Raw genomic sequence first — 57,671 nt, 5'->3', positions numbered from 1 at the left:
CACGACATCATGGGCGGCCGTTTCAAGAAAAAGAACATTCACTAACGCTAGAGCGCGTCTTCAAACCGCTGTATCGAACGGAGCGGCTATCCGCTCAGGCTGCAATGGCCTGGTTCGGAGCCTGCTGCCCTGTATAAGGCGAGCACAGAGAATCTCCGTCCGCGCCCCGGCTTGAAAACACGCTTTAGAGAATCCATCTAAGTTGAAAAAGACATCCATAACCCGGTGCAGCTCCAGTGAGGAGCAGCGTCGGGTTATTTTTCAGGTTGTCGATAACCCGCATTGTTTGTTGGCAATTGCTGTGATAGGATGGGGACGAACAACCTGTGGAAGGGAAGTAGGTACAGTGGACAAGAAACCTTATCATGTCGTCATTGTCGGCTACGGAGGCATGGGTAGCTATCATCCGCAGCTCATCGCTCCGGTCGAATCGCTTCGTGTAACCGGTGTTTTCGATGTTATTCCTTATCGGATGGAGCTGGCAGAGTCGGCCGGCCTCAAGCCCTATGAAAGCCTCGATGCCGTTCTGACGGATTCGGAAGTGGACGTGGTGCTGATTGCGACCCCGAACGATGTACACAAGGACATTGCCATTCAAGCGTTGAAAGCGGGCAAGCATGTCATTTGCGAAAAGCCCGTTACGATAACCAGTGCAGACCTGCTCGATATCGTTGAGGTTGCCAAAGCCGAAGACCGCATCTTCACCGTGCATCAGAACCGCCGTTGGGATGAAGACTTCCGCATCGTGAAGCATCTGATCGAGACCAAGCAAGCGGGCGAGGTCTTCCATGTCGAGTCCCGCGTCCAAGGCGCAAACGGCATTCCCGGCGACTGGCGCCAGCTTAAGGCTTACGGCGGCGGAATGCTGCTGGATTGGGGCGTGCACCTGCTCGACCAATTGCTTCTGCTGACGGACAGCAAGATCGACAGCGTCACGGCGGAGCTCAGCACCATCCTCGGCACGGAGGTGGATGACGGCTTTACTACGCATATCCGCTTCTATGACGAGCTGACGGCCGTTGTCGAGGTGGGGACAACCAACTATGTGACCCTTCCTCGCTGGTATGTAAAAGGAAACGAGGGAACCGCCGTCATCCGCGACTGGGACCTGAATGGAGAACTGGTACGCAGCAACCCGGACGTCGCTCGTGTGGAACCGAAGCCGATTCAGGCCGGCCAAGGGCTGACGAAGACGATGGCACCTCCTTCGGAGGAATCGACGCTGCGCCTGCCGATTGAGAAGGCTCCGGCTGCCGCCCAAACGTTCTATGAGAACTTTGCGGCAGCGCTTGAAGGGAAGTCGACACTGATCGTCAAGAACGAAGAGGTGTATCGCGTGCTCCGGCTGATCGAGACCATCTTCGAGGCAGCCGAAAAGCGTGAGGTTCTGAAGGACCTCAATCTGTAAGGCAACGAGACTAGATCGCTGCATAACAAATCGATATCTGCCCTCACAGCCCTTCTCCTCGTGGAACGGGCTGTGTTTTTGATTGTCTTCGTCTGTACATGCACAACCAAACGCTGTGACCTCCTAAAACCTTCCTATCCTCGATCTCGTCTACTTGTCAACGAGGATATCGGGGGCTGAGGAGATGGATAAACAGAGTTCGATCAAACGAGCTGCAAGAGGGGGCTTGATGCTGCTTCTCATTGCCGCTTTGGGACTTCTGGATGGCTTTGCTTCCGAGGTTTCCCTGACTTCGGGGGGTCCCCAGAGTGAGGCCCACGTTCTTCTTATGCCAAGAGGAGGGGACTGGACACCTGTTCAAGGAGATGCGCAAGAGGAGCTGCTCCATCTGATCGAAGACAGCACTCAGCAGGATTTTAACGACGCCTTGGAATGCAATCCAAACTATACCCGTATGGACGGGTATGATTATCTCCTGCGGTTGCCCGGTCGTTCACGTGATATCCTCTACACGATGAAATGCGGGATTTACCATGAAGAAGGGGATAATCGGCTATTTCTCTCGAACAATTCCGGACATGCGGAAGCTGTCTTTTCCCAATTGAAAACGGTTACTCATTTTTCCGAGAGCTTCTATCTTCTGGAGGAGACTCTTCTAGTATCTCGTGAACAGGACTTGAATGGAGACGGACGATTGGAAACCATCCGGCTTATAGACAACGGAAATTTGGTTCTTGAAGCGAACGGACTACGAGTAGTCATACAGCGGAACGACACGAGCGCTCCCGTCAGCTTATCGGGAGGGGATAAGAGGATCCTTCCCGATATCAAGATCATGAAGGATGCCGCGGATCCCGTTGACCCGATTCTCGTTATCTCTCCCCATGTGGGAGCGAGAGGGATCTTCTATCATCTTTTTCTCTACCGGCTGGGGGATAGCGGCTGGAAGCTTCTCTGGAATGATAAGGAAGAGGTCGAAGGAAGCCTGCTCTGGCAAAATGGGACGCTTCAGGGAACGCTGTCCTTTCCCACCTTGAGCCTTGAGCAATCGATGACGCTTGACAAAAGGATGGTGGAGGAAGCGCCATTTATGCGGGAAGCCGATGAAAGGGCGGTCCTTATTCCTGCATCCGCCCGTGAACTGGCTGAGGATCCGGGCTTTGTGGCCCAGGATGGCTCGTCCTATTTTGGAATCGAGCGGATCGTTCGTTTGGGAGGGACCATGTGGAGCTTGGACCGATTGGTTACGGACTATGAAATCAAGAATGGACAGGTGATCCCTGTTCACACTTCATGGAATCCACACGAGGAGTTTGAATGAATGTAGGATTGATGGAGTCGGACGATGAAGAGAGAGGCTGTCCCATGATGACCGAACAACTTGACTCGATTTTGAATCATGCCAAACAGGCATTTCAGATGACGCTGACGAATCCGGTTTCGGTACCGGGAGGCTGGCTCAATCAGAAGTGGCGGGTAGATGCAGTACATGGACCTGTTCTGATCAAGCAATTCAGCCAGAAACGGTACTCCGCAAGCAAGCTGGTTGCGCTGGAGCACGCCATGAGACGCAGCGCTGATCTGTCGAGCTGTGGAATCAAAGCGCCCCGTTATCATTCGGCGTCCGGCGATTACCTGCAACGGACCGCGGACGGCAATGTGTATATGGTGATGGATTTCGTTCCCGGGTATTCGGAGCTTCCAGAGACCGTTACAGAGATCCAACTGGAAAGCTTGGGCGAGCAGCTCGGGCTGCTTCATACTCATTGGCGGCAGGAACACCTGCTTCTTCACCTTCCTTTTGAAGTGGAGGGAGGAAGGGAAGAACTAGATCAGAGCTATCCAAATCGGCTCCGGGAAGCCGAGGCCAGTGGAAATGAACGGCTGCTGCATGCTTTGTTGAAGCAGCGGTGTATCCTTGACTCCATGGAAGCCGATCTCTTCCGGTCTGTTCCAACGGGAATTACTCATTGCGACTTCTCTGCCGACAATTTGCTGTTCGATGAAGGGGGACTAACGGCCATCCTGGATTTCGACCGCAACCGCCATACCTGGCAGTGGCAGGATATCGGCAGGGCGATGCTGTCCTTCGCTTACCAGGCCGGGGAGCTGAAGCTGGAGAGGGTCGATGCGTTTCTCGCCGGGTACCGCCGTCATTTGCGGATGACACGCGCCGATATCCGAACTGCGCTTCGGCTTTCGTGGTGCATCGAAGTGAATTGGTGGTTGACGCCCAGGATATTTAGTGAGGAGTCGGATCCAAAGGTAAAGCGCTTCGCAGAAGAACTGCTGTGGGTGACCAATCATTGGGACGAGCTGGACGATCTTATCGGCTAGACATAAAAAAATGACCGACCTTCTTCGTAAGAAGAAGAATCGGCCTTTTTGGGATGGATCAGCGAACACGGGACTTGGACTTGGAGGACACGATGGATTTCACGGCCCCGACGAGGCGGTCCCGGGCTTGTTTGTTGTTCATCAAGTAGGTTACGCCCATTCCGATGGCGGTCATGAGCAGGCTTTTCTTGCGGCTTCGCATGGCGTCTGCCTCCTTCAGCAGGGGAATGTACTCCCTATTACCCTGCCCGAAGGAGCGGGAAACAAGACGCGAGCGGGCAACTGCTTCGCTCAACGGCCTCGCTTGCGGTAATCGGAAGGAGACATGCCGGTCTCCTGGCGGAACACCTTGCTGAAATAACTGATGTTGTCAAAGCCCGTGTCGAGGGCAATGTCGGACAGCTTCCGGTCGCTTTGGCGGATCAGATCGGTCGCTTGGCGAATGCGGTAGGAGTTGATGTATTCGATCGGGGTTCGACCGGTCATCCCCTTGAAGAACCGGCAAAACTGGCCTTCGCTCATCGGCAGCAGGTCGGCGAGCTCCTTGATTCGCAAGGAGCGTTGAAAGTGCTCCTGAATGTACCCGATGACCGTCTTCAGCCGTTCAACCTTCACCTGGTCGAGGCTGGAACTGCTGCCGCTCCGGTCCACCTGAAGATTGGCGGCGGTGAGCTCTGCCAGGGCAAGATAGAGGTAGCCCTTCGCCAGCGCTTCGAAGCCGGAGCGCTCCTCCTGCTGAGCAAGGGCGATGCGGTGGATGCAGTCGAGGATGCGCCGCTCTCCATCGGAATCGGGCCGGATGTGGCGGGGAAAGGTTTTCTTCTTTTCCATGAGGGGAAGGACGAACTGCTCTTGCACGTCATCGAATCCGCCGCTGGCGAGAAAGGCGAGGTCGATCACGAGGGCTTCGAAACGGCAGCCGCGATCCCCGCGAGCGTAGCCGGTATGGATATCTCCGCCGTCCAGATACACCGCTTCCCCGGCTCGAACGGGAAACGTCTCGGTATCCAGCTGGAAGAGCACCTCCCCGTCTACCACGTAGAAGAATTCCGCTTCCGGGTGCCAATGGGTGTCCAGAACGTGACTGCCGGCTGGATAATAAAAGTGATAAACCGCGAGCGGAAAACGATCGTTGCCGTGCGCACGGGTTTCCTTAAGCAGGTGGCGGGCTGTTCCGTCCATACGCGGGTCAGCTCCTCATACAAAATGGTTTGGGTTACATCAAAATCGTGATATAAAATCGCATTAATCTGTTAGTTTAGCGTTTGTTTTATCAGTATAATGCAAGTATACACGTTTGAAAATGCTTACACCACAATTCCTTCAAACGAAAGGCGGTTCGTCATGAAATTCAACAACGGCTATTGGATGCTTCGGGACGGCGTTGATCTGCAAGGCGCAGTTCATGCAGTGGACTTCACCGAACAAAACGGAGTTTTGACGGCTTACGTCGCTCCGAAGGCGGTAGCTCATCGCGGAGATACCCTCAACTCGCTTTTGCTTACCGTGGAATTCCGTTCTCCGGCTCCCGGCGTGATCGGGGTCAAGATTATTCATAACCTGGGCGTGCGTGAACGCGGACCGGTCTTCCAACTGACCGAGCAAGGCAAGAGCCATGCGGTCATTACGGAAACCGAGACCGAAAAGATCTTCACCACCGGCTCCCTCAGCGCTCATATTGCGAAAGGCGTTCCGTGGTCGCTTTCCTTCTACCGCGACGGCGAGCGCATTACCGGCAGCACGACCAAGTCGATGGGCTACCTCACCGAAGGCGACAAAACTTATGTCCGCGAAGAGCTGGATCTGGGCGTAGGCGAGTATGTATACGGCCTTGGCGAGCGCTTCACCGCATTCGTGAAGAACGGCCAAACCGTCGACATCTGGAACGAAGACGGCGGCACGAGCTCGGAGCAAGCATATAAGAACATCCCGTTCTACGTGACCAACAAGGGCTACGGCGTGTTCATCAACCAACCGGAGAAGGTTTCCTTGGAGATCGCCTCTGAGAAGGTGAAGAAGGTTCAATTCAGCGTGGAAGGCGAATCGCTGGAATACTTCCTCATCGACGGCCCGCAAGTAAAGGATGTTCTCGTCAAGTACACCGACCTGACCGGCAAGCCGGCGCTTCCGCCCGCTTGGACCTTCGGGCTTTGGCTCACCACCTCCTTTACGACTAACTATGATGAAGCAACGGTTATGTCCTTTATTGATGGAATGGCAGAGCGCGATCTTCCGCTGCATGTCTTCCACTTCGACTGCTTCTGGATGAAGGGCTACCATTGGACCGACTTCGAATGGGACAAGGACGTATTCCCGGACCCGGTAGGCATGCTTGCCCGCATCCATGAGAAGGGCCTTAAGGTCTGCGTCTGGATCAACCCTTACATCGCCCAACGTTCCCGCCTCTTCAAGGAAGGCATGGACCTGGGTTACCTGGTGAAAAAGGCAAACGGCGACGTTTGGCAGTGGGATATGTGGCAATCGGGCATGGCGCTCGTGGACTTCACGAACCCGGATGCCTGCGAATGGTATGCTTCTTACCTGCGCGGCCTGGTCGACATGGGCGTCGACTCCTTCAAGACGGACTTCGGCGAGCGGATCCCGACGGATGTGGTCTACTTCGACGGCTCCGATCCCAACAAGATGCACAACTACTACACCCAACTGTACAACAAGGTGGTCTTCGAGGTTCTGGAGGAAAAGCTCGGCAAGAACGAAGCCGCTCTGTTCGCCCGTTCCGCAACGGCCGGCGGCCAGCAATTCCCGATCCACTGGGGCGGCGACTGCTACGCCAACTATGAATCGATGGCCGAAAGCCTTCGCGGCGGTCTCTCGCTCGGCCTGTCCGGCTTCGGCTTCTGGAGCCATGACATCGGCGGCTTCGAGAACAAGGCACCGGCTCACGTCTTCAAGCGGTGGCTCGCCTTCGGTCTCCTGTCCAGCCACAGCCGTCTGCACGGCAGCGAATCGTACCGGGTACCGTGGACGTACGATCAGGAAGCGGTCGATGTCACGCGCTTCTTCACCAAGCTGAAATGCAGCCTCATGCCGTACCTGTTTGATACGGCAGCGGTCGCTCACGAGCAAGGCTTGCCTTCCATGCGCGCCATGCTGCTCGAATTCCCGGAAGACCCGACGACCGATCAACTCGACCGTCAATACATGCTCGGCTCGAATGTTCTCGTTGCTCCGATCTTTGACGAGAATGGTCGCGTAACCTATTACCTGCCGGAAGGCACCTGGACGCATCTCCTGACAGGAGAGACCGTTCAAGGCGGCAAATGGTTCAAGGAGCAGTACGACTTCTTCAGCCTTCCGCTCTTCGTTCGCTCGAACTCGATTCTGGCGACGGGCGCAACGGATAGCCGTCCGGACTATGACTTTGCGGACGGCGTGAACCTTGGCATCTATGCCCTGGAAGACGGCCGCACAGCGGAAGCTTCGGTTCGCGATCTGTCCGGCCGGGTCGAGCTTACGGCTCGCGCAGAGCGCAGCGGCAAGACGATCACCCTGTCCGTCAGCGGCAAAGGCAAAGCCTTCACCGTCTCCGTCAAGGGAACCGGCGCGATTGCCTCCGTCAAGGGCGGCGAGCTGGCAGGCGACGCCATCCGCGTAGCCGCAGGCGCCGAACAAACGACGCTCGTCATCGAGCTGGCGTAAGCAGCTATTTCTTCACATGCATAGGACCCCTGCCGGTTCACCTTACGGTGATTTGGCAGGGGTTTTCTTTTGAAGGAGATCGGCTATTGGAATGGATAGCGGCTCCGAAGGCGGACGGGGCAGTTCCTCAAGCAAATGGCGGATTTTTCTCACAATTCTTCAATTCCAGATACCCCCATAATCTTGAGAAATCTGTAAACATTGCGGTCCTATTCACAATATGTTTTTATTTTAGACAAATAATTGTTCTAATTTGCACAACTGGCCTTCAGGCGTATGTGATATAAATCATATATATGACTTTTCCCATGGGATACAGTAAGCCTGCATGGGGATAACTCTAGGAAAGAAGGGGCAAAGGATGGACGTTGTTTTCCTGTCGCGGTTACAATTTGCGACAACTACGATTTTCCACTTTCTGTTCGTACCGCTCTCCATCAGCATGGCGCTATTCGTCGCCATCTTGGAAACGATGTATGTTCGGACAGGAAAGGAAGAGTACAAAAGCCTCGCCAAATTTTGGGGCAAGCTGTTCCTCATCAACTTTGCCGTCGGCATCGTAACCGGGATTCTTCAAGAATTCCAATTCGGGATGAACTGGTCAGCCTATTCCCGATTCGTCGGAGACGTCTTTGGAGCTCCGCTGGCCATTGAAGCGCTGCTCGCGTTTTTCCTTGAATCGACGTTCCTCGGGATCTGGATTTTCGGTTGGGATCGCTTGAGCAAGAAGGTCCATCTGCTGTGCATTTGGCTCGTTTTCATCGGGACGGCTATCTCCGCCTTCTGGATTCTGATCGCGAACTCCTTCATGCAGCACCCGGTCGGCTTTGAAGTCAACAACGGGCGCGCGGAGATGAACGATTTTCTCGCCCTCATTACGAACGGGCAGTTGTGGGTGGAATTCCCCCATACGATCTTCGGGGCTCTGATGACCGGTGCGGCATTTGTCTTCGGCGTCAGCGCTTGGAAAATATTCCGCAAGCAAAATGCGGATCTGTTCAAATCGACTTTTCTTATCGCAACCATCATCGGGTTAATCGGGTTCTTCGGCGTGGCGCTATCGGGTCACTCCCAAGCTCAATATCTGGTGAAGACGCAGCCTATGAAGATGGCTGCTTCCGAAGCGCTCTGGGGGAAGAGCGGCGATCCTGCGGGCTGGAACCTCATTGCGTTCATTGACCCGGATAAGCAGGAAAACAGCTTTGAACTCAACATACCTGGACTGCTCAGCTTCCTCTCCTACAGCAAGTTTTCGGGGGAAATTAAGGGCATTCAGGAATTGCAAGCCGAATATACGCAAACCTATGGAGAAGGCAATTACATTCCCCCGGTTCGCACGACCTTCTGGAGCTTCCGGATCATGATCGCAGCGGGAATGCTGAGCTTCCTTCTCTTCGCTTACGGGCTCTACCTGCACCGCAAGAAGAAGCTCGACAAGCTGGGCAAGTTCTTTACGAGATCCGCGCTCTTCGGAATTTCGCTTCCGTTTATCGCAAACACATCCGGCTGGATTATGACGGAGATCGGGCGTCAGCCATGGACCGTCTTCGGCCTGATGCGGACGGAGGACAGCGTTTCGCCTAGCGTCAGCGCGGGTCAGGTTCTGTTCTCAGTTATCACGTTTACCGGCATCTATGCCATTCTTGGCTGCGTTATGGCTTATCTGTTCGTGAAGGTCATCAAGAAAGGACCTTACGGTGAAAAGCCGGAGGCTGCAATCGCCAAGGATCCGTTCAGCGATTCCTTTAAGAAAGGGGGCAAGCGCCGTGACTCTTAATGAGCTCTGGTTCATCCTTGTCGCCGTGCTGTTCGCCGGCTTCTTCTTCCTGGAGGGCTTTGATTTTGGCGTTGGGATGTCGACGCAGTTCATCGCGAAGAACGACAAAGAGCGCCGTGTCCTGATCAACTCGATCGGGCCGTTCTGGGATGCCAATGAAGTATGGCTGATCACCGCCGGCGGTGCCATGTTCGCGGCTTTCCCGCACTGGTATGCCACGATGTTCAGCGGCTTCTATACCGCGCTGGTGTTTGTCCTGCTTGCCCTCATTGTCCGCGCTGTGGGCTTTGAATTCCGCGGGAAGCTGGACAGTAACAAGTGGCGCAAAGCTTGGGACGTCTGCATCTTCCTCGGCAGCCTGCTGCCGCCGCTCCTTCTCGGTGTTGCCTTTTCCGGGATCATGAAGGGACTTCCCATCGGGCAGGACATGGAGATGCGCGCCAGCCTGTTCGGAGATATCGTCAACGGCTATACGCTTCTCGGAGGCGTAACGCTGACGGTGCTGTGCCTTGTGCATGGCCTGCTGTTCACTACGCTTCGCACGCTGGGGCCGCTGCAAGAGCGTGCTCGCAACCTCGCCAAGAAGCTGTACGTTCCCCTCGCGGTGCTGTTGGTGGCGTTCGGGGCTTGGACGTACTTTGAGACCGGTCTGTTTGAAGCACGTCCCTGGGCTGTCGGGGCTGTGGCCGTCATCGCGGCCGCCGCATATCTGCTTGCCGGCCACTTCCTCTGGAGGAAGCGGGACGGCTGGGCCTTCGGCATGACCGGCACGGTCATCCTGCTGTCGGTCGGGGCGATGTTCCTCGGGCTGTTCCCGAGCGTCATGGTCAGCTCGATCGACACCGCCTTCAACCTGACGATTCACAATGCCGCTTCGAACCCGTATTCGCTCAAGGTCATGAGCATCGTCGCCCTTACGCTGCTGCCGTTCGTATTGGGCTACCAAATCTGGAGCTACTTTGTTTTTCATAAGCGGGTTCATGAAAAACATCAACTGGAGTACTAAGCCTCCATGGGCAAAGACTTAATGAAATTCAAAGGCATTCGACCGGTCATGGCTTTGCTCGCCCTGCTCACGCTGGGGCAGGCGATCGCCATCATCCTCCAGGCCAAGTGGCTGGCGGAGGGGATCTCCGGGTTGTTTGCCGGCGAATCGGTGCAGGAACAGTATGGCGTGAGCCTGCTGTTCCTGCTCGCGTTCGGGGGACGGCATGTCCTCGGCGTCCTTCAACAAAAGGTCGCTTATCGCTATGCGGAGACCACGGCAGCGGGACTTCGCCGAGAGCTGATGGACAAGCTGTTTCGCCTAGGCCCTCGCTTTACGTCCAAGCGGGGAAGCGGCGGACTTGTGACGCTGGTGCTGGAAGGTATCACCCAGTTCCGGACCTACCTGGAGCTGTTCCTGCCGCGGATGCTGCAGATGGGGATTACCCCTTGGCTCATCCTTGCCTACGTGTACTATCGGGATGCCCGCTCCGGTGTCATTCTGACGCTGACGATGCCGATTCTGATTATTTTCTTGATCTTGGTCGGGCTCGCTGCGAAGAAGCAGACGGAGGGACAGATCGCTTCCTATCGCCTGCTCTCCAATCACTTCGTGGATTCCCTTCGCGGATTGGAGACGCTCAAGGTGCTTGGAAGAAGTAAGGGGCATGCGGATAGCATTGAGCGCGTCAGCGACGAATATCGCAAAGCGACGATGAAGACGCTGCGCGTGGCTTTCCTGTCGTCGTTCTCCCTCGATTTCTTCACGATGCTGTCCGTCGCCATCGTGGCGGTGAATCTCGGCTTGCGGCTGATCAACGTCGAGATGACGCTGGTGACCGCTCTGACGGTTCTCATCCTGGCGCCGGAGTATTTCCTGCCGGTGCGGATGGTCGGTGCGGATTTCCACGCTACCCAGAACGGGAAGCAGGCGGCTGAAACCATTCAAGGGATTCTGGCAGAGCCGCTGCCGGAAGAGGAGATGAACACCCCTGGCGAGTTGGAGCGAGCTGTGGTGTTGAACGTCTCTGATACCTTGACGGCTGAGGATTTGTCCGTGAAGCATGAAACAGAGGGAGACGCCTCTCTCCACGAGGTGAGCTTCTCTGTGAAAGGAACGCTCAAGGTGGGGATCGTCGGCGAGAGCGGGGCGGGCAAGACGACGCTGATCGACGCGCTCGGCGGCTTCCTGCCGGTGTCGGCGGGTCGCTTCCTGTTGAACGAGGAGCCGATCCGGCTCTCGTCACCCGGCTGGAAGTCCGCGACGACGTACCTTCCGCAACAGCCGTACTTGTTCCAGGGAAGCCTGGCGGACAACATCCGCTTCTACGTGCCGGAGGCGAGCGACGAGGAAGTTGCGGCTGCCGTATCGGCTGCCGGGCTTGACGAGCTTGTCGCCGATCTGCCGAACGGGCTGGCGGAGCTCGTCGGCAGCGGCGGGCGCGCGCTCAGCGGAGGTCAGGAGCAGCGGGTCGCACTCGCTCGAGCCTTCCTGAGCAAGCGGCCGGTTCTGCTGCTCGACGAGCCTACGGCGCACCTCGACATCGAGACCGAGCACGAGATCAAACAGACGATGCTGGAGCTCTTTGAAGGCAAGCGTGTCTTCCTCGCGACCCATCGCCTGCACTGGATGGCGGACATGGACCTCATCCTTGTGGTGGATCAAGGGCGTGTTGTGGAAGTAGGAACACACGAAGAGTTGCTCTCGGCTAAGGGCTGCTATTCCCGACTCATTCAGGCACAGGAGGTGAGCATTCCATGAATCGCAACGTTGCCGAACAACCGGTCTCCGTCCCGCAACGGACGGGCTGGATTCGCCTCTACCTGAAGCGGAATGCGGGCAGCTTTTCGCTCGTGATTCTGCTCGCTCTGCTCACCGTGCTGTCCGCCTCGATGCTCATGTTCACCTCCGGCTTTCTGATCTCGAAGTCGTCGATTCCCCCGGAAAACATTTTGCTTGTGTATGTGCCGATCGTCGGGGTTCGCGCCTTCAGCATTGCCCGGGCCGTCCTTCATTACGTGGAGCGGCTGGTCGGGCACAACGCGGTGTTGAAGGTGCTGGCTCGCATGCGGGTACGCCTGTACCGTGTGTTGGAGCCGCAGGCCTTGTTCATCCGCTCCCGGTTTGGAACCGGTGATCTGCTTGGTGTGTTGGCCGACGACATCGAGCAACTGCAAAACGTCTACCTTCGCACCATATTCCCCGGCGTCGTAGCGCTCGTCATGTACGCGCTGGCCATCGTGGCGCTCGGGCTGTTCGATATCAAGTTCGCGCTCTTGATGGCGCTGTACCTGCTCGTGCTCGTCGTGCTGCTTCCGTTGGTTTCCCTGCGCACGACGAAGACCGCCCAGCTGAAGCTGAGAATGGCGCGCGGCGGCTTGTACCGCAAGCTCACCGATGCCGTGCTCGGGATCGGCGATTATGTCATCAGCGGTCGGGCTTCCGGCTTCGTCGACGCTTATGAAGGAGACGAGGAGGTCGCTGCTTCCATCGATCGGTCGTTGCGAGGCTTCGTCCGCCTGCGAACGCTCCTGGCCAACGCCGTTGTCGGTTTGAGCGCGGTCGTCATGATGCTGTGGGCGGGCGGACAAGCGGGGGACGGGTTCATGCCCGCCACCCTGATCGCCGCCTTCACCCTGATCGTCTTCCCACTCATGGATGCTTTCCTTCCGGTATCGGAAGCGATCGAGAAGCTCCCGCAATACCAGCAGTCGGAAGAGCGGATCATGGCCATTGAAGGGCCGCATAATGGGGAAGGCGACAATCGTTCCACATCCCTGGCTGAACCCGATCCTGCCTCGATGGCCTCTGCGCCGATAAGTGAGGACGGGCAAGCCATCCCCGAACCGTCGCCTATAGATGCAGAAGATCGCAAGCGGATCAGGAAGGTTTATGGACTCGGGCCAGCGATTCACCTCGATCAAGTCTCCTTCCACTATGGTCAGGATGGGGGCTCCGCCTCTGACACCAGCCTGCTGCCGAACTCGGAAGCTGCTTTAACCGATGTCAGCCTGACGCTTCCGCCCGGTAAGCGAATCGCCCTCATCGGCCGCAGCGGTGCCGGCAAATCGACGCTGCTTAAGCTGATGCAGGGGGCGCTCGTGCCCACGCTCGGCGCGGTTACTGTCGGCAATCGGGATGCGGCTTCGTACGGCGACGAGATCTCGACGATGATCTCGGTGCTGAACCAAAGCCCGCATCTGTTCGATACGACGGTGCGGAACAACCTTCGCCTCGGAAAGGAAGATGCCTCCGAGGAGGAGATCTGGAACGCGGTGAGCCAGGCGCGGCTGGAGCCGCTTATCGCTTCCTTGCCGCAAGGGCTCGACACCCCGATGCGCGAAGCGGGGCAGCGCTTCTCCGGCGGCGAGCGCCAGCGGGTCGCCCTCGCCCGGGTGCTCCTGCAGGATAACCCGGTGGTGATCCTGGACGAGCCGACCGTCGGCCTCGATCCTCGCACGGAGCGTGAGCTGCTCGCGACGATCTTCACGGAGTTGAAGGGCAAGTCGATTATCTGGGTCACGCACCACCTGGTAGGCGTGGAAGGAATGGACGAGATCGTCTTCATGGAACGAGGCCGCGTCGTGATGCGCGGAACGCATAAGGAGCTGCTCTCCCAATCCGAGCGCTACCGCAGCCTGTATCGGCTGGATCGCCCTGTTTCACTCGGGGCGAAGTAGATGTTGGATCACCGCTTGAGCGAGAAGCTCAGGCGGTTTTTTTCTGTTGGAGGGGGAAGGATGCAGGGGCACTTTCGTACCGATAGTTGCCTTCTTTACCGGATTCATTAAAGATTGGTATAATGCGATTAGTAGCTAGATGAGCGCAAATTTAACCCTCAAACTAGAGGGATACTGCTGAAATATATCGAAGTTGGATTTTCGGAGCAGGAGGACCGTACTGGTTAACTGGTGCGAATGCCAAGCTCCCATGAAAACCCCGGCTCCTTCGCACCTCAAACTTTGTCGAAAGCGGAAGAAAAAGCTTTGTTTTCTTATTTGTCAAGTTTATATGTAGTTTGAATTTAGATGGGTTTTACAGAAAAGGACAAGTATCCATGCTTGTGTGGGATGGGTACCCTGTTTTTTCGCAGTCGCACCCCGTATGGGTGCGTGGATTGAAATTATGTCGGCCCGGGACTTACGGAGATATGCGGCGTCGCACCCCGTATGGGTGCGTGGATTGAAATTGTAAAAGAATTTTATGGAAAAAATAATGCTGAAGTCGCACCCCGTATGGGTGCGTGGATTGAAATGTCGGCGATTGCGATGTTACAAATAAGCGAGTCGTCGCACCCCGTATGGGTGCGTGGATTGAAATACGATCTGCAGGACTCTCTTTTGCCAGTAGTTGCGTCGCACCCCGTATGGGTGCGTGGATTGAAATTACAAGAACAAGCGGTGGTTGCGAAAGAGAAAAACCGTCGCACCCCGTATGGGTGCGTGGATTGAAATAAAACTGATTACTCGGGTGAATTTGGTACCCGTAGTCGCACCCCGTATGGGTGCGTGGATTGAAATGGAGCTTACCTCCGCCGTTTTGAAACCCTGTAACGTCGCACCCCGTATGGGTGCGTGGATTGAAATTGTCGCGACGGCTGACGCAGAGAAGGTTGTCGGCGTCGCACCCCGTATGGGTGCGTGGATTGAAATGTCGGCCCGATGCCCACGCGTGACCACACGCCCGGTCGCACCCCGTATGGGTGCGTGGATTGAAATGGACGTACAAGACACGTGAACGAGCGGAAAAAGAGTCGCACCCCGTATGGGTGCGTGGATTGAAATTCCGCCATCTCGTCGCGAAACGGCGGCATCCATGGTCGCACCCCGTATGGGTGCGTGGATTGAAATTTCGACGCTAATGTCGAGTAACCGCTCCCGACATGTCGCACCCCGTATGGGTGCGTGGATTGAAATGAACGCGTCGTCAAGTATGCATTGGCGCAGGACGGTCGCACCCCGTATGGGTGCGTGGATTGAAATGCCACAAATTCGATGGGGCGGAAGATGTCGCCGTGTCGCACCCCGTATGGGGTGCGTGGATTGAAATGAAGGGGCTACCCTTGTTTGTGAGAACTTATAATTCGCACCCTGTATGGGGTGCGTGGATTGAAATTCAGCGTAGAAGGTGGACGACTGCCCTTGTGCCGGTCGCACCCCGAATGGGGTGCGTGGTTTGAAATTTTGGAGCCATGTATGGAGGATACCGACGCGGCGAGTCGTACCCCGTATTTTTCTGCGCTCAAATAAAAAAGTGGCAGCTATGGACAAGAAATCAACGTCCAAGGCTGCCATTTTTCTTACCCTGCACCACTGCATTATCCACGGGAAACCCCTTGATTGGTCAAACGGATCACGCTAAGCACGTCCACACGATGGTTTGTTTGCTCATGGATCAACCATTTTTCTCGCACATGATCGACAAAGAGCACTCCATCCAAATGATCTATTTCATGCTGAATGCAGCGTGCTACATACCCTTCTGCTTGAAGAATAATGGACTCTCCCTGTCGATTCAGAGTGCGAACCGTAACCTGTTGCGCTCGTTTCACGATGCCGTAATGACCTGGATAAGATAAACAAGCTTCCGTTCCGGTTTGTTCCCCTGCCGATTCCAGCAGCTCCGGGTTAATCAACTCGATAAGTCCATCCCCGCAATCCATGACGATCAATCTTCTCAGGTAACCGACTTGAGGAGCGGCCAGGCCTGCACGTCCTTCTTGGGCATACAACGTTTCCGCCATATCATCAAGGATTTTTTGCGTCTTTGCATGGAGATCGGTTACCGGCTTTGCCTTTTTTCGCAAAAGGGGATCTCCAAAAGGCAGAATTTCTTTTACGGTCATGGTTAGGCCCCTTTCTCTTTCTGCGGAGGGGTATAGACCCACAAGTCACTCGGCGTGCACTCCAAAGCGGTACATAACGCATCTAGTGTTTCTGCTTTCACTTGCCGCGGCTGCTGATTCAGAAGAGCGCTAATGGAAGGCGCGGATAGTGGATAATCCGATTTCTCTTGTAAAATCCGTGCTAGTTCGGCCCCGCTCCAGATCCCGCGAGCAGCCATGACTTTCCTTAACATCCATTCCAGCATGTTCTCATCTCTTAGGCACTGACTAATAATATTTGGTGTTACCTAATATTGTATCGGTAATGAACGCGCTTTGCTACCATCTTCGCCGAGGTGGAGCGTCTTGAGAATAGAGTTTATGTTCGGCAATCTGTGCCTTTTCCGTTCTGGCCCAGCCGTTGGGTGCATGGTGTACTTCCCTTGACTTCGTTCCATCGTCGTAATACAATACGTTTACGTAAAAAAGTTATTTTATGAAATTGACGCCCGATCTACATATCCGAAAAGAAGGTGGTCCTTCTGCAATCCCATTCCCCAATTCCCGAACAGCTCGTCGTGGATTTGCCGGAGCAAGCTCTTGCGCTTCTAAACCCGTTTCGGGCCGATCTGCTGGCTCGCCTGGAGAAGCCTTCTTCGGCAACGGAGATCGCGAGAAGCCTCGGGGAATCCCCACAGCGAATCAACTATCACATCAAAGCTTTGGAAAAGGTGGGGCTCGTCCATCGAGCAGGTAGCCGTCAAGTGAAGAATCTGGTGGAGGGCTTATACCAAGCGGCTGCCCGCACGTTCATCATTGCAGATCGGTTAGCCCCCGTCGTCGGTACTCGCCGAAGCTTGCCCGAACAAGGCGCTTTGGCTGCACTCGTGAGAACGGCTGATCGGATTCGCAGCGACGCGCTTGCGCTTCTCGAACAATCGGATGAGGGGACAGAGATCCCGAGTGCAACTCTTACGTCCATGCTGTATCTCCCCGATGAAGCTAAAAGACAGGCGTTCCTCCGCGATTATCAGGAAGCCCTTGAGAAGCTTGCCCGCAAATACGGAGCCCCGGCGGGAAAGAACGGTGGAGAAGTTGATGGACGATATACCTTGTCTGTTGCCGTCTATCCGGAGCGTTTAACGAAGACCACTCAAGAAGGAGAGGGATGATGAGCATGCGTGAACTTTTATTGGAAGAGGGAGCATCGCCTTCCACGGCAGGTGGTTCGGAACCTTCATCCTCCAAGCAAAAAGAGGCTCAAAACGGCGGTCGTCTGGAGGAACGAACATTGGTTCAACTGGAGGACGGGACACCTCTGATCCGGGAAACGACTTTCTTTTCCGAAGAAGGAGAGCCTTTCCTGCGTACGCAGACGATCTCCACCGGCTTCGAGCTCAGGGCCATCCGCACGGTGAACCACAAGAGGGGTCATCAGACGAACCTTTGCCAGGCTGCATAGTCAATCGCTTGATTGGAATCAGACCATTGTCTTCCTATGAAAAGGGGGTAGAACCGCATGACCAGCATCCCGTATGTAATCGAGCAGTCAGGCCGAGGAGAGCGCTCCTACGACATTTACTCGCGACTGCTGAAGGACCGGATCGTTTTTGCGACGGGGGAAGTGACGGATGTGATGGCCGATGCCATCGTGGCGCAGCTGCTTTTTCTGGCGGCGGATGATCCCGAGAAGGACATTCATCTGTATGTCAACTCGCCGGGAGGATCAACAACGGCGGGGCTTGCCATCTATGACACGATGCAGGTAATCAAGCCGGATGTGTCGACCACCTGTGTAGGGTTCGCGGCTTCCATGGGAGCGATCCTCCTGCTCGGAGGGGCGGCGGGCAAACGATATGCCCTCCCGCATTCCGAAATTCTCATCCACCAACCATGGACCGGAGGAATTCGGGGACAAGCGACGGACATTCAGATTCATGCCAACAGCATTTTGCGGACGAGAAGGACCTTGAACGGCCTGATCGCCAAACATTCCGGCCAACCCATCGAGAAGGTAGAGAAGGACACCGACCGCGACTATTTCATGACGCCGGAGCAGGCCAAGGAATACGGCCTCATCGATCGGGTAATAGACCGAGTGTGAGGAAACCGGAAAGCTAAAAGTCAAAATGATGAGCCCACCTTCTGCAAAACGGGAGGAGGGGTTTTCATTTTGATCTGGCTGGGTGGGCTTGACAAAAATGGGGCGTTGGTAAATGCTAGATTGGAAAAGAACGGCTCATTCGTACCCGGATGATGCTGGTGCGAATGCCAAGCTCCCATGAAAACCCCGGTTCCTTCGCACCTCAAACTTTGTCGAAACTGGGAGAAAAAGCTTTGTTTTGCATTTTGTCAAGTTTGCATGTAGTTGGACTATAGATGAGTTTTGCGGAAAAAGGTGGGGATCCATGCTTCTGTGGAATGGTTCTCGTATTTTTCGCAGTCGTACCCCGTATGGGGTACCTGGATTGAAATCTCCGGTCAGCAAAGATCGCAGCCGAACCATGGCGTCGTACCCCGTATGGGGTACCTGGATTGAAATACCCGAACGTAAACAAAAAGAAAATCCCTCGCCTAGTCGTACCCCGTATGGGGTACCTGGATTGAAATGTACTCCGGTGAATAGATGAAGCGGCCATCAGCAGTCGTACCCCGTATGGGGTACCTGGATTGAAATCGGCGTAACGAGATCCCAGCAGACGTCTATCTCCGTCGTACCCCGTATGGGGTACCTGGATTGAAATCAGAATCGGGAGTCCATCTGCCTCTGTGACTCGTGTCGTACCCCGTATGGGGTACCTGGATTGAAATGCAAGCTGCAAAAACTAGCAAAATAAGCCCCTGGGTCGTACCCCGTATGGGGTACCTGGATTGAAATGGTATAAGGACGGGGATGTCGTAACAGTAACGGAGGTCGTACCCCGTATGGGGTACCTGGATTGAAATCATGCGACCGTGTTGAATTGGTTGAGGGGGTCAGCGTCGTACCCCGTATGGGGTACGTGGATTGAAATTCCGCGACAATATGCAAATACGCCTCCCGGTTGGGTCGTACCCCGTATGGGGTACGTGGATTGAAATATCGCCATACCGATAATTGCATCCTCGTATTTGGCGTCGTACCCCGTATGGGGTACGTGGATTGAAATGAATGATTCGTGACTATATCATGCTCCCGCATCTCCGTCGTACCCCGTATGGGGTACGTGGAATGAATTTTCAAGCCTCACCTGCTCTTATTCCTGGACGATTCGTCGTACCCCGTATGGGGTACGTGGATTGGAATGCTCCCTCTCATGTTTAGGTTTCGATTTATTTACGTCGTACCCCGTATGGGGTACGTGGATTGAAATTTCCGCAAGAATAACGTTGTCTTGAGCCTGTTTACGTCGTACCCCGTATGGGGTACGTGGATTGAAATCCCACATGCTCAAGCAGTGCGGCGAACGCTCCAATGTCGTACCCCGTATGGGTACGTGGATTGAAATGCCTCATCGTCCTGATCGCCGAAGCGGTGAAACCGTCGTATCCCGTATGGGTACGTGACATAGTTGAAACCAGCTAAACTTTGTTAGCTAATCGAAAGCTTGGATGACATCGAATATGATTTTCTAATACTGCTTTTCACACAATCAAGCCCAACTGCCCACTCCAACCCCCTATAAATCACCACGAAAAAATCATCTGGAAGAACCAAGAAATTCATGGTACTATGTTTTCGTAAACGCTTACATAAATCCAGGTGAAAGAGGAGAGTCCATGAAGAAAACACGTCTTGGAAAGCTTCTGTCTTTGGCACTCGTAACATTTTTGTTGGCTTCAATGTTACCGGTAACCTCATTCGCAGCATCTGATGAAAAAGCGCTTCAAACGAACAGCAAAATGCAAAAGTACGTCGAGGCCATGCAGCCGGGCTGGAACCTGGGCAATACGCTGGATGCGGTCGGCGACGATGAAACCGCTTGGGGCAATCCGGTAGCGACCAAGGAACTCATTCAACAGGTAGCGAAGCAAGGGTTCAAGAGCATTCGCATTCCGATCACCTGGGGCCAGCACATGGAAGGGGATACGATCAATCCGCTGTTCCTCGACCGCATTGAGGAAGTGGTCAAGTGGTCGCTTGATTCCGGGCTGTACGTCATGATCAACGTCCATCACGATTCCTGGATGTGGATCAGCGGCATGGAAAAAAAACACGACGAAGTGCTCGCTCGCTACAACGCAATCTGGACGCAGGTGGCCGACCGCTTCAAGGATTACTCCGATAAGGTGTCCTTCGAAAGCATCAACGAGCCTCGCTTCACCGACGGCGGAATGCAGGACGAAGCCCTCATGTTCCAAATGGTGAAGGAGCTGAACCTGTCCTTCCACAAAATTGTTCGCGAATCCGGCGGCAAGAACGATACCCGCCCGCTCGTGATTCCGTCGCTGGAGACGTCCCCGACTCAGGTCCGCATGGATGAGCTCTACAAAACCATGCAGGAGATGAAAGACACCAATCTGATCGCGACTGTGCATTTTTACGGGTTCTGGCCGTTCAGCGTGAACGTAGCCGGCTACACCACCTTTGAGAAGGATACGAAGAACGACATTACCACCACGTTCGACAACGTGTACAACACCTTTGTGGCCAAAGGCATTCCGGTCATCGTCGGAGAAGTCGGGCTACTCGGCTTCGACCGCCACACGGGCGTCATTGAGCAAGGTGAAAAGCTCAAATTCTTCGAGTACCTCATGTCCTACATGAAAGAAAAGAAAGTGACCTGGATGCTATGGGACAACGGGCAGCATTTCAACCGCAAAACCTATCAATGGTCCGATACCGAGCTATCCAGCTTGTTGCTCGCCAGCGTGAAGACTCGTTCCTCCAATGCCGAAAGCGACCGCATCCAATGGGAAAAGGGCACGGCTCTGACGGATGCCAAGGTGAAGCTGAACCTGAACGGCAACAAGCTGACCTCCCTCTCCGTGGACGGCAAAAAGCTGAAGGAGAAGACGGACTATACCTTGACCGGAGAAGACCTCACGATCAAGGCGGCAACGCTTAAGAAGCTGATGGCATCAGGCAAGCTAGGCGTCAACGCGACCATCAAAGCTACGTTCAACAAAGGCGTGGACTGGAACTTCTACGTGATCGCCTACCAAACACCGAAGCTCAGCAACGTGACGGGCGAGACGTCCTCGTTCCGTATTCCGACAGCCTTTAACGGCGACCAGCTCGCCACGATGGAAGCGGTATATGAAGCAGGCGGTAACGCAGGTCCGCACAACTGGACGTCCTTCAAGGAATTCGACGTCACGTTCCTGCCGTTGTATGACAAGAATGAAATCAGCCTGACCTCTACCTTCTTCAACGAAGTGAACGATGGCAAGGTTACATTGAAGTTCCATTTCTGGAGCGGCAAGGTGGTTACCTACACGATCGAAAAGAAAGGCACGACCGTAACCGGAACGGCCAGCAAGTAAGGTAAGCCAGGTACGCTAAGAAGAAGGCCGATTGAAATCCAAAGGAACTGATCAATAGAGGAAGAAAAATCAAAACACCTTTAAGATAAGGCGTCCTGTCGTAAGATGTGGATGACAATCTTGGAGGTGTTTTTGCAATGGGAACAAGGGTGAACTATCCGGTAGTCGCCCTGGAGGAGTTCCAGACGCTGGAGCAGGTGAACGTGTTCGTCACTTCATGTTTGAACGGGACCTTGCAAAAAAGGATTCAAAGTCCTATTTCTCGTCATAGCTGAAACACGGGATGTAGTCATTGCGTCAGTAATGTATCCTTAAACAAGAGGAGGTTATGATGTGTTAAAAAAAGCACTTATTATTTTATCTGTTTTAGGCCTTGCTATTATTGTGACGAGTTTTAAGCTGTTTTCGTCAGAAAAAGAACGGAACGAAATTTTATTGACAGAACTATTACAAACGGACTTCAAAAATGTTTCTGCAATTGATGTGACTTTTGCTGATGGAAATGTAGTAAGGTTTCATGAAAATGATACTAAAAAAATTATAGACATGCTTAGAAGGCTGAAAATCAAAAAAATGCCTTCATACACTCCAAGTGTAGGCATGATGTACTTTTTGACCATAAAAAATAGTGATTTTAGCCAAGTTGTGTATCCTAGTAATTTGCAATTTGGTTCTGATGGATATGATGCAAACAACGATACAGTGACTCTTGATAATGAAATCGTTAGCATCGGTAAGAAATCGATTCCTAATCTTTTGCAATGAACCAGGCAGAAAACGATTGATCATTTAAATAGCCATTCAACCGCTTGCACGATGATCCTTGCATTCCTATACGCTTTCAAAATCCAGGATCAATAAAAACATTTGCCAGCTCACGCCCTGCAACCGTTTGCTCGACTCGTGCATGGGTTCGGTTTTGAGTACAATAAGAGCAATCCGCATGGGATGAACCGAACCGATGAAAGGATGGACGCCTATGGAACGCTTGCTCATCAAGGGGGCGCAGCTTGTCACAATGAACGCCCAAGAAGAAATTCTCGATGCGGACATTCGCGTCCAGGACGGCCGCATCGTGGAGATCGGCCCGAATCTTCTGCCGGACCCTTCCGAAAAGGTCATTGACGCCGCGGGGCGCACGATCATTCCCGGCTTTGTTCAGACCCATATCCACCTGTGCCAGACCCTGTTCCGCGGCAAAGGGGATGATCTTGAACTGCTGGACTGGCTGCGCAAGCGCATCTGGCCGCTCGAAGCAGCCCATGATGAGGAGTCGATCTATTACTCGGCCATGCTTGGGCTGGGGGAGCTGATTCGCAGCGGCACGACAACCATCGTCGATATGGAGACGGTGCGGCATACGGACGCAGCCTTTCGCGCAATGGCCGAGAGCGGGATTCGCGCCCTCTCCGGCAAAGTGATGATGGACGAGAAGGGGGAGGAAATCCCTCCCGTGCTTCAGGAAGACACGGGGCAATCCCTGCAGGAAAGCGTGGACCTGCTGGAAAAATGGAACGGCCATGACGGGGGCCGTCTTCGCTACGCTTTTTGCCCGCGATTCGTCGTCTCCTGTACCGAGCCGCTTCTCACCGAGGTGCGCGACCTGTCCGCCAAGTACAACGTGATGGTGCATACTCATGCCTCGGAAAATCCGGGAGAGATCGAGATCGTGCAGGCGCGCACCGGCTATCGGAACATTGTTTACCTCGATCGGATCGGCCTCGCCAACGAGCGGCTCATCCTGGCCCATTGCATCTGGCTGGATGATGAGGAAAAGCGCATCCTGCGTGAACGCGGCGTTCACGTCAGCCACTGTCCCTCGTCTAACCTGAAGCTTGCTTCCGGGATAGCGGATACGCCGGGACTCCTGCACAGCCACGTCTCGGTCAGCCTTGGAGCAGATGGAGCTCCCTGCAACAACAACCTCGACATGTTCAACGAGATGAGGCTCGCCGCACTGATCCAAAAGCCGGCGCACGGCCCGACAGCAATGGATGCCAAGACGGTGTTCCGCATGGCGACAATCGGCGGGGCCCGTGCCGTGGGCATGGCGAAGGAGATCGGAAGCCTGGAGGTCGGCAAGCGGGCAGACCTGGCCATTCTGAATTTGAATGACTTCCATACGTTTCCGTCCTATGATGTCGATCCAATCTCGCGTATCGTCTATTCGGCCACTCGAGCGGATGTGGAGACGACGATCATCGATGGCCGGATCGTCATGGAGAACGGCATCCTGCGCACGATTGACAAAGCGGTTGTGCTGAAGGAATCCGACCGCTCGATCAAGCGGCTGCTCAGCCGAACGTCCCTTGCGTGAGCGGGGGGACGAGGAGATTTGACCGGGAGCGCCTCCGAGGCTCGTCAGCCTTTCCTTTTGCTTCCGAAACCGTGTATGATGGAACTGGAATCCTCATACTACCGAAAGGGCAGGTGAGCAACATGGGATGGATGGATAAGCTCCGCGAAGGAGCAAACAAAGCGTCCGAAGTCGCGAAGGAAACCCTGGAGACGACGAGACTCCATGCCGCAGCCGCCAGCAAGCGGCGCGATATTGAAAAGCTGTATGCCAAGCTCGGCAGAGCCGTCTTCGACGCGTATGATCGGGATGAGCTTTCAAGTGCCGCGGAAGTCATTCGAGACTCCAGCGACGGCATTCGCGCAGAGAAAGCGGAGCTCGCCAAAATCGAGCAGCAGCTTCAGGATGTGAAGACGAAAGACAGCCGAGTGCAATAAGGGGCAAGCGCCACGACAGCAGAATGAACTCGGTGATACAAGCAAGCTGACAACGGCTCTTCGTTGTCGGCTTGTTTTTTTGTAATGAAGTTCACAGGAGAATCGTTCATTCCCTTATGAAAAAGAAAGACGGTTTGAGTTTTTTGGGACGCTTGCGGCAACAATAATGGGCGATTCGATTGAAAAGTGGGCGTGGACGCAACAGAGTAGTGCCAAAAATGGAAAATAATAAATGTGAGAAAAGTCACATAAACACCTTGATTAATCTTGTGAAGACCGTTACAATCGAGATAGAACATGTGATATAAATCACGTGAAAATGAAAACAAGAGGATTGAAGGAGGAACCATCATGAAAGTAGCAGTCATTGGTTGTACCCATGCCGGTACGGCGGCGATTGTCAACATCGCACAGCTTTACCCGGATGCTGAGATTACGGTGTACGAACGAAATGATAATATCTCCTTTCTTTCTTGCGGAATCGCCCTTTATGTAGCGGGAGTCGTTCAGGATCCTCAAGGGCTCTTTTATTCTTCGCCTGAGAAGCTGGCGGAATTGGGTGTCAAGACGAAGATGCTCCATGAAGTCACCCAGGTGGACACCGAACGCAAAACCCTTCGTGCCCGCGACCTGCAGACAGGTCGGGAGTTTGACGATTCCTATGATAAATTGATTATGACGACCGGCTCGTGGCCGATTATCCCGGATCTTGAGGGCATGGGCTTGGACGGCATCCTGCTGTCAAAGAACTTCAACCATTCCAATGCGATCATCGAACGAGCGAAACAGGTGAACCGAATCACCGTAGTCGGGGCAGGTTATATCGGGGTTGAATTGGTGGAAGCCTTCGAAATGAACGGCAAGCAGGTAACGCTGATTGACGGAGAGGATCGCATCCTGAGCAAATACCTGGATGAGGAGTTTACCACTCCGATTCAGAAGTCCTTGGAAGAACGCGGAATTACCCTGGCTTTGGGCGAGAAGGTAAGCTCTTTTGCCGGAGAGAATGGAAAGGTAACAAAGGTGATCACGAACAAAGGCGAGCATGAGACCGATTTGGTCATTCTGTGCATCGGGTTCCGCCCGAATACGGAGTTGCTGAAGGGGCAAGTGGATATGCTGCCGGGCGGGGCCATCCTCGTCAACGACTACATGCAGACCAGCCAGCCGGATGTGTATGCGGCCGGGGACAGCTGTGCCATTCATTACAACCCGACCGGCAAGCACGCCTACATTCCGCTCGCCACCAATGCCGTTCGTATGGGAACCCTCGTGGCACGCAATCTGGTAGCGCCGACGATCCCTTATATGGGAACGCAGGGGACATCGGGAATCAAAATTTACGACATGAACATTGCCGGAACCGGCTTGACGGAAGAGGCAGCCAAAGCAGAAGGAATGGACGTCGACAACGTGCTGATCACGGATAACTACCGGCCGGAGTTCATGCCTTCCTTTGAGCAGGTGCAACTGAAAGTGGTATTTGACCGGGCAACCCGCCGAATTCTCGGAGCCCAGATTCTATCCAAGATGGACCTGACGCAGTCGATTAACACTCTGTCGGTATGCATTCAAAATCGAATGACCATCGACCAGCTCGCGTTCATCGACTTCTTCTTCCAGCCTCATTACAACAAGCCGTGGAACTTCCTGAATACCGCAGGACTTCAAGCCTTGCCGAAGGAAGTCGCCCGCAAAGAAGCGGTAACGGTCTAACTACTCCAAGACTTTAAGATCCTCTCATCAATGACGAAATGGGAGCAACTTTAACCGGTACTGCGTAGCAGTGCCGGTTTTTTTTATAGGCTGTACGTCCGGGAAGGATGCGGTCAAGAACGATGAAACCAGCTTTTGCAGTCCAGTTGCAATTCGCGCGAGGTAAGTTGGATCACGAGTTCCTCTACAGCAGATGCAGTGGCGAAGATACACACAAGCGGAACCCAGGGAGAAGGGGGCGCAAGGAGAAGGAAAAAGGGGGTGAGAAAGACGAGTACCCCGGTTGCTTTGTTGCCCCACGTATGAATGGATGCGAACGTTCGGTATTTTCGGAATGCAATAAAAAGGGAGAACCCTCGAAGGAGAGCGATGCCGAGTATCCAAAGCAAAAGGAGTGGATCAAGAGCAAGCAGCGAGTACAGCGTAAAGACCAGCACCATGACTAGCAGAAGATCCGCCGCGGAATCCAGCTTGGCTCCAAGCGGACTCGCGGTCCCCGCTCTTCGAGCGATCCATCCGTCCAGGATGTCCGTGAGCCCGCCCATCCCATAGACCACCAAGAAGGTCGTACCAAGCGGTTCAACAAAAAACAACAGCAGAGCCAAGACGATTCGAATGCCAGAGAGCAGGTTGGGGAGATTCTTATGCTTCATGCGTGAACGCCGCCTTTTCAACAAACCCGTATGCATTCCATTATACCTGATGAAAGTGGGGGGAATGGCCTCTTATTTCAGACCATACTTGTCAAAAAGCTCGCTCTTTAGTGAAGCGTGAATGGAATCTGAGCCTTCATTAGAGGGTTTTGATGCGTCAGGGAGTGAATTCAGCTCAAATTTTCCGTTATTCAAATTGCACAAGCCGTATGATCCGGGCCTAACCATTTTGATAAACATCAAATACTCTTTGCCCGCTTCCATCTCTACGTAATCATTTATCATGATGATTTGCATTTCCCCAAGCGCATTCCGATCGCGCATAATCGGTTCAGTAATCGTCATCTCGGATGATTCCTCCAAGTTTAGATCCGTAGTGTTTTTTAGGATTTTAGATAGCTTGATCCTTGTATTCGTATGGAAGCTCATCATTTCGCCGTCTGAATACGTTTGGGTGGAGGGTTCCCGATCTTCGAAAGCATCCAGAGGGCTTGCGATGGCGATGAGGTCCGAATCGTCAATCAGATCACCACTCTCTCTATACAAGATGATGGAGGCTTGAATGCTTATTCTTTTTATAGGCGTAGGGTGTTTCAACTGGTACACATAAAAAAGAGTGCCGATCACCAACCCGAGGATGGCTAACAGGAGAAGAATAATTGGTTTCTTTCTGTACATCATCGTACGTCCCCCTAATCTAGAGATTTGGTAGAAAAGTCAGACTTACTGGGATGTAGGGATAACATACAGAAAGATCCTTATCTTGTAAATAAAAGATCCATGTTGCGAAAAGAAGGAGGGGATGTACGATCGAAAAAAAGCCGCAGAATCACGTTCCATCCCAAGAGGGATCGACAAGTGATCCTGCGGCTTCCTGCAGCGGCTTTCTATTTTGTTAGCACCATTCTTCCGCTCTGCTTTACCCGCAGGAGCAGTTCAAGACCGGCTTCCGCGCGGCGAGCGCTTCGTCCAGGCGACGGACTGCTGTTGTGTATGGAGCGTTGTGGAGAAGGTCGGGATCGGTCTCGGCTTCCTTTGCGATGCGGATCATCGTGTCGATGAAGCCGTCGAGCGTTTCCTTGCTCTCCGTCTCGGTCGGCTCGATCATGATGCATTCCTCGACGTTGAGCGGGAAGTAGATCGTCGGCGGGTGGTAGCCAAAATCGAGCAAGCGCTTGGCAACGTCGAGGGTGCGGACGCCGTAGGCGGCAAGCTTTTTGCCGGAGAGGACGAATTCGTGCTTGCAGATCGTATCATACGGCGCTTCGTAGTAGGCGGACAGCCGCTTGCGCATGTAGTTGGCGTTCAGCACAGCGCACTCGGAGACGCGGCGCAGGCCGTCCGGACCGTAGCTGCGAATATACGTGTAGGCGCGGACGAGAATGCCGAAATTGCCATAGTAGGCTTTGACACGACCGATGGAATCGGGACGCTCCGCGTCGAGCGAATAGGTACCGGCTTCACTCTTCACGACGAGCGGGCTTGGCAGGAAAGGAATGAGCTTCGCCTTCACGCCAACTGGACCGGAGCCGGGACCGCCGCCGCCGTGCGGAGTGCTCATCGTCTTGTGCAGATTCAAATGGACAACGTCAAAGCCCATGTCGCCGGGACGGGTGATGCCCATGATGGCGTTGGAGTTGGCCCCGTCGTAATAGACAAGCCCGCCTGCCTCGTGGACGATGTCGGCAATTGCCCGAATGTCGCGCTCGAACAAGCCGAGCGTGTTCGGGTTGGTGAGCATGAGGGCGGCAGTGTCCGACCCGACGGCTGCGCGAAGGGCGTTCAAGTCGACCAGGCCGTCCGGTGTGGACTTGATCGTCACGGTCTCAAACCCGGCGGCGGTTGCACTCGCGGGGTTGGTGCCGTGGGAAGAGTCCGGCACGATAACCTTGGTGCGTTTCTCTCCGTTCTTCTCATGGTAAGCACGGATCATCATGAGTCCGGTCCATTCTCCATGCGCGCCGGCGGCAGGCTGCAGGGTCACTTGATCCATGCCGGTGATGGCGGCGAGGTCCTCCTGCAGCGTGTACAACAGCTCAAGAGCGCCCTGGATCGAGGATTCCGGCTGGTACGGATGTATCTTCGCGAAGCCGGGGAAACGGGCGGTGTCTTCGTTGATCTTCGGGTTGTATTTCATCGTACAGGAGCCGAGCGGGTAGAACCCGTTGTCGATCCCGAAATTGCGTCGGGACAAGGCGGTGTAGTGACGAATGACATCGACTTCGTACACCTCGGGAAGCTCAGCGGCCTTTTTGCGGAGAAGGGCATCGGGAACCAGCTCCGAAACCTCAACTTCCGGTACGTCGCAGGCAGGCAGCGAGTAAGCGATGCGGCCGGGACGGCTCAGTTCGAAGATGAGCGCTTGATCATGTTCTCCAGCAGGGGGCGAAGCGACCTGGTTGGCAGTGTTCGTTTCCGGTGCTGCCGGGTTTCCAGAACCGGCTGGTGCGCCCGAATCGGCGGCGTTTAGGTGGTCGTAGCGAAATCTCATCCCAGAATCCCCTCCAGTTCTTTGGCAAACTGATCAATCTCGTTCTTCGTGCGACGCTCGGTTACGGCGACAAGCAGGTGACCGGCGAACTCGGGGTAATCCCGCCCGAGGTCATAGCCGCCGATAAAGCCAGCCGTGAGCAACTGTTCGTTCACTTCGGCTAGCGTTGAGTCCTTCGCTACCTTCAGGACAAATTCGTTGAAGAAGGGGGAGGGCAGGGCCAACTCCACGCCCGGCAGAGCGGCGAGTGTCTTGGCGGCGTAATGGGCCTTTTGCACATTCAGATGGGCGGCTTCCTTCAAGCCTTCCTTGCCCATCACGGAGAGGTAGACCGATGCGCAGAGCGCGAGCAGCGCCTGGTTCGAGCAGATGTTCGAGGTCGCCTTCTCCCGGCGAATGTGCTGCTCGCGGGTTTGCAGCGTCAGCACGAAGCCGCGCTTGCCTTCGCGGTCGACCGTCTGGCCGACGATTCGGCCGGGCATCTTGCGCTTCAAGGCGTCCGTGACGGCGAAGAAGCCGCAGGTGGGGCCGCCGAGCGACTCGGAGATGCCGAGCGGCTGCGCATCGCCGACGCAGATGTCGGCGCCGAGCCGGCCCGGCGGCTCGAGAAGCCCCATCGCGAGCGGATTCGCGCTCACGATGAACAGCGCGCCTGCGCCGTGTGCGATCGGCTCCACCGCCGCGAGGTCCTCAATGGCGCCGAAGAAATTCGGCGACTGGAGGAGGACCGCTGCGGTATCGCCGTCGACGGCCGCCGCCAGCGCGGCATGATCTGTGACCCCGCCCGCCAGGCCCACCTCGACCACGTCGAGGTTCAAGCCATGGGCGGTGGTCTTGAGGATCTGCCGGGCCTCGGGATGGACGGCCCGGGAGACGACGAGCTTGCGGCGGCGGGTATGGGCCGCCGCAAGGGCACCCGCTTCGCCGAGCGCGGTCGCGCCGTCGTACATGCTCGCGTTGGCGGCGGCCATGCCGGTCAGCTCGCAGATGTACGATTGAAATTCAAAGATTGCCTGCAGCTCGCCTTGGCTGATCTCCGGCTGATAGGGGGTATAGGCGGTGTAGAATTCGGAGCGGGAGATGACATGGTTGATGACGACCGGAACATGATGGTCGTAGATCCCGGCACCCAGGAAGCTGACGTAACGATCCGAATCAGCGTTTTTGCCGGCGAGTGCGCGCATGTGCTTGAGCAGCTCATACTCGTCAAGCGCTTCGGATACGTTCAGCCGCCCCTTGAAGCGGACGTCCTCCGGGATATCGGCGAACAGGTCCTCGACGGTGTCGACCCCGATCTCCTGCAGCATGGCTTGTTCGTCTTGCTCGGTAATGGGCAGGTAGCGATGCTTCATTTCGCCGTCTCCTTTCGGTTGCGTTTATAGAATGGCGCGGTGATGACGACGGCCTTCAGCCGTTTGCCGCGAATTTCGATTTCGATCTCGGTGCCAAGTTCGGCATGCTCCGCTTTCACCAACGCGAGGCCGAGGTCCCGCTTCAGGCTGGGCGAGCGGGTGCCGGTGGTGACTTCTCCGATCCGCTCCCCGTTCGCATAGAGGGGGTAGTGCGAGCGCGGAATGCCTCGGTCGAGCATTTCGATGCCGACCAGCTTGCGCGGCACGCCTTGTTCCTTCTGGCGCAGAAGCGCCTCGCGGCCGATGAAGTCGCCCTTGTCGAGCTTCACCCAGCGAGCGAGTCCGGCTTCCAGCGGGCTGATCGTGTCGGACAGCTCCTGTCCGTAGAGCGACAGTCCCGCCTCAAACCGCAGTGTGTCCCGCGCTCCAAGTCCAATTGGGACAAGGCCCTCGGGTTCTCCCGCTTCTAGGAGGCGGGTCCAGAGCGCACCTGCTTGCTCGGCTGGCGCGTACAGCTCGAAGCCGTCTTCTCCGGTATACCCGGTACGGGAGAGCAAGAGCTTCACGCCTGCGATCTCCGTCTCCGCGAGGAAGGTGAACGGCTTCAGCGCGCTCATCTGCTCCGGCGAAGCGGCGAGCTTGGTTAGGATCGCTCCGGCCTGCGGACCTTGCAGCGCGATGAGCGCCGTCTCGTCGCTCTGATCGTCCAGGGTGACGTCGCCTTCGAGGTGGCGGGCCAGCCACTCCAGGTCCTTTTCCCGATTGGCGGCATTTAGCACAAGGAGGAACCGTTCGGCATTCAGCCGGTAGACGAGCAGGTCGTCGACGGTCCCTCCATCGGGGTAGCACATGAGGCTGTATTGGGCGGTTCCATCCGCAAGCCGGGTGACATCGTTCACGGTGAGCTTTTGCAGATAGGCCTCTGCATCACGGCCGCTCACAAAAACCTCTCCCATATGGGAAACGTCGAACAGGCCCGCGCGCAGGCGGACGGCATCATGCTCGGCTTGAATGCCGGAAAACTGCACAGGAAGCTCCCAACCGCCAAAATCAATGCAGCGGGCGCCTTCATGCGCGGAGTAAAGCGGGAACAACGGGGTTCGTTTCAAGTCGGACATCTCCTCACCTCACGGTTCGCGTAGTCGATACTTAAGATGGCGCCCATCGGCCGCCCCGATGCGTCCGCATCAAAAAAGGACAGCCGAAAAAGCCCGCAGCTTCGCCATCGAAGCCTGTGCTTTTCCTCTGTCCTTTGTACCTGAGAGTTACCTTGCGAATGGCTTGGATGCAAGTTTCCCCTTGGGTGACCCGAAGCGTGTCTTCCAACCCGCGAATCCGCCGTAAAGCGTATGGGTGAAGCACGCCCTTAGGCGGGTGCTCTCCAGAGACGCGTCCGGCAATGGTCCTTTTGCCTGAGAGATTCCCCAGAATGGGTTACTCCTTCGGCGTTACCGGTTCCCCGGTAATCTCTCCCATTGCGTTCATCCGCATATGCGGTTCACCAATTATGATAATGATTATAATTCATTAATAAGCGAAAAGAGCGTCAGTGTCAAGATAACTCACACAAACATTTTTTAGGTGGGGGACCCCCATTGACATTCGCCTAACCGATCCGGTACTTTAAATACGTATGCGGCAACCGCCGCTGGAGGTTCCCGCCTTTTTCCAATCGGATGGTCTGCGGTTCGGACCGTGCTTTTGTACGGCATTGTGCACCATCCGCTCCCCGGAAGAAGAGCACTTTGAAGCGAGGGTCATAGCCATGAGCGAAATCAAAGCGGACTTGCTTTACAGCGAAGAGCATGAATGGGCGGCAAAAGGGGCATCCCGCACCGTGCGGATCGGCATCACGGATTTTGCCCAAAGCCGGCTCGGCGATATTGTTTTTGTGGAACTGCCTGAACTTGGCGCAAGCGTAGCGGCCGGCGACAGCCTCGGCACCATCGAGTCCGTCAAAACCGTCTCCGACCTATATTCCCCGGTCAGCGGAACCGTCACGAAGGTAAACGAAACGCTGGTGGATCAGCCCGAGCTCGTCAACACCGCTCCCTACGGAGAAGGGTGGATCGTCGAGCTGGAGGTGGACGGAGAACTGGAGGAAGCGCTCGCGAAGCTGCTGACCCCCGAAAGCTACGAGGCGCTCGTCGCCGAGTAAGCGTAATCAAGTACCGCCAAGCGTGACCAAGTATAGTCAAGCGTAATTAAGTGAGGCCTGTTCCTCAAGCTAACCAAGCATAACGAAACATTCCAAGCGTGACCAAGTACGCTAAACGTAACCAAGTGGAACCTGAATGAGCATGGCCTTTCCGGCACCGACCCCAAGACCGATCTGAAACAACCGGCGGGGTGGGTGCTTTTTGGCGTGGAGCGGGAATTTGCGGTGAAAATCACGTCCGTTCCGCCGCTTTCTTACAAAATAACGTTCTGAGATATCCTTATTTCACGAAAATGGTGTGCTTCTGGTGAAATAGTGATCCGGCGAATTGTTAATTCACGAAAAACACATCAATTCGGCGCTCCTTTACAAAATAACGATCTGTGAGATCCTTATTTTGCGAAAATGGTGCGCTTCCGACCAAATAGTGATCCGGGAGATCGTTATTTTGACTTTTATCCTAGTGGTCCATTGAAAAAATCAGGTATGCTTGAGCAGAGAGACCACTCGTTCGATTCTACATAGCAGCCTCTTTTCTCAGCATTTTCTAATCTTGAGCTAAGGAAACTCTTATGCGTGATAAGTATGATAAAGATGAAGGCAAACCGGGTTACAGGATTATATTGATTAAAGGATGGCAGCACCACAGAATAGCAGGAAGACGAGCGGTTAGGGGAACAACCGATCTCCGAGTCGGACAGACGGCCTCGGTTCGGACTGCCGTCTTTTTGCCGCAGCTGGCGGGCATGGAGGAGAGCCATGGATCGAATTCTGATTATTGAAGATGAAAAGCCCCTTGCGAGGCTTCTGGAGCTGGAGCTTGGTCATGCAGGCTACGAGACGGAAACAGCTTACGAGGGGAGGACCGGGCTGGAGATGGCGCTGGCGGGCGGGCATGCCTGCATTTTGCTCGATCTGATGCTTCCGGGTCTGAACGGCATGGAGATTTGTCGCCGTGTGCGAGCTGTTCATGCCACCCCCATTGTGATGCTGACCGCGAGAAACAGCCTGTTTGACAAGGTGAACGGGCTTGACTGCGGCGCGGACGATTACGTGGCAAAGCCTTTTGACTTTGAGGAGCTGCTCGCTCGCTTGCGTGCAGTTCTTCGCCGATCGAGCGTTCCTTCTCAGGCGATGCACCGAGCGGGCGATCTCGTGTTGGACGCGGACAGTCGTTTGGTTAAGCGGGGTGGGCAAGAGGTCGACCTGTCCGCGCGGGAATTTGATCTGCTGCACGGGCTGCTCAAGCACAAAAACCGAACGCTAACCCGCGACAACCTCTTGAACCAAGTGTGGGGCGTTGATTTCGACGGAGGGACCAATGTGGTGGATGTGTACATTCGCTATCTGCGCGCGAAGATGGACGATGGGTTCGAGCCGAAGCTGATTCACACCGTTCGCGGGGTCGGCTATGTGCTTCGCGAGCCGGAAGGGGGGGCCTCTGCTCCTAACGCCTCAGCGTCAATGGCTTCCTCGCAGGCGACCTCCTCAATGGATGCTGCTCCAGCTACCGCCTCTTCCTCGGCCTTGTCGGCGAAGCTACAGACGTCTTCACCCTCCACCGTGTCTCCACCGGAGAATGGGGGAGCAGGGGCATGACGTTTACCCGAAAAACCGTACTGCTCATGACCGGTATCACCGCCATCATTTTGCTCGTTTCCCACCTGTTTGTCTTCGTAACCTACAGCCGTTGGACGGAAGCCAACCGAGTGCGCGTGCTGGACGCTCAGCTTGCCGAGCTGGAACAGCGCATCACCGATGTGACCTTCCTGCCCAAGCTGCTCCGCTATGGGAGCTTAACGCAACTGTTCAAGCCGGACCTCACCAGCTTGGAGTCCAATCTGCGGGAAGGCCAGTTGCTTCGACTGATCGACAAATCCGGCAAGGTATTGGCCTATACAGGCGATGAGGAGCAAGCGACAGCGCAAGAAACCAGCTCGACATCATCGGAAAAGGACACGGAATCAGGACGTACGATTCTGGGGAATGACGAGTTTGTCTATGCGCAAAAGGAAATAAATCTCGTCACGCTCGGCAAGGTGCGTTTGCAGCTTCTGGAGACCGTGACCGTGCAGGATGCGCTGGTTGACCAAATCGGCAAGCTGCTCCGGGTGAGTGCGGTGCTTGGCGTGGGACTGGCCGCGGCCGGAGGCTATGTCGCGGCGAGGAGGACTCTCCAGCCGGTAAAAAGCATGACGGAACGTGTCCGCGGCATGGATGGGGCGCGACTGGAGGACCGTCTGGTCCTTCCCGCTGCGAACGACGAGATCCGCGAGCTGGCGCTAACCTTCAACCGCTTGCTCGATCGGATCGACAGCGGGCTTGAGCTTCAGCGGCAGTTCGTTGCGGATGCTTCGCATGAGCTGAAGACACCGCTCGCCGCAATCGAAGGCCATTCCCAGCTTCTGCGTCGTTGGGGCAAAGAAAAGCCAGAGGTGCTGGATGAATCGCTCGGCTACATTCTTTCCGAGACGGAACGGATGAAGAGGCTGACGCAGCAGCTCTTGCTGCTTGCGGAGCTGGAAGAGCGAGGGGCTGGCTCTGCCAGCGCACTAAATACAGATGCAGCGGGTATTCTGCAGGAACTCGCTAAAGAAGGAGCTCGGCTTTACCCTGAGCTCGCTGTCAGCACCTCTGGAACCGATCTCCCCCTGCCGGTAACGGTTCCCGCCTTTGAGCTGGAGCATGCGATGCGCAATGTTCTTTTCAATGCGCTTGCTTATACGCCGGCGGGAGGAACGGTTTCGGTCGAGTTGGTGCAGAGGGGAGATGAGGTGTGCACGCTCATTCGGGATACCGGAATCGGCATTCCTGCCGAGGACCTGCCTCATGTGTTTGAACGGTTCTACCGTTCGGACAAATCACGAAGCCGCGAGCGCGGCGGCACCGGCCTCGGCCTCGCCATCGTGAAACGAATCGCGGACACGTACCGCGGCACGGTTTGGATAGAGAGCACACCGGGGATTGGAACCCGGGTAACCCTAACCTTTCCCGCTGCCAAAGAAGGAGGGATTGAGCGGCGGAAAGAAGCGGAGAGGGCCATCGGATAGAAGATGACAAAAGCGCCCTCAATGGTACCTTCAACGCCCCATTTCATACAAAAAAAGTCGCTTGCTCAGGGAGAGCCGCGGCTTCTTTTGCATGAGTTTCGTTCTCTATGAGAAGTGTCACTTCATCTATAGGATCTCGTGAATAACTTCACATAACCTCCACATCCCCCTGCTGCGAGGAGTGCTATACTTCTGGTCAAGAAAGAATGCAGCACGGGAAGCGGTCATTCCAAATTGAACGAAGAACGCCGAGGGGGAACGGACGGATGATTTTGTCGGTATGCGTGGGAAGCTCCTGTCACTTGCAAGGCTCTTATCGCATCATCCATGAGTTTCAGCAGTTGATTCAGGAGCATGGACTGGAGGATGAGATTACGCTGCAGGCGAATTTCTGCGCCGGACGCTGCCAGCATGCGGTAGCGGTGAAGCTGGGCGAGGATTCGTGCGTGGAGCTGGATATGACGGATGTGGACGGTTTTTTTAACGATCATGTGCTGGGGGCGCTTCGCCATGAGTAGCCCGGCCAGTCTCATTCGATCCTCCAAAGCCAATTGCAAAAACTGCTACCGCTGCATCCGCAATTGCCCCGTCAAGGCGATCCGATTCAAAGGGAGTCAAGCGGATGTGATGGAGACCTGTATCGCCTGCGGGCTCTGCATCCGGGAATGTCCCCAGAAGGCGATGCATGTGCCGAGCGACATGGAACGGGTTCGCGAGATGCTCGCGGCAGGAGATGTTGTGAAGGTGAGCCTGGCGCCCTCCCACGTCGCATACGAACAGAAGCCGGGGTCAATGAAACAGAAGCTGGAAGAGATCGGCTTCGCCGAAATCCGGGAGACGGCGGAGGCGGCTGAACTCGTATCCGTTTATTATGCCGCCCGCTATCAGGAAACGGGGCGGCTCCTGACGACCGCCTGTCCCGTTATCGTCGAGCTGATCGAGCGCCACTATCCGCAGCTCCTTCCTTGTCTGGCGGAGACCGATTCTCCCATGATCGCCCACGCCAAGCTGATCAAGGCGGTGAACCCGAGTGCCAAGGTCGTCTTTATCGGGCCCTGCTATGCCAAAATGAAGGAGGCCCGCATGAATCCTGGCTGGATCGATGCGGTGCTCACCTTCGATGAGGTCGCGGTCCTTGCGGGCTCGTGCCGAGAATCAAGTGGGGCTGTCGAAGCAGCGGCTGCCAGGGGAAATATGGCAATCGACGATGGCTTTCCCGATGAAGCGGCTGCGAGTGCAGCGAATCACGGCCAGCCGCGTGGAATGAAGCCGGAAGCTCAAGCCTCCACACAGGTCGCCCGTTTGTACCCGATGGACAACGGGGTGATCGAGACGACCTTCTTCGGCAGGGAGCTGCCGGAGCTCCATCGCGCCTTTTCAGGCCTGGCGGTGTGCCGCTCCGTCTTGTCCGAGCTTGATGCCGAGCACGGCTCGTTCTTCCTGGAGCTGAACGCCTGCAGCGGCGGCTGCATCAACGGACCGGTGTCCGGCGACGGCTGCGGCCTGCTGGAGAAGCAGCGGCGGATCCGCGAGCATCGCCGTAAACCGGCTTCTCGCCGTGCCTTGCCCCCGCTTCCTGAAGGGGCGCTCGCGCGCCGCTTCTACGACCGTACGCTGCAGAAGGCAGGGCATACGGAGGAAGCGCTGCGCGGCGTATTGGAGCAATTCGGCAAGCACACGCCGAGCGACGAGCTGAATTGCGGCGCTTGCGGCTATTCCTCCTGCCGGGAGAAGGCGGAGGCGGTGCTGGACGGCAAGGCGGAGCTCTACATGTGCATGCCGTACATGCAGGCGAAGGCGGAGTCGCTGTCGAGCGTGGTGATGGACAAGACGCCGAACGGCATCCTCGCGGTTAGCGAGGAGTTGATCATTCAGGAGGCGAACGAGGCGGCCTGTCGATTCTTTGATACGAGCGCGCAGGAGCTGGTGGATGTTCCGGTCGAGCTGTTTGTCGATCCCGCCGAAGTGCCGTTCACGCTGAACGAGAAGACGATGAACAAGGTATATTTTGCCGATCGGAGGAAGACGGCCATGGTCACGGTCACGTACCTCCCGGACTTCCGTTTCTACCTGCTTGTGCTGACGGATCTCACCGAGCGCGAGCTGGAGCAGGAGAAGCTGCAGCGGCTCCGGGAGGAGACCGTGGAGATGGCCCAAAAGGTCATCGACAACCAGATGCGGGTCTCCCAGGAGATCGCAAGTCTGCTCGGCGAGACGACGGCCGTCACCAAGGTCACGCTCACGAAGATGAAGCAGCTCATATCACGAGGATAGCGCAGAAGCGGGGGAGCCCATGGAGAACAGAAGGCTGTATGTCGAGGTCGGCCATTCCAGTCTGATCAAAAAAGGCGAGGAGCTGTGCGGGGACAAGGTCAACGTGGTGACCGGCGAGGATTCGACCATCGTCATTCTAGCGGATGGGTTGGGCAGCGGGGTGAAGGCAAACATTCTGGCCACGCTCACTTCGAAGATCGCGGGGGAGATGCTGAAGCACGGAGCGATGATCGAGGAAGTTGTGCAGACGATTGCTGAGACGCTTCCGGCCTGCAAGGTGAGAGGGGTGGCCTATTCCACCTTCACGATCCTGCAAGCCTTCCATGATGGAACGGTTTATCTGGTGGAGTACGACAACCCGCCGACGTTTCATTTTCGCAACGGCAAACTGTTTCCAGTGGAGCATACGGAGCGCATTATCAACGGGCGCAGGATCAAGGAAGCCCGCTTTCTCGCCGATACACGAGACGTGTTTCTCTTCGTCAGTGACGGAGTAATTCATGCCGGGGTAGGGGGTATCCTGAACCTGGGCTGGCAGTGGGACAACGTGGCCGAATCGCTCGGCAAGCTGATGAAGAGCAACCCCAGCGCGGAGGAAGCGGCCCATTCCCTCACCGAAACCTGCGAGCATCTGTACTGCATGGAGCCAGGGGACGATACGACCGCTGTCTGCGTCAAGTTCCGCCACCCTTCGCCGGTTTCGCTGTTGATCGGTCCTCCCGATGATTCCGAGCTCGATGATCGCGTGGTGCAGCGCTGGTTTGAATCTCCGGGAAAGAAGATCATCTGCGGCGGGACCTCTGCTAACATCGTCTCCCGCGTACTGGATCGCCCGCTTCAGGTGGAGCTCCCGGTACGGCTCGACCCCGACATCCCGCCAACCGCTCGCATGGAAGGGATCGATCTCGTCACGGAAGGAGTGCTGACGCTCCGTATGGCGCTGTTCAAGCTGAAGGAATATGCGGCAGAGGGGAGCATCCCCCGCGAAATCACGGGCAGTGATGGGGTATCCCGTCTCCTGCGACTCTTGAAGGAGGCGACGGAGATTCATTTTCATGTTGGAACGGCGATTAATCCGGCTCACCAGAACCCTAACTTTCCTGCTGATTTAAACATCAAGCTGCGCATCATCGACGAAATTGTGGTTGCCTTACGGAAGCTGGGGTATCCGACAGACCGGGTGCTTTATTAAAGGCTCAGGTGCGATAAACATCACAAGCGCAGCCTTGTCCAAATGGCAGGATGTGAATTCTGAACATCGAATCGCTTTCATCGGTGGAACTGGATGAGAACGGCAATCCTAGAGCCGCCTGGGTTTCTCTGGTTTGGGGAAAATCCTTGTGCGGCAAGGGCTACATTTTGTGTAATCGATTTCATGAGATTTTTTTCACTTAATTTTGCAAAACCTCTTGAAAAGCGGAAGAAGATGGGGTATAGTTAACTCATCGGAAGTCATTAAAGCATCGCGAGCAAGCGGGACGCAAAAAGTCCTACCGGGACTATAAATGCTCAGCGCTCGAGGATGAGAAGAACTCCGAAAGGCAACACCCCCTTTTATTTCGTTAGTTATGTGAATTTATTCACGTTACTTTTGTCACAAGTTTTGTCGCTCCTATGTTCGCTAGGCCCTGAATACCCTAGAGAAAAGCGAAAATTATGTAACGGAGGGATTTTCCATGGCAGTGGAAGAGAAGAAGCTTAAGAACGAAACGACGGTACAGGACGAAATCAACCGCCTGGTCGAAAACGCCAAGAAAGCACAAGAAGCCTTCATGGCAATGACCCAAGAACAAATCGACAAGATTGTTCAAGAAATGGCCCTCGCCGGACTCGACCAACACATGTACCTCGCCAAGCTGGCTGTTGAAGAAACCGGCCGCGGCGTTTATGAAGACAAGATCACAAAGAACATCTTCTCCACCGAATATGTTTACCACAGCATCAAGTACGATAAGACGGTAGGGGTTATCGAAGAAAACCCGTACGAAAACTACCAAAAGATCGCCGAACCGGTTGGCGTCGTGATGGGGATCACGCCGGTCACCAACCCGACCTCGACGACGATGTTCAAATCGCTCATCTCGATCAAGACCCGCAATCCGATCATCTTCGGTTTCCATCCGTCGGCTCAGCACTGCAGCTCGGAAGCCGCTCGCATTCTGCATGAAGCAGCTGTTAAGCATGGCGCACCGGAAAACTGTATCCAATGGATCGAAAAGCCGTCCATGGAAGCTACGAACGCTCTGATGAACCACCCGGGTGTAGCTCTCATCCTTGCAACCGGCGGCGCCGGCATGGTAAAAGCGGCTTACAGCTGCGGCAAACCGGCTCTCGGCGTAGGTCCTGGTAACGTTCCTTGCTTCATCGACAAGACCGCTTACCTTGAGCAAGCTGTCAATGACCTCATCCTTTCCAAGACGTTCGATAACGGCATGATCTGTGCATCGGAGCAATCGGTCATCATCGAAGAACCGGTATACGAACAAGTCAAGAAGCTCATGATCGCTCAAGGCTGCTACTTCCTGAACAAGGACGAAACGGCGAAGCTGACCGCTATGGCGCTCAAGCCGGAAACCTGCGCGGTTAACCCGGACATCGTCGGCCAACCGGCCACGAAGATCGCCGAAATGGCAGGCATTACGGCACCGGCCGGAACGAAGATCCTCGTTGCCGAAATCAGCGGAGTCGGAACCAAGTTCCCGCTGTCTGCTGAAAAGCTGAGCCCGATCCTCGCTGCTTACCGCGTCAAGAACGCTCAAGAAGGCATCGAACGCGCTGCACAAGTTGTTAGCTTCGGCGGCATGGGCCACTCCTCGGTCATCCACTCGAACGACGACGCCGTCATCCAAGCGTTCTCGGATCGCCTGCAAACGGGCCGGATCATCGTCAACTCGCCTTCGACCCAAGGCGCCATCGGCGACATCTACAACACGAACCTTCCTTCGCTGACGCTGGGCTGCGGTTCCTACGGACGCAACGCTACCTCGTCGAACGTAACGGCCGTCAACCTGATCAACGTGAAGCGCGTTGCTTTCCGCACGGTCAACATGCAATGGTTCAAGGTACCGTCCAAGGTTTACTTCGAAAAAGGCGCTACCCAATACCTCGCCAAAATGCCCGACATCAGCCGCGTCATGATCGTCACCGACCCTGTCATGGTGAAGCTCGGCTATGTAGAGAAGGTAGAACACTATCTGCGCAAACGCCAAACTCCGGTATTCATCGAAGTGTTCTCGGAAGTTGAACCTGATCCGTCGACCTCTACGGTTGACCGCGGCGTAGACATGATGAACCGATTCCAACCGGACTGCATCATCGCACTGGGCGGCGGTTCCCCAATGGACGCAGCGAAGGCCATGTGGCTGTTCTACGAATATCCGGATACCAGCTTCCATGCCCTGAAGCAAAAGTTTATGGACATCCGCAAGCGGATCTACAAATACCCACGCCTCGGCAAGAAGGCTCAATTCGTCGCCATCCCGACCACTTCGGGTACTGGTTCGGAAGTAACCTCCTTCGCGGTTATCACCGACAAGAACCAAGGCAACACGAAGTACCCGCTGGCTGACTACGAGCTCACGCCGGACGTAGCCATCGTCGATCCGGAATTCGTCTACTCGCTGCCGAAGGTTGCCGTAGCCGACACCGGTATGGACGTTCTGACCCACGCCATCGAAGCTTATGTTTCGGTCATGGCCAACGACTTCACCGACGGTCTGGCGCTCAAGGCCATCAAGCTGGTCTTCGACAACCTGGAAAAATCGTACATGACCGCCGACCCGGCTGCCCGCGAACACATGCACAATGCATCCTGCATCGCCGGCATGGCCTTCGCCAACTCGTTCCTCGGCATCAACCACAGCCTGGCACACAAATGGGGTGCTGAATTCCACACCTCGCACGGTCGCACCAATGCCATCCTGATGCCGTATGTCATCAAGTACAATGCTCAAAAACCGACGAAGTTCCAATCGTTCCCGAAATATACGCACTTCATCGCCGACGAGCGCTATGCTGAAATCTCCCGCTTCCTGGGCCTGCCGGCTCGCACGACGGAAGAAGGCGTGAACAGCCTGATCGAAGCCATCCGCAAGCTGAACAAGATTCTCGGCATCGAGGACTCGTTCCAACAAGTCGGAATCAATGCGAAGGAATTCGAAGCAAGAGCCGACTACCTGGCCGACCGCGCCTTCGAAGACCAATGCACCACGGCTAACCCGCGGATGCCGCTCGTTACCGAACTGGCTCAAATCTACCGTGACGCATTCTACGGTACCAAGTAAGCTGCCGAAACATCTTCTTCTCCCCCTGCCATCTCGATAGATAAGCCAACAGCAGGTCTCTGGTTCAACCGGAGGCCTGCTGTTTTTTGTTCGGGGTCTTTTAGGAGTAGGGGATGGAGAGCATGTTCCAATAGAAGAAAAAGGCGGTGGAGAGGAAACTGAGCAGAAGCATGAATCCGCTGATAGCCATGCGGCTGCGCCAATGCGAGGCGCCCTTTTTCCGTGATCGGAGAACCTGGATGGCTGGAAGAAGTGCCCAGATGGCAGCCAGAAAAGGAACAGACGAGAAGCCCCAAGCATACCAGGCGGGATAACCTTTCATGAACACGGAGGAATTTCCGTATAGCAGCTGTCCGGCAAGGAAGACGGTGAACACGCAAGAGATGCCTGCGGATGCTCCAAGCCGAAGCGGTTTCTTCCTTCGCATGAGACGAACCAAGAGGGAAATGACACCGAACAGGAAGAGCCCGACCCAGCTAAGGGCAATCGCTCCGTAAGCGATAAAGGCCGTGCGAGGATGATGCCACCAAGAAGGTTTCTCTGGAATGGTCACGCCTTGAGTAAAGGACATCGACCATCTGCCATTTTTCTCGTGGAAAGAGACGGTGTCTTCGCTTGCTTCATCTTGAAACAACCCTTCGCTAACGGGGAGAAAGAAGCGGTCTTCCGTTACCCCGGTTCCATCGGGGAATACCCCTCGGACGATCAGCTTCCCTTGGGCGCTCGAGATTTCATAATCCTTTACCCCGAGCCAACGAAACCATTTGCCCCATCCGTGCTGAGGACTGAGGCTCATGGTATACGTGCGCTCATAGGGCGAGAGAGAGTCGGCGGAAAGGTCACTACGCTGTACCAACGGGCCGCCTGTGGACTCGTCGGGTTGCAGCTGTTGGCTGTCAGTCGACTCGCGGGATTGCGCCGTCTGATTGTGAGATTCGGGAAGCAGGCTGGCGATTACATCGGTCACCTTTTGCTGGAGCGGGATTCCGGGAGAAGCCGCATTACTTACGACCAGAATGCCCAGCTTATGAGCGGGAATGAGCTCCATTCGAGCGGAGAAGCCGTCGACATCGCCATTGTGCCAGTAGGTGAGCAAACCGTTTTTCAAACGGGTGCGGAAGAGGCCGTACCCGACGCCCTCCAGGTCGGGATGCTCGGAGAAGTGCCTGGCTTGCATTTCTTTGACGGAATCGGCATTCAGGATGCGCTTGCCTTGGTACACCCCGTCGTTCAACAGAGCCATCATGAAATGAGACCATTCCGTCGGGATAAGGCTCAAGCCGCCAGCGCCGGGTAGATTGACATAGGAGTAGGGAAGACGGGTATAACGGTCATCCGCAAAGGCATACGAACGAGCCATCTCAGGCGACTCCGGCGCATTCAGGGCGGCACTCGGCATATCGAGCGGTTCGAATAGCTTTTTGGCGAAATAGTCGCCGAGCGGAGTACCGGTGACCTCTTCCAGAATAAAAGCGGCGAGCCCAAGCCCAGCGTTGCTGTAAGCATATTCGATGCCGGGAGAGCGGACGGGCGGTTGCTGGTTGAAATAGCGCTTGAGATACTTGCCCAGTGAAGTCGTCTTGGAGGGAGAGTCGGCGATTATTCCATACAAGGCTTCATCCAGTCCGGCCGTATGCGTCAACAAATGCTTCAAGGCGATCGGCTGCTGTGGATTGTCCGGAATCTGGAACGCCTTCAAGTAGGTGTTCACGTCCTGCTCCATCGAAACAAGCCCTTCTTCTTTCAATTGCAGGAGGGCCGAGGCGGTCAAGGACTTCGTCAGGGAGCCGACCGGAATGACGGTGCGTTCGGGGTCCATCGGGGTTTTGGTTTCAAGGTCTGCATAGCCGTATCCCTTTTTGAAAAGGATCTGGTCGCCCTGGGTCACCACAACCGCTGTTCCGGGAATATGCTCCTTGGTCATGGCTTTTTGGACAACGGCATCCACTGTCTCCTCCAAACGGGCGGGGGTAAGGCTTTCCTCCGCGGCAACCTTTCCGGGAAGGACTGGAATGAGGGCTGTGGTCAGAAGGAATCCCGTTAGGAAGAGGGGGATCCATGCTTTGCTGCGGTTCATTTTCATCATCTCCTGGTGTTGGGAGCTGCGAGGAAATGAGTAGCCGCTTTTGGTGACAAAAGCTCCACGGTTCTGGGAGTTTAGTCACCAATTTAGCGGCACTTGTTTCCTCGCAGTCTCTTAGTAAGTTTTTCTTGTGCTTTTCGAGTTACCTCATTCAGCATAACGGAGCATTCTTTCACCACCCTGTCTCGATTCTTAAATTTGTCTTAACGAAAGCGAGAAAGCTCGGCGGTCATGCTACACTTGTTCAAAAGGCTAGAATGCCAGTGCTCGAAAAGGGAACAGGGGGACGGATTGTGCAAAGAACAGTGTTGGTGGTCGATGATAACCGCGAGATTGTGGAGCTGCTCAGCTTGTTTTTGCTCAAGGAGGGCTTTCGTGTCGTGGAGGCTTATAACGGCGCAGAAGCTTGGGCTTGCATTCAAAAGGAACCGATCGACCTCGTCGTGCTGGATATCATGATGCCGGAGATGGACGGCATTCAAGTCCTGCAGCTGCTGCGGACCCGCTACAAGCTTCCCGTTCTGCTGCTGTCGGCCAAAAATCAGGATGAGGACAAGATACAGGGCCTTCGGCTTGGGGCGGATGATTTTCTCGCCAAGCCCTTTAACCCGCTCGAAGCGGTGGCGCGGATTCAAGCGATGCTCCGCCGAAGCTATGAATTCAACGAAGAGCAATTATCCCTACGTCCATCAGGGCAAAAAGAGGATACGGTCATCGGCGGGCTCCGGCTCGACCATCAGGATTGCGTGCTCTACAAGAACGGGCAGGAGGTTGCCTTAACGGCGATGGAGTACAAGCTGCTTGCCATGTTGATGCGATCTCCTGGACGGGTTTATACGAAGAAGCAGCTGTTTGAGCAGGTGTGGTCTGATCCGTATTTGGAGGACGCGAATACGGTTATGGTGCATATCTCCAGACTGCGGGAGAAGATCGAGACATCCTCTCGTCATCCGGAGTACATTCAGACGGTGCGCGGGCTCGGCTACAAGTTCGCCAAGAAGGGGGACCTTCGGTGAAAGGTAACCGACTCTTTTTTGCCCTGCTCAAATCGTACTTGTTCTTCGCCGTTTTTGTGGGTGCGGTGCTGCTTGTTTTCCTCGCGCTTACGGTTGATTTGGAGCAGCAGATGATCGAAGTCAATCTGATCCAGTTGGTACTGTTCCTCCTGCTGATCGGGGGATGCAGCCTCCTGTACAGCCTGTGGACGGCCAGGCGGATTACCGGACCCTTGGAGCGGTTGGCGTCGGCAATCCAAAAGATGGGGGAAGGCGATTATCGGGAGCGGTTGAACTTGGCGGCGGAGTATGAGTTTGAAGTCATTCAGAGGCGGTTTAATGAAATGGCTGAATCGCTGGAACGTTCGACGGAGGACAACCGCAGGCTGGAGGAAGGGAAGCGGAGGATGCTCGCGGATCTTGCCCATGACCTGAAGACGCCGATTACGACGATCCAGGGGTATGCGAAGGCATTGGAAGTTGGGCTGTTCGAAAGCGAGGGCAAACGGGAGCTCTACCTGCAGCGGATTTCGGCCAAAACGGGGCAGGTTACCGAGCTGATCGACCAGATTTTCCAGCTCTCCAAGCTGGATCGGCCCGACTATCGGTTGGTGCGAGAGCGGGTAGATGCAGCAGAATTGCTGAGAGAGATCGTAGCGGAATCCTACGAGCCCTTTGAAGAGCAAGCGTTTCACCTGGAGGTGGACATTCCTTCCGAGGAGGTGGAAGCGGACTGCGATCCGCTGCTCATGCGAAGGGCGTTGTCCAACCTGCTGTCCAATGCCTTGCGGCACAATCCCCCGGGAACGCAGGTGACGGTCCGGCTTCAAGAAGCGGAAAAGCGGCTCTCGATTTGGGTAATGGACGACGGTGTTGGAATCGCAGATGAACTGAAGGAAACGTTATTTGAGCCTTTTGTCCGGGGAGATGCGGCCCGGGCAGACGGCGGCTCGGGGCTTGGCCTTGCCATCGTCAAACAGATCGCCGAGTTGCACGGGGGAGAGCTGCGGTTGCGCAATGCGACGGAAACGACCGCCTTTGAGCTTGTATTCGACCGGTTTGAAGCCAAGAACACGCAATAAGAGCACAAAAATAGAACTAGAATGAGAAGCGCTTTCCATGATACGATGCTCTACGTAACTTTTAAGCGACATCATTCGACAGGTGGGATCAACCGGGTGGCTTCAACAAACGAATTCAAGCTCTTTCGGCTAACATGGCCGATTTTCCTGGAGCTGCTTCTCTTCATGATGCTGGGCATGGCGGATACGTTCATGCTGAGTGCGATTTCGGACAACGCGGTTTCCGGCGTAGGCGCGGCGAACCAGTTTTTGTCCATCGCCATTTTAATTTTGGAGGTCATTGGCAACGGTGCCTCGATCGTCGTCGCCCAATACCTCGGTTCGAGAAATCGGGAGGAAGCGGGTCGTATTTCTGCCCTCGCGGTGAGTATGAACCTGCTGGTCGGTCTCTTGATTAGCGTCGTGTTCTTCTTCTTTCACAGCTACATGCTTCAAGCGATGAATGTGCAAGGAGAGATCCTGCAATACGGGGAAAGCTATTTTGCCATTGTGGGCAGCGCGATCTTCCTGCAAGCGGTGTTGAACTCCTTTTCCGCGGTCATTCGGGTGCATGGCTATACCAAGGAAGCGATGTTTGTCTCCTTCGGCATGAACGTGTTTCACGTCGTCTTGAACTACTTCCTGATCTTCGGTAACGGGGGCTTCCCGCAGCTCGGCGTGGAAGGCGCCGCGATCTCCACAGTGGTGAGCCGTCTTCTCGCGCTTCTCGTCTTCATCTGGCTGTTCTACCGGGTGATGGAATGGAAGCCGCGGTTTGCGGATTATTGGCAGTACACGCGTGATCGCGTAGGCAAGATCGTCAAGATTGGCCTGCCGTCCGCCTTCGAGCAGATCATCTACCAGGCTTGCCAAATGACGTTCCTCTTCTATGTAACCTTCCTCGGAGCGGAGGCGATGGCCGCTCGCCAGTATGCGGCGAATCTGTCGCAGTTGATTTACCTGTTTGCCATGGCGGTGGCGATGGGGACGTCCATCATCGTCGGCCGGAATGTAGGCGCTGGCCGGAAGGATGACGCTTATGTGCGGGTTTGGGCCAGTGTGAAGATCGCGCTCGTCGGAACCGCGGTGATGGTTACGGTGGCGATCTTACTCCGGGAGCCATTCATGCGGCTCTTCACCCAGGATACGGTTGTCATCGAAATGGGAGCGAAGGTCATTCTCCTGAGCATCCTCCTGGAGACAGGCCGCGCGATCAACATGGTCATCATCAACTCGATGCGCGCGGCGGGCGACGCTGCCTTCCCCGTCTGGATGGGCCTCCTGTCCATGGTCGGCCTGAGCTTGCCGCTCGGCTACTTCCTCGTGTTCCAATTAGACCTCGGCCTCGCCGGGATCTGGCTGGCGATTGCCGCAGACGAATGGACGCGCGCGGTCATCATGTACTTCCGCTGGCGCAGCCGGAAGTGGGAGAATTATGCCCTGGTCAAGCCGGAGAGCGCGCCTGTGGCGCATTAATCGGCTGGACTGTTCTTCGCGGAGTGGTTAATAGGGAAAAGAAAAACAGCGACTTCACTCGGCTTCCAGCCGAATGGGGTCGCTGTTTGGTTAGGGTGGACAGGGCCAGGCGGCGCTGGCCCAACGGGCTAACTCGCAAGCCGTTCAGCCCGCGATCCTCGCGATCGAGGATGCGCCATGAGGTCCGCAAGTTAGCCTCTTCCGCCGCCTACTTGCGGTGGATTTCGAGCAGCCGGGCCGTCTTCGCCTCCGGCAGCTCGACGGTGAGCACGCCTGCGGTCCGGTTCCACGTCCAAGCCACCGGCTTGGCGGACGGATACCCGGTTCGCAGGTCGAGGTCCGCTCCTCTGAGCTCGGGGAGCGGCAGGTGTACGTTGCGCTCGGCACCGGATACGTGCCAGAGCGCGAGGTAGCGGGAATCTCCGTGCTTCAGCCCCAGGCTGATCCATGGAGATTCCGCAACAGGCAGCCCGAGCGGCCAGAAGGGGACCGCCTCGGGGATGTGGCCGCGGATCGACTTGTAATAGTCGAGCGCCTCTTTCACCAGCTCCTTGCGGCGGGGGCTCAGCTCCGCCAAGTGGCCGCTTTGGTGAACGCGAAGCAGAAGCGCGTTCACCATGTTGAAGATGACCTCCTCGTCATCTCCCTCGCGGAGGGGATAGGACCAGACGGCCGCTTGCTCCGGGGTGAGCGCGATCGGCGCGGTAGCCGCGATCTGCGCATACTTGAGGTAGTCGTCCTGGTCGCTCGTGGACTGGATGCTGTGGCGGCTCAGCATGCCGTAGTCGATCCGCATTCCGCCGCTGGAGCAGTTCTCAATGATGAGCTCCGGGTAGCGGGCGAACAAGCGGTCGAGCCAAGCCAGATACGCGCGGTTATGCTCCAGGAGGCCGTCCCCGAAGCTGTCGGCGTCGGTCTCCGTTCCGATCCCTGCGTTGATGTTGTAGTCCATCTTGATGTAGCCCACGCCATAATCTTCGACGAGGCGGCGCAGCACTTCATCCGCGTGCGCCACAACGGCGGGGTTGCGGAAGTCGAGCTGGTAGCGGCTGCGGTCCTTGACGCGCTTGCCGTGGCGCATGAAGAACCAGCTGTCGTCCGTCTCGGGAAGCTTCGGGCTGTTGATGCCCATGACCTCGATCTCCAGCCACAGCCCCGGAATCATCCCCTTGGAGCGAATGCGGTCCATGAGGAACTTGATGCCTTCCGGAAATCGTTCCTCCGAAGGAAGCCACTGCCCGACGCCGTCCCACCATTCGCCTGCCGAATACCAGCCGGCGTCGATGCAGAAGTACTCACAGCCGGTTTCTGCTGCCGCATCGATGAGCGGGAGCAGCTTTTCGGTCGTCGGGTTGCCCCACAGGCAGTTCATGTAGTCGTTGAAGATCACTTGCAGCTGGCGATTGTCGTCGTTGGGACGACGAATCCGGCGGCGATAGGCGGTGAGCTCGGCAGCCACTTGCTCGACGCCGCCCAGCACGGTCCCCACAGCCACCGGAACCGTAACAAAGCGTTCGCCCGGCGCGAGCTTCTTCAGCCAGTGATGGTCGTGCTCGTTGGGGCCGCTCACGAGCAGCGCCAACTGATCGAATTGATCGAACAGCTCCCATTGCCAAGAGCCGTTGTGATCGATCTGCCAGTAGAGGCTTGTCCCGGCTTCGCGATTTTCAAGCAGAGCCATCGGGATGAACTCGGCAGCCGCCCAGGAACCGGCACTGGACAAGGCGATGCGGCGGGAGCTTCGGCTGGTCAGTTGGGACATGCCGAGCTCAGGCAGCGAGTAGGTGTGATACTGCAGTTCGGATTGCCATCCATTGTATAGGTAGGAGATGGCCATCTTGTCATCACGGCGTCCGATGCCTTCCTTGGCCAGGCCGGTCAGAGCAAAGGAGGTTACATATTCAATCGAGAGCTCCTCCTTGCCGCCTACGAGCTCTGTCCACGAACGGAAGATGGCGATGCCGTCGTAGAATTGATAATGAAGAATCGCTTGAAGTCCGGTAACCGGGTCACGCAGCTCGATTTCGACCTTCCGGCCAAGCTCATTGCGCGTGTCCTGATGACCAGCATATTTCATTCGAAGGCCGGGGTACGAAGCCCGATGCAATTGTCCATGATACTCGGCCCGATCCTCGCCGGCTGCTTGCAGCTCCAGCGCTCGGAAGCCAGGGCGGGCATCCGGTTTGACGGCCTCTTCTTCCAACGGGCGCGGGCCTGCATGGAGAAGCAGGAGGTCTCCGTCTGCTTCGACGGAGAAGACGAGAAACATGCCGTTTTCGTGAATCGTTATCTTCTGGGTGTTGACGCTCATCGCAAGTACCACTCCTTGAGCCAATATCGAGTGCTCCCGTGGGTGTCGAATATCCAACCCTTTCGGCGAGCATTACCCCCACTGTAAACGATGCAAGAGGGTGGGTCAATGGACAAGCTGCAACGCTTTCAATCGGAAGTTTAATTAACAATATAATTTTGTTGAAATTTCATTTGGATTCTGCTAGAGTGAGGGCATACTAATGGAACGGGCTCACTTCAAGCACGTGAACCCAAGGAGGATACCACCATGAAACCAACCTTCCGCTATTTGGACCACCCGGTTTTGGAACCGGTACCGGGATGCGACTGGGCCGACAAGATGGTCCTGAATCCCGCCATCATTCAGGATCCCGCTTCCACCGACATTCACATGCTGTTTCGGGCTACGGGTCCGTGGCCGCAAAAGCGCCGCGAAGGCTGTCATGACCCTTATCCGATTTTTCTGGGCTACGCCGTCAGCCGTGATCGAGGATTGACGTGGGAGGCAGATTTCACCCGTCCTGCTCTTGCGCCTGCGCTGGGCTATGAAGAATCGGAACTGTACACAACGGACATCTATGGCCGCAAGGTTCGCAATTATGCCAACGGCTGCATTGAAGACCCCCGCATTTTTGAGGTGGAGGGAGAGCTTTATGTAACCGTAGCCTGCCGCCCCTTCTCCCCAGGCCCTTACTGGCTGAGCGATCAGGTTCCTCCGGTGGAGACCCGCTTCGAGTACGTACCCAACTGGATTTTCGAGGGGGGAGAGGAGGACCCCTTCATCAAAACCGCTCGGGAGAACGACACGGTGAGCGTCCTTTACAAGCTCGACTTGGACAAGTTGAAGCAAGGTCAGTACGAGCAAGCCTTTGGCTACGTGGGTCCGTTGACGGAAGGGCACGTGAGCGATAACCGGGATGTGTTTCTGTTCCCGCACAAAATGACAATCCAAAACAAGCCGCAGTACGTTTTGCTCCATCGGCCGATGAACGTCCAGCCATTTGAAGGCGGTGAACAGGCGGGCAAGCCTTCCATCTACCTGGCTGCCGCGGAAAAGCTGGAGGACTTCGCCTCCTCGAAGGCAGTCCATCGGCTGCTTGCCGCTCCTCTCTTCGATTGGGAGGAGAACCGAGTGGGAGCCAGCTGGCCTCCACTCTCGCTGGGAGACGGGGAGTGGCTTGTGCCCTATCATGGCAAAAAGGACGCTATCTTCGGCTATACCCAGTCGTTCCTCATTGTGAAGGAGCAGGACAATGAGTTTCCGGCGACGATCCATCGCTGTCCGGACCGGCTCATGTATGCCGAGCGGGAATGGGAGATGCCGCAGGATTATCCGACTCCGTGCCTGTTTACGACGGGCGGGATTGTGATGGACGGCGAGCTTATTATGTCCTATGGGGCTGCCGATCAAAAGGTAGGCATCGCGTGGGTATCCTTTGACGAGCTGGTTGCCCACGTCCGCGGGTACGATGCGGAGGGGAACCGCCTGTAAGCTTACCAACCGGCCCCGGTGAGTTGGAACTGATATAGGAATAGAAAGATGGCGCTCTCTGCTCTTTTTTGGCAGGAAAAGCGCCATCTTTTCATTCCTAGACAATAAAAGTTGAAGAAAGTTGAAATCCTTCGTATGATAGAAAGAAACCAAACAGAACGGGGGACAACGAGTGAAGAAAGTAACGCTGCAGATGATTGCCGACCGGCTCGGGGTCTCCAAAGCGCTCGTCTCCAAGGCGCTCTCTCATGACCCTGCGGTGAGCAATACAACCCGAGAAGAGATCCGCAAGACGGCCGAGGAGCTGGGCTACAACTTCGACAAGCTGCGCAAATCGGCCGCTTATGGCCGAACGGGCAATATTGCGGTATTGGTGCCGGAGGCGTACCTGGACGACATCGAGTACTGGGGACGGATTCTCCGGGGAATCGACAAAGAGCTGGCAAGCCACGGCTTTAGCATGCTGCTGTCCAGCATTAACCTTTCGCTCACCCCCGAGGAAGGGCTTCCGTCGGCGATTCGCGAGCAGAAGGCGGACGGCGCGTTACTGCTCGGCCACATCCCGGAGGAATATGGCCGCCTGCTCGAAGCAAAGGAGGTGCCCTTCGTGCTGATTGACTCGAATGTACGAAGCGGCAAGCATGATCATATTCTCGCCAACAATTTCTTTGGCGCTTATGAAGCGGTGAATCGTTTGCTCGACAGCGGCCATGCCTCCGTCGCGTTTGTCGGAGACATGGAGACCGCATGGAGCTTCAAAGAAAGAGGCCGCGGCTTTGAAGAAGCCGTCAGGGATCGCAACAACCGGAATGGCGATGAAGGCGTCCGTATGCAATGGGTTCGGGGTGCCGGTGTAAGCGGCCGAGGCAACTACACGAGCTCCGCCTTTGCCGAGGAGCTGAAGCAGGCGGTTTCGGCAGGGGTAACGGGGTTCTTTTGCGCGAACGACATGCTCGCTGTAGAACTTCTTCATCAAATGACCCGCCTTGGCATCCACTGTCCCGATGAATATTCGCTGATCGGCTTCGACGATCTATCCCTATCGGCGATCCTCTATCCGAGACTGACCACCGTTCGCGTTCCCAAGGAGCAGATGGGAGCCCGCGCCGTCCAGGCCATTCTCGAACGGCTGAAGCAGCCCGAGCGTGTCCCGGAACAGATTCTTTTTGCTACCGAGCTGATGGAACGGGATTCCGTGAAGAAGCTTCGCTCTTAAACGGACGGTCGGTTCGGTTGATGAAATTTCTTGTTGTTGATGTTGGTCGCAGGATTATCCTTGGTGCCTTCCGCATTATTCGATCGGTCCTCCATCGATTGCATGCTTTGCTTCAAGGACTTTTTCTTGGACATGGTTTTTCCTCCTCATAAGGTTCTCTAGGATTTCTCCCTTTAGTATGAGTGAGCAGGCCGCGGTCCATTCTCATTTTTTCGGCAGATTGACGGATGCGGAAGCTCAAAATTCGGTGCAGGAGGTGAGTGGATATGAAGGTTTATCTAAAAAAGGGCCCTGATCACGAAATAGTAAATCATAACTTTTATGCCGCTTATGACGGATTTAAGCAGATGGGGTTTGAGCTGCGGTTTTTTCAGGATGTGACGGAATTGTCAGATCATCGACCGGAAGACCCGGTGATTGGCTATGTGGAAGACGTTCGAGCGATCCTGCGGCAGCACGACCTTGCTGTACCTGAGCTGGATTACCCGGAAGAGCTGGAGACCTTTCTGGGAAGGAAGGTTTGGAGGTCCCGGTTGAGCGCTATCGCCAATAACCCCGAGAAATGGAATGTTTTCATTAAGCCCGTCGAAGATAAGCTGTTTACAGGAGTGGTTGTTCGAAGTACGAAGGATTTGGCGGGATGCGGGTCCTACGGAGAAGATCCCGAGATCTGGTGCTCCGAGGTGGTCAATTTTGTCGCGGAGTGGAGATGCTTCGTCCGCTATGGAACGATTCTGGATGTTCGCCGGTACAGAGGAAGCTGGAAGGCGCACTGCGACGTTCGTGTCGTTGAAAATATCGTCCAGCAATACGCATCCGCCCCGAATGGGTATGCGCTGGATATTGGCGTAACCGATCAAGGAGAAACACTGCTCATTGAAATCAATGACGGGTATGCCTTGGGGCATTATGGGCTGGGCTCTCTGGAGTATGCGAAGCTGCTGGCGGCCCGATGGGCGGAGCTGACTTCCACGACCGATGAATGTGACTTTTGAGGAGCGAGATCGGTTCGGTTTGAACATGAACCGATGTCAGGAATGAGCATGGTTTGTGTGGAGTGGTTGGTTTGTGAGGTAAGCTATGTGGGAATAAGCCGGTCCGTGAGGGCCGGTTTTCTGCTTCTGGATTCGGAACGGCATTAAGGTATAAAATGCTTGCCCTTGCACGTAGTCCGTATTTTACAATAATGAAAACTGATTCTTTGTCATTGTACATGAAATTGTGTGGTTAGCATTTGGTCGGCAATCCGTAATATCATCTCCCGCTTACGATCACTGTCTAAGGACAAATAGCCTTTCGCTATATCGCGTAAATCCTTATTGAGCAGGAGCAAATACATGGAAAAGGTTTCGGCTTCCTCGGTATTCTCTTTATTGGGGAACGTCGATTTCAACAGTTGGAATAAGTCCCATGAATCCATGATCCCATCGTTTGGCCCATTGCTGATTCGTTCGAGCCTGTCAAAAACCACATCGTATTTTGTGAAAGACATGGAGTTGGGTTCATCCTGTAACACGCGCAGATAGGTTAAAAATTGTGCTTGGCTTTCTTCATCCAAAAGACGATACATAGCGGATAGGTCAATGACTTCTACTGGAATCGACAGCAGTTCATGATAAGACGTGCAAAGCATGGTTGCCTGTTCCGCCGATAGACTCCGTACCTTTTCTCTTAATTCTTCGATGCACACCATCCAATAATAGGCGCTATCGGGCAATTCATCCGCTTCACCATTTGCCAATGCATGGTCGGGAAGCAATTCGTAGTGTGGGATGCCTAACGCCTCCGCAAGGGCCTCTATACGTCCTTTCTTTTTCGGCTTACGCCCTCTTTTGTAGTAGCTTATGTTTCGGGGATCAATATCATCCTTATTCTGTTTGTTCCACGATACTTTTTCAGCGAGTTTCTCCGGCGATATAGCCATTTCTTCCATCTTGCAGGAAAGCAATTCCCCAAACGTTCGTTTTTGACTTTCTATAAGTTTTTCGGCCTGGTTTGTATTTGTTATCTCGATTTTAACCATGTCAGCGGCTCCTTTGAAAGTGTCAAGGAACAAAACTAGAGCAAGTTCAGTGACTCTTATATTCGATTTGTTCATTATAAAAAAATCAGCTGGTCCGTATAATCAGCGTAACAATCGGCAAGGATAGATGGCTCACTAGCAGATTACCAGAGTCGCAGCATTTCTTACAAGAAATCCGTTGAAAGCAAGGAGGACAATAACCATGGGATTTTTTACGGAAGCAACTTACTTCGATTTCCCGCACAAACGTATGGTGGATGACCTGCTAGAACGTAACGGGCCGCCAACGAAAGAATCTTTTACTCCGTATAAGGGGATGATCGATCTAATTGCGGAACAGGGATTAGCTCATCTAGATATGAAGGTAATAAAAGAAAACATCGAGGAATTACCCGTAGAGACATCACTTGAGAATATCGATGAACCCTATGTTGCTAACTACATACGTAAACAATTGATTGCCCTTAAGAATAAGGAGGATGTACTTCGTGTAAACGAGGAAAATGAGAAGGTACAAGACACGATGGTTGACCCGGAAACGGGTGAAGCCTTCCTTCTATCGGATGTGTATGTAGCGGATGATTCTTTTTATGGGGGTGGGGATAAGAATGGTCTTGCGTCATATTTGCGAGGTTTGTGGGATTGAAGAAAGACTAACGCCCGAACAAGGTCATGATCAAGGATGGGACTATCCGCCACAAATGGGGGAATTCAAAGTCGTTTCTCCAAGAACCTGTGGGAGTTGTTCGATTAATGGAACCCTTTGGTGGGCATTGAATGTTGAGGGGAAGCAAATCTCCGATTTAGATGAAAAACAGCTTCAAACCCTTCATCGTATCTTGCAGGAGCCAGAGAGTATTCTGGTAACGGAATGACCTTGCAGGGTCTGTCAATAGTTGTGACTTTTGAGGAGCGTACAGGCACTTCCGGGCACCTGCCTACATACAATGAAATGACCGTGAACCCGTGAGGCAACCGGATCGGTTTCATTGTACATAAGCGGGAGGTGTCGTCCATGCCCGGTCTGCTCGGAACCATTGCGCTGTTTATCAAAAACCTGTCGCTTCTCGTTTCCTATGTCAAAAACAATGCTTTTCCGCAGCCGCTTTCAGAGCCGGAAGAAGTGAAGCATCTGAAGCGAATGCAGCAAGGTGATCCGATCTCGCGCAATCTTCTCATTGAGCATAATCTTCGCCTCGTGGCCCACATCGTCAAGAAATTCGATAACACGGGGGAGGACCTGGAGGATCTCATTTCGATCGGCACGATCGGCCTGATTAAGGCGATTGAGTCCTTTTCCCCCGACAAAGGCACCAAGCTGGCCACTTTCGCGGCACGTTGTATCGAAAATGAAATCCTAATGCATCTTCGCTCTCTGAAAAAGTCACGAAAAGACGTTTCTCTACATGATCCGATAGGAACCGACAAGGAAGGTAACGAAATAACCCTCATCGACATTCTTGGAAGTGAATCGGATGATGTGGCGGAAAAGGTGCAGCTGAAGATTGAGAAATCGAAAATCTACGCACATCTGGATATCCTCGACCCCAGGGAGCAAGAGGTCATTCGCGGACGCTTCGGGTTGGACACCGGCGGGGAGGAGCGCACCCAGCGGGAGATCGCCAAGGAGCTGGGGATCAGCCGAAGCTACGTGTCCCGCATCGAGAAGCGCGCGCTTATGAAGCTGTATCATGAGTTCTACAAGGCGAAACGGTGAAAAGACGATCCTTCTGCCCGAGAGCAGAAGGATCGTCTTTTTGCTGCTTGTTCCTATCGAACAGAGGAAACTCAATGATAATCCAAACGGAACTTGGAGAATTCGGCCGTTGAGCCCTTGCCGGTTGCGTACAGCCCGAAGAGCACCCCGGTAAAGCCTCCGGCTACTTCCGAGGAGAGGTAGCGGGTTTGCGCCGAGCCCAGCGGGATGTCTTCGCCTTTTGCCCGGAGCAGGAAGTGGTACCGTTCTGGACTGGCCTTGATGACCAGCGTGGCCTGATGGTCCTCTCCCAGCTCTACCGCATGCTCAATCGATTTGATATCCCCGATATTGAGGCGTTCGATAACCCGGTAGCCCGTCTCCTCTTGGCGAATCGCCAGATCGTAATGATGATTTTCATCCATATAGATCGTGATCCCGGCTTCGCCGCTGTCCAGGCTGACCTCGCAGAAGAGGGTCGCGTCGAAATCTCTTTGACGGATACCAATGAAGGTGGGCGATGCGGGAACGTCGAGCGTTACCTCAGTGCCTTTCAACGTGGCTTTGTCTTGCTCCAGTTGATAATTCGCTTCATGGGGATGGCGCAGGCTGCACCAATCCAGCTTCCAATCCGTATTCTCGAACGTATAGCTCTTTTTCTCCTGTTGAACGACCTCGTTCGGAATGCGATCCGTCTCAAAGCTCAACAGTGTGGTGCCGTTATGCCCTGCCGTAAACCAGCCGTCTTCGCCAAAGGTAACCGGAGCCAGAAGCACTTCACGGCCCAGGTGGTGATAGGTAAGCCATTGTCCGCTTTGGCGGAAGCCCAGGTGGAACAGCCACCAATTCCCGGCATCATCCTGAACCAGGTCGCTGTGGCCGATTCCTTGGAGCGGGTAACCGCCCAGATTGCGATTGGTCAGCACCGGATTGTGGGCATAGGGCTCAAACGGACCGGAGGGAGAGTCTCCCCGCGCATACGTAACCATGTGGCCGTATTCCGTTCCGCCTTCCGCCGCCAGCAGATAATAACGACCCTCGATCTTGTTGAAGTGCACCCCTTAGAATAGACATTGGAAAAACCCCCTGGGAAAATCCGATGAAAATCTAGGGGGTGCAATTTTTATGGCGAGAAAAGGACAGAAGTTCCAGTCGTATACGGAAGAATTG

Annotated in this window: 45 protein-coding genes, 1 pseudogene, 2 CRISPR repeat arrays and 2 riboswitches (1 of these 50 running past the window's edge); of the genes and pseudogenes, 32 read left to right on the top strand and 14 right to left on the bottom strand. The window is 55.0% G+C overall.

Annotated features, from left to right (window positions below):
* The 4 genes from AAFN83_RS16615 to AAFN83_RS16600 all read left to right on the top strand — a co-directional run.
* Positions 1-45 carry the 3' end of a YitT family protein gene (locus AAFN83_RS16615; protein ID WP_347771601.1) on the top strand. It extends 801 nt beyond the left edge of the window, so 45 of the gene's 846 nt are visible here — the last part of the coding sequence; its start codon lies beyond the left edge, outside the window; its stop codon occupies positions 43-45.
* A 301-nt stretch (positions 46-346) separates the two neighbouring features.
* Complete coding sequence (locus AAFN83_RS16610) at positions 347-1,408, top strand: Gfo/Idh/MocA family protein (protein WP_347771345.1); 1,062 nt, start codon at positions 347-349, stop codon at positions 1,406-1,408.
* A 184-nt stretch (positions 1,409-1,592) separates the two neighbouring features.
* Positions 1,593-2,729 (top strand): hypothetical protein, encoded by a 1,137-nt coding sequence (locus tag AAFN83_RS16605; protein ID WP_347771343.1) that lies wholly within the window; start codon positions 1,593-1,595, stop codon positions 2,727-2,729.
* Positions 2,726-3,745, top strand: a complete 1,020-nt coding sequence (locus AAFN83_RS16600; RefSeq protein WP_347771341.1) for a phosphotransferase enzyme family protein — start codon at positions 2,726-2,728, stop codon at positions 3,743-3,745. The genes AAFN83_RS16605 and AAFN83_RS16600 overlap by 4 nt, the downstream gene beginning before the upstream one ends.
* 58 nt (positions 3,746-3,803) lie before the next feature.
* Here the strand turns inward: AAFN83_RS16600 and AAFN83_RS16595 are convergent, their stop codons facing one another.
* A complete protein-coding gene (locus AAFN83_RS16595; protein ID WP_347771339.1) occupies positions 3,804-3,947 on the bottom strand; it encodes a hypothetical protein in 144 nt (47 codons plus the stop codon).
* Between the two features lie 89 nt (positions 3,948-4,036).
* A complete protein-coding gene (locus AAFN83_RS16590) occupies positions 4,037-4,927 on the bottom strand; it encodes a helix-turn-helix domain-containing protein (RefSeq protein ID WP_347771337.1) in 891 nt (296 codons plus the stop codon).
* Positions 4,928-5,089: 162 nt separating this feature from the next.
* Between AAFN83_RS16590 and yicI the strand changes: the two genes are divergently transcribed.
* From yicI to AAFN83_RS16565, 5 genes are all read left to right on the top strand, one after another.
* Positions 5,090-7,405 carry an alpha-xylosidase gene (yicI, locus tag AAFN83_RS16585; protein ID WP_347771335.1) on the top strand — a complete coding sequence of 772 codons (2,316 nt, stop codon included), beginning with the start codon at positions 5,090-5,092 and terminating at the stop codon, positions 7,403-7,405.
* A gap of 361 nt (positions 7,406-7,766) precedes the next feature.
* Positions 7,767-9,182: a cytochrome ubiquinol oxidase subunit I gene (locus AAFN83_RS16580; RefSeq protein ID WP_347771333.1), complete on the top strand. Its 1,416-nt coding sequence runs from the start codon at positions 7,767-7,769 to the stop codon at positions 9,180-9,182.
* Positions 9,172-10,188, top strand: a complete 1,017-nt coding sequence (gene cydB / locus AAFN83_RS16575; RefSeq protein WP_347771331.1) for a cytochrome d ubiquinol oxidase subunit II — start codon at positions 9,172-9,174, stop codon at positions 10,186-10,188. The genes AAFN83_RS16580 and cydB overlap by 11 nt, the downstream gene beginning before the upstream one ends.
* Before the next feature lie 6 nt (positions 10,189-10,194).
* Positions 10,195-11,928, top strand: a complete 1,734-nt coding sequence (gene cydD, locus AAFN83_RS16570; protein ID WP_347771329.1) for a thiol reductant ABC exporter subunit CydD — start codon at positions 10,195-10,197, stop codon at positions 11,926-11,928.
* Positions 11,925-13,847, top strand: a complete 1,923-nt coding sequence (locus AAFN83_RS16565) for an amino acid ABC transporter ATP-binding/permease protein (RefSeq protein ID WP_347771327.1) — start codon at positions 11,925-11,927, stop codon at positions 13,845-13,847. The genes cydD and AAFN83_RS16565 overlap by 4 nt, the downstream gene beginning before the upstream one ends.
* Positions 13,848-14,259: 412 nt before the next feature.
* A CRISPR array of direct repeats spans positions 14,260-15,149; the repeat unit is 32 nt; unit sequence GTCGCACCCCGTATGGGTGCGTGGATTGAAAT.
* Positions 15,150-15,484: 335 nt separating this feature from the next.
* Here AAFN83_RS16565 and def read toward each other — a convergent pair.
* A complete protein-coding gene (def, locus tag AAFN83_RS16560; protein ID WP_347771326.1) occupies positions 15,485-16,012 on the bottom strand; it encodes a peptide deformylase in 528 nt (175 codons plus the stop codon).
* A 2-nt stretch (positions 16,013-16,014) separates the two neighbouring features.
* Positions 16,015-16,257: a helix-turn-helix domain-containing protein gene (locus tag AAFN83_RS16555; protein WP_347771324.1), complete on the bottom strand. Its 243-nt coding sequence runs from the start codon at positions 16,255-16,257 to the stop codon at positions 16,015-16,017.
* Between the two features lie 267 nt (positions 16,258-16,524).
* Between AAFN83_RS16555 and AAFN83_RS16550 the strand changes: the two genes are divergently transcribed.
* The 8 genes from AAFN83_RS16550 to AAFN83_RS16515 all read left to right on the top strand — a co-directional run bounded on the left by AAFN83_RS16550 (position 16,525) and on the right by AAFN83_RS16515 (position 25,906).
* On the top strand, positions 16,525-17,163 hold the full coding sequence (locus AAFN83_RS16550; protein ID WP_347771322.1) for an ArsR/SmtB family transcription factor: 639 nt from the start codon (positions 16,525-16,527) through the stop codon (positions 17,161-17,163).
* A complete protein-coding gene (locus tag AAFN83_RS16545) occupies positions 17,163-17,453 on the top strand; it encodes a hypothetical protein (protein WP_347771321.1) in 291 nt (96 codons plus the stop codon). Before AAFN83_RS16550 ends, AAFN83_RS16545 begins: the two co-directional genes overlap by 1 nt.
* Before the next feature lie 57 nt (positions 17,454-17,510).
* Entirely contained in the window at positions 17,511-18,095 is a 585-nt protein-coding gene (gene clpP, locus AAFN83_RS16540) for an ATP-dependent Clp endopeptidase proteolytic subunit ClpP (protein WP_347771319.1), read from the top strand.
* Positions 18,096-18,433: 338 nt separating this feature from the next.
* Positions 18,434-19,412: direct repeats of the CRISPR family, unit length 33 nt; unit sequence GTCGTACCCCGTATGGGGTACCTGGATTGAAAT.
* Positions 19,413-19,750: 338 nt separating this feature from the next.
* Positions 19,751-21,457, top strand: a complete 1,707-nt coding sequence (locus AAFN83_RS16535) for a cellulase family glycosylhydrolase (RefSeq protein WP_347771317.1) — start codon at positions 19,751-19,753, stop codon at positions 21,455-21,457.
* 333 nt (positions 21,458-21,790) lie between these two features.
* A complete protein-coding gene (locus tag AAFN83_RS16530) occupies positions 21,791-22,222 on the top strand; it encodes a hypothetical protein (protein ID WP_347771315.1) in 432 nt (143 codons plus the stop codon).
* A 214-nt stretch (positions 22,223-22,436) separates the two neighbouring features.
* Positions 22,437-23,774, top strand: a complete 1,338-nt coding sequence (locus tag AAFN83_RS16525; RefSeq protein ID WP_347771313.1) for a 5'-deoxyadenosine deaminase — start codon at positions 22,437-22,439, stop codon at positions 23,772-23,774.
* A 122-nt stretch (positions 23,775-23,896) separates the two neighbouring features.
* Positions 23,897-24,190, top strand: a complete 294-nt coding sequence (locus AAFN83_RS16520) for a hypothetical protein (protein ID WP_347771311.1) — start codon at positions 23,897-23,899, stop codon at positions 24,188-24,190.
* Positions 24,191-24,541: 351 nt separating this feature from the next.
* Complete coding sequence (locus AAFN83_RS16515) at positions 24,542-25,906, top strand: FAD-dependent oxidoreductase (protein ID WP_347771309.1); 1,365 nt, start codon at positions 24,542-24,544, stop codon at positions 25,904-25,906.
* Between the two features lie 113 nt (positions 25,907-26,019).
* On the opposite strand, the gene AAFN83_RS16510 is transcribed toward AAFN83_RS16515, so the two are convergent.
* The 5 genes from AAFN83_RS16510 to gcvT all read right to left on the bottom strand — a co-directional run bounded on the left by AAFN83_RS16510 (position 26,020) and on the right by gcvT (position 31,520).
* Positions 26,020-26,559: a CDP-alcohol phosphatidyltransferase family protein gene (locus tag AAFN83_RS16510; protein ID WP_347771307.1), complete on the bottom strand. Its 540-nt coding sequence runs from the start codon at positions 26,557-26,559 to the stop codon at positions 26,020-26,022.
* 72 nt (positions 26,560-26,631) lie between these two features.
* Positions 26,632-27,240, bottom strand: coding sequence for a hypothetical protein (locus tag AAFN83_RS16505; protein WP_347771305.1), 609 nt, complete (start codon positions 27,238-27,240; stop codon positions 26,632-26,634).
* Between the two features lie 238 nt (positions 27,241-27,478).
* Positions 27,479-29,050, bottom strand: a complete 1,572-nt coding sequence (gene gcvPB / locus AAFN83_RS16500; RefSeq protein WP_347771303.1) for an aminomethyl-transferring glycine dehydrogenase subunit GcvPB — start codon at positions 29,048-29,050, stop codon at positions 27,479-27,481.
* Positions 29,047-30,402, bottom strand: coding sequence for an aminomethyl-transferring glycine dehydrogenase subunit GcvPA (gene gcvPA, locus AAFN83_RS16495; protein WP_347771301.1), 1,356 nt, complete (start codon positions 30,400-30,402; stop codon positions 29,047-29,049). Before gcvPA ends, gcvPB begins: the two co-directional genes overlap by 4 nt.
* A complete protein-coding gene (gene gcvT, locus AAFN83_RS16490; RefSeq protein WP_347771299.1) occupies positions 30,399-31,520 on the bottom strand; it encodes a glycine cleavage system aminomethyltransferase GcvT in 1,122 nt (373 codons plus the stop codon). The genes gcvPA and gcvT overlap by 4 nt, the downstream gene beginning before the upstream one ends.
* A gap of 125 nt (positions 31,521-31,645) precedes the next feature.
* A riboswitch (glycine riboswitch) is annotated at positions 31,646-31,789 on the bottom strand.
* A 3-nt stretch (positions 31,790-31,792) separates the two neighbouring features.
* Positions 31,793-31,887: riboswitch (glycine riboswitch) on the bottom strand.
* Positions 31,888-32,167: 280 nt separating this feature from the next.
* On the opposite strand from gcvT, the gene gcvH reads away from it, so the two are divergent.
* The 7 genes and pseudogenes from gcvH (at position 32,168) to adhE (ending at position 42,167) form a co-directional block, all read left to right on the top strand.
* Positions 32,168-32,560, top strand: coding sequence for a glycine cleavage system protein GcvH (gene gcvH / locus AAFN83_RS16485; protein ID WP_347771297.1), 393 nt, complete (start codon positions 32,168-32,170; stop codon positions 32,558-32,560).
* Between the two features lie 759 nt (positions 32,561-33,319).
* Positions 33,320-33,982 (top strand): annotated as a pseudogene (locus AAFN83_RS16480) (response regulator transcription factor); the annotation flags it as partial.
* Between the two features lie 173 nt (positions 33,983-34,155).
* Positions 34,156-35,610 (top strand): sensor histidine kinase, encoded by a 1,455-nt coding sequence (locus tag AAFN83_RS16475; RefSeq protein WP_347771295.1) that lies wholly within the window; start codon positions 34,156-34,158, stop codon positions 35,608-35,610.
* 266 nt (positions 35,611-35,876) lie between these two features.
* Positions 35,877-36,128, top strand: coding sequence for a (2Fe-2S) ferredoxin domain-containing protein (locus AAFN83_RS16470; RefSeq protein WP_347771293.1), 252 nt, complete (start codon positions 35,877-35,879; stop codon positions 36,126-36,128).
* Entirely contained in the window at positions 36,121-37,884 is a 1,764-nt protein-coding gene (locus AAFN83_RS16465) for a [Fe-Fe] hydrogenase large subunit C-terminal domain-containing protein (RefSeq protein WP_347771291.1), read from the top strand. Before AAFN83_RS16470 ends, AAFN83_RS16465 begins: the two co-directional genes overlap by 8 nt.
* 19 nt (positions 37,885-37,903) lie before the next feature.
* On the top strand, positions 37,904-39,076 hold the full coding sequence (locus AAFN83_RS16460) for a SpoIIE family protein phosphatase (RefSeq protein WP_347771289.1): 1,173 nt from the start codon (positions 37,904-37,906) through the stop codon (positions 39,074-39,076).
* A gap of 484 nt (positions 39,077-39,560) precedes the next feature.
* Positions 39,561-42,167 carry a bifunctional acetaldehyde-CoA/alcohol dehydrogenase gene (gene adhE, locus AAFN83_RS16455; RefSeq protein WP_347771287.1) on the top strand — a complete coding sequence of 869 codons (2,607 nt, stop codon included), beginning with the start codon at positions 39,561-39,563 and terminating at the stop codon, positions 42,165-42,167.
* Positions 42,168-42,267: 100 nt separating this feature from the next.
* Here the strand turns inward: adhE and AAFN83_RS16450 are convergent, their stop codons facing one another.
* Positions 42,268-44,244: a serine hydrolase domain-containing protein gene (locus AAFN83_RS16450; RefSeq protein WP_347771285.1), complete on the bottom strand. Its 1,977-nt coding sequence runs from the start codon at positions 44,242-44,244 to the stop codon at positions 42,268-42,270.
* Between the two features lie 299 nt (positions 44,245-44,543).
* Between AAFN83_RS16450 and AAFN83_RS16445 the strand changes: the two genes are divergently transcribed.
* From AAFN83_RS16445 to AAFN83_RS16435, 3 genes are all read left to right on the top strand, one after another.
* Positions 44,544-45,266 carry a response regulator transcription factor gene (locus tag AAFN83_RS16445; protein ID WP_347771283.1) on the top strand — a complete coding sequence of 241 codons (723 nt, stop codon included), beginning with the start codon at positions 44,544-44,546 and terminating at the stop codon, positions 45,264-45,266.
* A complete protein-coding gene (locus AAFN83_RS16440; protein WP_347771281.1) occupies positions 45,263-46,327 on the top strand; it encodes a HAMP domain-containing sensor histidine kinase in 1,065 nt (354 codons plus the stop codon). Before AAFN83_RS16445 ends, AAFN83_RS16440 begins: the two co-directional genes overlap by 4 nt.
* Positions 46,328-46,423: 96 nt before the next feature.
* Positions 46,424-47,782 (top strand): MATE family efflux transporter, encoded by a 1,359-nt coding sequence (locus AAFN83_RS16435; RefSeq protein ID WP_347771279.1) that lies wholly within the window; start codon positions 46,424-46,426, stop codon positions 47,780-47,782.
* Between the two features lie 208 nt (positions 47,783-47,990).
* Here AAFN83_RS16435 and AAFN83_RS16430 read toward each other — a convergent pair whose 3' ends face one another.
* Positions 47,991-50,093, bottom strand: coding sequence for a glycoside hydrolase family 36 protein (locus AAFN83_RS16430; RefSeq protein ID WP_347771277.1), 2,103 nt, complete (start codon positions 50,091-50,093; stop codon positions 47,991-47,993).
* A gap of 249 nt (positions 50,094-50,342) precedes the next feature.
* Here AAFN83_RS16430 and AAFN83_RS16425 point away from each other — a divergent pair, with 249 nt between their 5' ends.
* Together AAFN83_RS16425 and AAFN83_RS16420 are read left to right on the top strand one after the other, a co-directional pair.
* On the top strand, positions 50,343-51,566 hold the full coding sequence (locus AAFN83_RS16425; protein ID WP_347771275.1) for a glycoside hydrolase family 130 protein: 1,224 nt from the start codon (positions 50,343-50,345) through the stop codon (positions 51,564-51,566).
* A 172-nt stretch (positions 51,567-51,738) separates the two neighbouring features.
* Positions 51,739-52,782, top strand: a complete 1,044-nt coding sequence (locus AAFN83_RS16420) for a LacI family DNA-binding transcriptional regulator (RefSeq protein WP_347771273.1) — start codon at positions 51,739-51,741, stop codon at positions 52,780-52,782.
* Here the strand turns inward: AAFN83_RS16420 and AAFN83_RS16415 are convergent.
* Positions 52,779-52,916: a hypothetical protein gene (locus tag AAFN83_RS16415; RefSeq protein ID WP_347771271.1), complete on the bottom strand. Its 138-nt coding sequence runs from the start codon at positions 52,914-52,916 to the stop codon at positions 52,779-52,781. The two genes, AAFN83_RS16420 and AAFN83_RS16415, sit on opposite strands and share 4 nt — an antisense overlap.
* Positions 52,917-53,048: 132 nt before the next feature.
* On the opposite strand from AAFN83_RS16415, the gene AAFN83_RS16410 reads away from it, so the two are divergent.
* Positions 53,049-53,777 carry an ATP-grasp domain-containing protein gene (locus AAFN83_RS16410; RefSeq protein ID WP_347771269.1) on the top strand — a complete coding sequence of 243 codons (729 nt, stop codon included), beginning with the start codon at positions 53,049-53,051 and terminating at the stop codon, positions 53,775-53,777.
* A gap of 209 nt (positions 53,778-53,986) precedes the next feature.
* Here the strand turns inward: AAFN83_RS16410 and AAFN83_RS16405 are convergent, their stop codons facing one another.
* Entirely contained in the window at positions 53,987-54,805 is an 819-nt protein-coding gene (locus tag AAFN83_RS16405; protein ID WP_347771267.1) for a hypothetical protein, read from the bottom strand.
* A gap of 202 nt (positions 54,806-55,007) precedes the next feature.
* Between AAFN83_RS16405 and AAFN83_RS16400 the strand changes: the two genes are divergently transcribed.
* Together AAFN83_RS16400 and sigK are read left to right on the top strand one after the other, a co-directional pair.
* Complete coding sequence (locus tag AAFN83_RS16400) at positions 55,008-55,451, top strand: hypothetical protein (RefSeq protein ID WP_347771266.1); 444 nt, start codon at positions 55,008-55,010, stop codon at positions 55,449-55,451.
* 369 nt (positions 55,452-55,820) lie between these two features.
* Positions 55,821-56,522, top strand: coding sequence for an RNA polymerase sporulation sigma factor SigK (gene sigK / locus AAFN83_RS16395; RefSeq protein WP_347771265.1), 702 nt, complete (start codon positions 55,821-55,823; stop codon positions 56,520-56,522).
* Between the two features lie 71 nt (positions 56,523-56,593).
* Here the strand turns inward: sigK and AAFN83_RS16390 are convergent, their stop codons facing one another.
* Complete coding sequence (locus AAFN83_RS16390; protein ID WP_347771264.1) at positions 56,594-57,559, bottom strand: glycoside hydrolase family 43 protein; 966 nt, start codon at positions 57,557-57,559, stop codon at positions 56,594-56,596.
* Between the last annotated feature and the right edge of the window lie 112 nt (positions 57,560-57,671).

This window comes from Gorillibacterium sp. CAU 1737, from assembly GCF_039888655.1.
GTDB lineage: Bacteria > Bacillota > Bacilli > Paenibacillales > NBRC-103111 > Gorillibacterium.
Note: the sequence above shows the minus strand (reverse complement) of the source record. Positions and strands in the feature narration are given on the sequence as shown.

Excerpts from the sequence above, each read along its gene's own strand:
- AAFN83_RS16510 (WP_347771307.1), bottom strand. The coding sequence starts at position 26,559 with ATGAAGCATAAGAATCTCCCCAACCTGCTCTCTGGCATTCGAATCGTC.
- AAFN83_RS16555 (WP_347771324.1), bottom strand. The coding sequence starts at position 16,257 with ATGCTGGAATGGATGTTAAGGAAAGTCATGGCTGCTCGCGGGATCTGG.
- AAFN83_RS16405 (WP_347771267.1), bottom strand. The coding sequence starts at position 54,805 with ATGGTTAAAATCGAGATAACAAATACAAACCAGGCCGAAAAACTTATA.
- yicI (WP_347771335.1), top strand. The coding sequence starts at position 5,090 with ATGAAATTCAACAACGGCTATTGGATGCTTCGGGACGGCGTTGATCTG.
- AAFN83_RS16600 (WP_347771341.1), top strand. The coding sequence starts at position 2,726 with ATGAATGTAGGATTGATGGAGTCGGACGATGAAGAGAGAGGCTGTCCC.
- AAFN83_RS16535 (WP_347771317.1), top strand. The coding sequence starts at position 19,751 with ATGAAGAAAACACGTCTTGGAAAGCTTCTGTCTTTGGCACTCGTAACA.
- AAFN83_RS16525 (WP_347771313.1), top strand. The coding sequence starts at position 22,437 with ATGGAACGCTTGCTCATCAAGGGGGCGCAGCTTGTCACAATGAACGCC.
- AAFN83_RS16415 (WP_347771271.1), bottom strand. The coding sequence starts at position 52,916 with ATGTCCAAGAAAAAGTCCTTGAAGCAAAGCATGCAATCGATGGAGGAC.
- clpP (WP_347771319.1), top strand. The coding sequence starts at position 17,511 with ATGACCAGCATCCCGTATGTAATCGAGCAGTCAGGCCGAGGAGAGCGC.
- AAFN83_RS16505 (WP_347771305.1), bottom strand. The coding sequence starts at position 27,240 with ATGATGTACAGAAAGAAACCAATTATTCTTCTCCTGTTAGCCATCCTC.
- AAFN83_RS16605 (WP_347771343.1), top strand. The coding sequence starts at position 1,593 with ATGGATAAACAGAGTTCGATCAAACGAGCTGCAAGAGGGGGCTTGATG.
- AAFN83_RS16470 (WP_347771293.1), top strand. The coding sequence starts at position 35,877 with ATGATTTTGTCGGTATGCGTGGGAAGCTCCTGTCACTTGCAAGGCTCT.
- AAFN83_RS16580 (WP_347771333.1), top strand. The coding sequence starts at position 7,767 with ATGGACGTTGTTTTCCTGTCGCGGTTACAATTTGCGACAACTACGATT.
- gcvH (WP_347771297.1), top strand. The coding sequence starts at position 32,168 with ATGAGCGAAATCAAAGCGGACTTGCTTTACAGCGAAGAGCATGAATGG.
- sigK (WP_347771265.1), top strand. The coding sequence starts at position 55,821 with ATGCCCGGTCTGCTCGGAACCATTGCGCTGTTTATCAAAAACCTGTCG.
- AAFN83_RS16595 (WP_347771339.1), bottom strand. The coding sequence starts at position 3,947 with ATGCGAAGCCGCAAGAAAAGCCTGCTCATGACCGCCATCGGAATGGGC.
- AAFN83_RS16520 (WP_347771311.1), top strand. The coding sequence starts at position 23,897 with ATGGGATGGATGGATAAGCTCCGCGAAGGAGCAAACAAAGCGTCCGAA.
- AAFN83_RS16590 (WP_347771337.1), bottom strand. The coding sequence starts at position 4,927 with ATGGACGGAACAGCCCGCCACCTGCTTAAGGAAACCCGTGCGCACGGC.
- gcvPA (WP_347771301.1), bottom strand. The coding sequence starts at position 30,402 with ATGAAGCATCGCTACCTGCCCATTACCGAGCAAGACGAACAAGCCATG.
- gcvPB (WP_347771303.1), bottom strand. The coding sequence starts at position 29,050 with ATGAGATTTCGCTACGACCACCTAAACGCCGCCGATTCGGGCGCACCA.
- AAFN83_RS16565 (WP_347771327.1), top strand. The coding sequence starts at position 11,925 with ATGAATCGCAACGTTGCCGAACAACCGGTCTCCGTCCCGCAACGGACG.
- AAFN83_RS16410 (WP_347771269.1), top strand. The coding sequence starts at position 53,049 with ATGAAGGTTTATCTAAAAAAGGGCCCTGATCACGAAATAGTAAATCAT.
- def (WP_347771326.1), bottom strand. The coding sequence starts at position 16,012 with ATGACCGTAAAAGAAATTCTGCCTTTTGGAGATCCCCTTTTGCGAAAA.
- AAFN83_RS16545 (WP_347771321.1), top strand. The coding sequence starts at position 17,163 with ATGAGCATGCGTGAACTTTTATTGGAAGAGGGAGCATCGCCTTCCACG.
- AAFN83_RS16465 (WP_347771291.1), top strand. The coding sequence starts at position 36,121 with ATGAGTAGCCCGGCCAGTCTCATTCGATCCTCCAAAGCCAATTGCAAA.
- AAFN83_RS16425 (WP_347771275.1), top strand. The coding sequence starts at position 50,343 with ATGAAACCAACCTTCCGCTATTTGGACCACCCGGTTTTGGAACCGGTA.
- AAFN83_RS16475 (WP_347771295.1), top strand. The coding sequence starts at position 34,156 with ATGACGTTTACCCGAAAAACCGTACTGCTCATGACCGGTATCACCGCC.
- AAFN83_RS16460 (WP_347771289.1), top strand. The coding sequence starts at position 37,904 with ATGGAGAACAGAAGGCTGTATGTCGAGGTCGGCCATTCCAGTCTGATC.
- gcvT (WP_347771299.1), bottom strand. The coding sequence starts at position 31,520 with ATGTCCGACTTGAAACGAACCCCGTTGTTCCCGCTTTACTCCGCGCAT.
- adhE (WP_347771287.1), top strand. The coding sequence starts at position 39,561 with ATGGCAGTGGAAGAGAAGAAGCTTAAGAACGAAACGACGGTACAGGAC.
- AAFN83_RS16450 (WP_347771285.1), bottom strand. The coding sequence starts at position 44,244 with ATGAACCGCAGCAAAGCATGGATCCCCCTCTTCCTAACGGGATTCCTT.
- AAFN83_RS16400 (WP_347771266.1), top strand. The coding sequence starts at position 55,008 with ATGGGATTTTTTACGGAAGCAACTTACTTCGATTTCCCGCACAAACGT.
- cydD (WP_347771329.1), top strand. The coding sequence starts at position 10,195 with ATGGGCAAAGACTTAATGAAATTCAAAGGCATTCGACCGGTCATGGCT.
- AAFN83_RS16430 (WP_347771277.1), bottom strand. The coding sequence starts at position 50,093 with ATGAGCGTCAACACCCAGAAGATAACGATTCACGAAAACGGCATGTTT.
- AAFN83_RS16515 (WP_347771309.1), top strand. The coding sequence starts at position 24,542 with ATGAAAGTAGCAGTCATTGGTTGTACCCATGCCGGTACGGCGGCGATT.